Origin of the sequence: Flavobacterium sinopsychrotolerans, assembly GCF_900110375.1 — a bacterium.
Classification (GTDB): Bacteria; Bacteroidota; Bacteroidia; order Flavobacteriales; family Flavobacteriaceae; genus Flavobacterium; species Flavobacterium sinopsychrotolerans.
Genome location: NZ_FODN01000006.1, coordinates 1 through 57671 on the forward strand (window position 1 = coordinate 1; position 57671 = coordinate 57671).

At 33.5% G+C, this 57671-nt stretch carries 50 protein-coding genes (1 of these 50 running past the window's edge); 25 read left to right on the forward strand and 25 right to left on the reverse strand.

Annotated features, from left to right (window positions below):
- Positions 1 to 372 (forward strand): group II intron maturase-specific domain-containing protein (locus BMX64_RS11075; protein ID WP_317614719.1); only part of this gene is annotated, 372 nt, incomplete at its 5' end.
- A gap of 54 nt (positions 373 to 426) precedes the next feature.
- Here the strand turns inward: BMX64_RS11075 and BMX64_RS11080 are convergent.
- The 4 genes from BMX64_RS11080 to BMX64_RS11100 form a co-directional block, all read right to left on the reverse strand.
- Positions 427 to 795 (reverse strand): hypothetical protein, encoded by a 369-nt coding sequence (locus tag BMX64_RS11080; protein WP_091171833.1) that lies wholly within the window; start codon positions 793 to 795, stop codon positions 427 to 429.
- Between the two features lie 160 nt (positions 796 to 955).
- A complete protein-coding gene (locus BMX64_RS11085) occupies positions 956 to 2542 on the reverse strand; it encodes an RNA-directed DNA polymerase (protein WP_091171835.1) in 1587 nt (528 codons plus the stop codon).
- Between the two features lie 177 nt (positions 2543 to 2719).
- Positions 2720 to 3376 (reverse strand): hypothetical protein, encoded by a 657-nt coding sequence (locus BMX64_RS11090; protein WP_091171837.1) that lies wholly within the window; start codon positions 3374 to 3376, stop codon positions 2720 to 2722.
- Between the two features lie 638 nt (positions 3377 to 4014).
- Positions 4015 to 5058 carry a tyrosine-type recombinase/integrase gene (locus BMX64_RS11100; RefSeq protein WP_091171841.1) on the reverse strand — a complete coding sequence of 348 codons (1044 nt, stop codon included), beginning with the start codon at positions 5056 to 5058 and terminating at the stop codon, positions 4015 to 4017.
- A 334-nt stretch (positions 5059 to 5392) separates the two neighbouring features.
- Between BMX64_RS11100 and BMX64_RS11105 the strand changes: the two genes are divergently transcribed.
- Positions 5393 to 5833: a hypothetical protein gene (locus tag BMX64_RS11105; RefSeq protein ID WP_091172189.1), complete on the forward strand. Its 441-nt coding sequence runs from the start codon at positions 5393 to 5395 to the stop codon at positions 5831 to 5833.
- Between the two features lie 129 nt (positions 5834 to 5962).
- Here the strand turns inward: BMX64_RS11105 and BMX64_RS11110 are convergent, their stop codons facing one another.
- The 6 genes from BMX64_RS11110 to BMX64_RS11135 all read right to left on the reverse strand — a co-directional run bounded on the left by BMX64_RS11110 (position 5963) and on the right by BMX64_RS11135 (position 11813).
- The gene (locus BMX64_RS11110) at positions 5963 to 7204 is read right to left on the reverse strand and encodes a peptidylprolyl isomerase (protein ID WP_091171843.1); all 1242 of its coding nucleotides are present in this window, start codon (positions 7202 to 7204) and stop codon (positions 5963 to 5965) included.
- Positions 7205 to 7237: 33 nt separating this feature from the next.
- Positions 7238 to 8362 carry a peptidylprolyl isomerase gene (locus tag BMX64_RS11115; protein WP_091171845.1) on the reverse strand — a complete coding sequence of 375 codons (1125 nt, stop codon included), beginning with the start codon at positions 8360 to 8362 and terminating at the stop codon, positions 7238 to 7240.
- Between the two features lie 12 nt (positions 8363 to 8374).
- Positions 8375 to 9034, reverse strand: coding sequence for a gliding motility-associated peptidyl-prolyl isomerase GldI (gldI, locus tag BMX64_RS11120; protein ID WP_091171847.1), 660 nt, complete (start codon positions 9032 to 9034; stop codon positions 8375 to 8377).
- A gap of 4 nt (positions 9035 to 9038) precedes the next feature.
- A complete protein-coding gene (locus BMX64_RS11125; RefSeq protein WP_091171849.1) occupies positions 9039 to 10043 on the reverse strand; it encodes a DHH family phosphoesterase in 1005 nt (334 codons plus the stop codon).
- Between the two features lie 69 nt (positions 10044 to 10112).
- Positions 10113 to 11369, reverse strand: a complete 1257-nt coding sequence (locus tag BMX64_RS11130) for a voltage-gated chloride channel family protein (protein WP_091171851.1) — start codon at positions 11367 to 11369, stop codon at positions 10113 to 10115.
- A 33-nt stretch (positions 11370 to 11402) separates the two neighbouring features.
- On the reverse strand, positions 11403 to 11813 hold the full coding sequence (locus BMX64_RS11135) for a RidA family protein (RefSeq protein WP_091171853.1): 411 nt from the start codon (positions 11811 to 11813) through the stop codon (positions 11403 to 11405).
- 294 nt (positions 11814 to 12107) lie between these two features.
- Between BMX64_RS11135 and BMX64_RS11140 the strand changes: the two genes are divergently transcribed.
- The gene (locus BMX64_RS11140; protein ID WP_091171855.1) at positions 12108 to 12776 is read left to right on the forward strand and encodes a hypothetical protein; all 669 of its coding nucleotides are present in this window, start codon (positions 12108 to 12110) and stop codon (positions 12774 to 12776) included.
- A 79-nt stretch (positions 12777 to 12855) separates the two neighbouring features.
- Here BMX64_RS11140 and BMX64_RS11145 read toward each other — a convergent pair whose 3' ends face one another.
- Entirely contained in the window at positions 12856 to 13383 is a 528-nt protein-coding gene (locus BMX64_RS11145; protein ID WP_091172191.1) for a hypothetical protein, read from the reverse strand.
- A gap of 289 nt (positions 13384 to 13672) precedes the next feature.
- Between BMX64_RS11145 and guaA the strand changes: the two genes are divergently transcribed.
- The 7 genes from guaA (at position 13673) to yidC (ending at position 23638) form a co-directional block, all read left to right on the forward strand.
- The gene (gene guaA / locus BMX64_RS11150) at positions 13673 to 15202 is read left to right on the forward strand and encodes a glutamine-hydrolyzing GMP synthase (protein WP_091171857.1); all 1530 of its coding nucleotides are present in this window, start codon (positions 13673 to 13675) and stop codon (positions 15200 to 15202) included.
- Positions 15203 to 15263: 61 nt separating this feature from the next.
- Positions 15264 to 17180: a lytic transglycosylase gene (locus BMX64_RS11155; RefSeq protein ID WP_091171859.1), complete on the forward strand. Its 1917-nt coding sequence runs from the start codon at positions 15264 to 15266 to the stop codon at positions 17178 to 17180.
- 83 nt (positions 17181 to 17263) lie between these two features.
- On the forward strand, positions 17264 to 19201 hold the full coding sequence (locus BMX64_RS11160; protein ID WP_091171861.1) for a LysM peptidoglycan-binding domain-containing protein: 1938 nt from the start codon (positions 17264 to 17266) through the stop codon (positions 19199 to 19201).
- Positions 19201 to 19602, forward strand: a complete 402-nt coding sequence (locus tag BMX64_RS11165; protein ID WP_091171864.1) for an OsmC family protein — start codon at positions 19201 to 19203, stop codon at positions 19600 to 19602. Before BMX64_RS11160 ends, BMX64_RS11165 begins: the two co-directional genes overlap by 1 nt.
- Before the next feature lie 79 nt (positions 19603 to 19681).
- Entirely contained in the window at positions 19682 to 19912 is a 231-nt protein-coding gene (locus BMX64_RS11170) for a DUF3820 family protein (RefSeq protein ID WP_091171865.1), read from the forward strand.
- A gap of 142 nt (positions 19913 to 20054) precedes the next feature.
- Positions 20055 to 21668, forward strand: coding sequence for a CTP synthase (locus BMX64_RS11175; protein WP_091171867.1), 1614 nt, complete (start codon positions 20055 to 20057; stop codon positions 21666 to 21668).
- Between the two features lie 65 nt (positions 21669 to 21733).
- Positions 21734 to 23638: a membrane protein insertase YidC gene (gene yidC, locus BMX64_RS11180; protein ID WP_091171869.1), complete on the forward strand. Its 1905-nt coding sequence runs from the start codon at positions 21734 to 21736 to the stop codon at positions 23636 to 23638.
- 49 nt (positions 23639 to 23687) lie between these two features.
- Here yidC and BMX64_RS11185 read toward each other — a convergent pair whose 3' ends face one another.
- Complete coding sequence (locus tag BMX64_RS11185; RefSeq protein ID WP_091171870.1) at positions 23688 to 24653, reverse strand: fasciclin domain-containing protein; 966 nt, start codon at positions 24651 to 24653, stop codon at positions 23688 to 23690.
- Positions 24654 to 25119: 466 nt separating this feature from the next.
- Between BMX64_RS11185 and BMX64_RS11190 the strand changes: the two genes are divergently transcribed.
- The 6 genes from BMX64_RS11190 to BMX64_RS11215 all read left to right on the forward strand — a co-directional run bounded on the left by BMX64_RS11190 (position 25120) and on the right by BMX64_RS11215 (position 31531).
- On the forward strand, positions 25120 to 25833 hold the full coding sequence (locus BMX64_RS11190) for a toxin-antitoxin system YwqK family antitoxin (RefSeq protein WP_091171872.1): 714 nt from the start codon (positions 25120 to 25122) through the stop codon (positions 25831 to 25833).
- A 310-nt stretch (positions 25834 to 26143) separates the two neighbouring features.
- Entirely contained in the window at positions 26144 to 26764 is a 621-nt protein-coding gene (locus BMX64_RS11195; protein WP_244273287.1) for a murein L,D-transpeptidase catalytic domain-containing protein, read from the forward strand.
- 465 nt (positions 26765 to 27229) lie between these two features.
- Positions 27230 to 28417, forward strand: a complete 1188-nt coding sequence (mnmA, locus tag BMX64_RS11200; protein ID WP_091171874.1) for a tRNA 2-thiouridine(34) synthase MnmA — start codon at positions 27230 to 27232, stop codon at positions 28415 to 28417.
- Between the two features lie 126 nt (positions 28418 to 28543).
- Positions 28544 to 30157: a S8 family peptidase gene (locus BMX64_RS11205; RefSeq protein WP_091171876.1), complete on the forward strand. Its 1614-nt coding sequence runs from the start codon at positions 28544 to 28546 to the stop codon at positions 30155 to 30157.
- Between the two features lie 15 nt (positions 30158 to 30172).
- Entirely contained in the window at positions 30173 to 31117 is a 945-nt protein-coding gene (locus BMX64_RS11210) for an NAD(P)H-dependent flavin oxidoreductase (RefSeq protein WP_091171879.1), read from the forward strand.
- A gap of 3 nt (positions 31118 to 31120) precedes the next feature.
- Positions 31121 to 31531, forward strand: coding sequence for a hypothetical protein (locus BMX64_RS11215; RefSeq protein ID WP_091171881.1), 411 nt, complete (start codon positions 31121 to 31123; stop codon positions 31529 to 31531).
- An 89-nt stretch (positions 31532 to 31620) separates the two neighbouring features.
- Here BMX64_RS11215 and BMX64_RS11220 read toward each other — a convergent pair whose 3' ends face one another.
- Positions 31621 to 32061: a DUF4268 domain-containing protein gene (locus BMX64_RS11220; RefSeq protein ID WP_091171882.1), complete on the reverse strand. Its 441-nt coding sequence runs from the start codon at positions 32059 to 32061 to the stop codon at positions 31621 to 31623.
- Between the two features lie 93 nt (positions 32062 to 32154).
- Here BMX64_RS11220 and BMX64_RS11225 point away from each other — a divergent pair, with 93 nt between their 5' ends.
- Positions 32155 to 32796: an NUDIX hydrolase gene (locus BMX64_RS11225; RefSeq protein WP_091171883.1), complete on the forward strand. Its 642-nt coding sequence runs from the start codon at positions 32155 to 32157 to the stop codon at positions 32794 to 32796.
- A 140-nt stretch (positions 32797 to 32936) separates the two neighbouring features.
- Positions 32937 to 33746, forward strand: coding sequence for a lysophospholipid acyltransferase family protein (locus BMX64_RS11230; protein WP_091171884.1), 810 nt, complete (start codon positions 32937 to 32939; stop codon positions 33744 to 33746).
- 28 nt (positions 33747 to 33774) lie between these two features.
- Here the strand turns inward: BMX64_RS11230 and BMX64_RS11235 are convergent, their stop codons facing one another.
- Together BMX64_RS11235 and BMX64_RS11240 are read right to left on the reverse strand one after the other, a co-directional pair.
- On the reverse strand, positions 33775 to 34380 hold the full coding sequence (locus BMX64_RS11235; RefSeq protein ID WP_091171885.1) for a hypothetical protein: 606 nt from the start codon (positions 34378 to 34380) through the stop codon (positions 33775 to 33777).
- Positions 34377 to 34880, reverse strand: coding sequence for an RNA polymerase sigma factor (locus tag BMX64_RS11240; protein WP_091171887.1), 504 nt, complete (start codon positions 34878 to 34880; stop codon positions 34377 to 34379). Before BMX64_RS11240 ends, BMX64_RS11235 begins: the two co-directional genes overlap by 4 nt.
- 234 nt (positions 34881 to 35114) lie before the next feature.
- Between BMX64_RS11240 and BMX64_RS11245 the strand changes: the two genes are divergently transcribed.
- From BMX64_RS11245 to BMX64_RS11255, 3 genes are all read left to right on the forward strand, one after another.
- A complete protein-coding gene (locus tag BMX64_RS11245) occupies positions 35115 to 36251 on the forward strand; it encodes a hypothetical protein (protein ID WP_091171889.1) in 1137 nt (378 codons plus the stop codon).
- A gap of 6 nt (positions 36252 to 36257) precedes the next feature.
- The gene (locus BMX64_RS11250; RefSeq protein WP_091171891.1) at positions 36258 to 37889 is read left to right on the forward strand and encodes a hypothetical protein; all 1632 of its coding nucleotides are present in this window, start codon (positions 36258 to 36260) and stop codon (positions 37887 to 37889) included.
- 329 nt (positions 37890 to 38218) lie between these two features.
- A complete protein-coding gene (locus BMX64_RS11255) occupies positions 38219 to 39523 on the forward strand; it encodes an NAD(P)/FAD-dependent oxidoreductase (protein WP_091171892.1) in 1305 nt (434 codons plus the stop codon).
- Positions 39524 to 39747: 224 nt separating this feature from the next.
- Here BMX64_RS11255 and BMX64_RS11260 read toward each other — a convergent pair whose 3' ends face one another.
- Complete coding sequence (locus tag BMX64_RS11260) at positions 39748 to 40809, reverse strand: DUF3810 domain-containing protein (protein ID WP_091171894.1); 1062 nt, start codon at positions 40807 to 40809, stop codon at positions 39748 to 39750.
- A gap of 109 nt (positions 40810 to 40918) precedes the next feature.
- Between BMX64_RS11260 and BMX64_RS11265 the strand changes: the two genes are divergently transcribed.
- Positions 40919 to 42382 (forward strand): aminoacyl-histidine dipeptidase, encoded by a 1464-nt coding sequence (locus BMX64_RS11265; RefSeq protein WP_091171895.1) that lies wholly within the window; start codon positions 40919 to 40921, stop codon positions 42380 to 42382.
- 262 nt (positions 42383 to 42644) lie between these two features.
- Here the strand turns inward: BMX64_RS11265 and BMX64_RS11275 are convergent, their stop codons facing one another.
- The 5 genes from BMX64_RS11275 to BMX64_RS11295 form a co-directional block, all read right to left on the reverse strand.
- The gene (locus BMX64_RS11275) at positions 42645 to 42983 is read right to left on the reverse strand and encodes a DHCW motif cupin fold protein (protein WP_091171900.1); all 339 of its coding nucleotides are present in this window, start codon (positions 42981 to 42983) and stop codon (positions 42645 to 42647) included.
- A gap of 134 nt (positions 42984 to 43117) precedes the next feature.
- On the reverse strand, positions 43118 to 43885 hold the full coding sequence (locus BMX64_RS11280; RefSeq protein WP_091171902.1) for a carboxypeptidase-like regulatory domain-containing protein: 768 nt from the start codon (positions 43883 to 43885) through the stop codon (positions 43118 to 43120).
- An 86-nt stretch (positions 43886 to 43971) separates the two neighbouring features.
- On the reverse strand, positions 43972 to 45897 hold the full coding sequence (locus tag BMX64_RS11285) for a DEAD/DEAH box helicase (protein ID WP_091171903.1): 1926 nt from the start codon (positions 45895 to 45897) through the stop codon (positions 43972 to 43974).
- Positions 45898 to 46099: 202 nt separating this feature from the next.
- Positions 46100 to 46678 carry a non-canonical purine NTP diphosphatase gene (locus tag BMX64_RS11290; RefSeq protein ID WP_091171904.1) on the reverse strand — a complete coding sequence of 193 codons (579 nt, stop codon included), beginning with the start codon at positions 46676 to 46678 and terminating at the stop codon, positions 46100 to 46102.
- Between the two features lie 1333 nt (positions 46679 to 48011).
- A complete protein-coding gene (locus BMX64_RS11295) occupies positions 48012 to 49520 on the reverse strand; it encodes an FMN-binding glutamate synthase family protein (RefSeq protein ID WP_091171906.1) in 1509 nt (502 codons plus the stop codon).
- Positions 49521 to 49696: 176 nt separating this feature from the next.
- On the opposite strand from BMX64_RS11295, the gene BMX64_RS11300 reads away from it, so the two are divergent.
- Positions 49697 to 52075 carry a hybrid sensor histidine kinase/response regulator gene (locus BMX64_RS11300; protein WP_091172195.1) on the forward strand — a complete coding sequence of 793 codons (2379 nt, stop codon included), beginning with the start codon at positions 49697 to 49699 and terminating at the stop codon, positions 52073 to 52075.
- Here BMX64_RS11300 and BMX64_RS11305 read toward each other — a convergent pair.
- From BMX64_RS11305 to BMX64_RS11315, 3 genes are all read right to left on the reverse strand, one after another.
- Positions 52072 to 52857 (reverse strand): NYN domain-containing protein, encoded by a 786-nt coding sequence (locus BMX64_RS11305; RefSeq protein WP_091171908.1) that lies wholly within the window; start codon positions 52855 to 52857, stop codon positions 52072 to 52074. The genes BMX64_RS11300 and BMX64_RS11305 overlap by 4 nt on opposite strands.
- Before the next feature lie 63 nt (positions 52858 to 52920).
- Positions 52921 to 53481 (reverse strand): GDYXXLXY domain-containing protein, encoded by a 561-nt coding sequence (locus BMX64_RS11310; protein ID WP_091171911.1) that lies wholly within the window; start codon positions 53479 to 53481, stop codon positions 52921 to 52923.
- Positions 53471 to 54754 (reverse strand): DUF2157 domain-containing protein, encoded by a 1284-nt coding sequence (locus BMX64_RS11315; protein WP_091171913.1) that lies wholly within the window; start codon positions 54752 to 54754, stop codon positions 53471 to 53473. The genes BMX64_RS11310 and BMX64_RS11315 overlap by 11 nt, the downstream gene beginning before the upstream one ends.
- A gap of 246 nt (positions 54755 to 55000) precedes the next feature.
- Here BMX64_RS11315 and BMX64_RS11320 point away from each other — a divergent pair, with 246 nt between their 5' ends.
- Positions 55001 to 56263, forward strand: a complete 1263-nt coding sequence (locus tag BMX64_RS11320) for a cysteate-C-fatty acyltransferase (RefSeq protein ID WP_091171915.1) — start codon at positions 55001 to 55003, stop codon at positions 56261 to 56263.
- Positions 56264 to 56369: 106 nt separating this feature from the next.
- Entirely contained in the window at positions 56370 to 56837 is a 468-nt protein-coding gene (locus BMX64_RS11325; RefSeq protein ID WP_091171917.1) for a hypothetical protein, read from the forward strand.
- A gap of 110 nt (positions 56838 to 56947) precedes the next feature.
- On the opposite strand, the gene BMX64_RS11330 is transcribed toward BMX64_RS11325, so the two are convergent.
- Positions 56948 to 57671 carry the 3' portion of a GTP cyclohydrolase gene (locus BMX64_RS11330; RefSeq protein ID WP_091171919.1) on the reverse strand. Its footprint extends 395 nt past the window's final position, so 724 of the gene's 1119 nt are visible here — the last part of the coding sequence; its start codon lies off the right edge, out of view; the stop codon is at positions 56948 to 56950.

Sequence of the window (57671 nt, forward strand, 5' to 3'; positions counted from 1 at the left end):
ATCCGAAAAATCAACGAAATCCAACGAGGATGGTTAAACTATTTTCGGGGAACGAGTATTCAAGGAAAGTTACGAGATATTGATGGATGGTTGCGCAACCGACTGCGTTACTGCATTTGGACGGACTGGAAGAAACCCGAACGCAAAAGGAAAAACCTGATGCGATTAGGGATTGACAAAGACCACGCCTATGCTTGGAGCAGAACCAGAAAAGGAGGCTGGCGCATTGCCCAGAGTCCGATTCTAACCACCACAATAACCCTACTGCGACTTAAGAAGAAAGGCTATCAATCAATGTTGGAGATTTACATGGAACTCAACCCATCACTTTGCGAACCGCCGTATACGAGACCCGTACGTACGGTGGTGTGAGAGGCGCACTCCGTCAGTTTCTGGCGGAGCCGTCTACTCGATTAGCAGCTGGCTTTAGTTTTTCCAGTGAATTATTTTGTAACCACTAACTAACGAATCTTTAGTTAACTCAATTCTGAGTGTTTTAGTTTCAACAGGATCTATATTCCAACCGTAATCTTCCATTATTCCATAAGCAATTGTGTTTTCTTCTAAATCGGAATAATTTTCAGGTTTGCCAAGTAAATTCTCAAGCTCATTATATGACATTCCTTTGCGTAAATGATTGGACATTAAATCTTCAGCCATTTCTTCTCTATGCATATAAAAACCATCTATTTTTTTCCTCCATTTCGATTTGTCAAATTCGATTTCTTTATGTCCACAACTTAAAATTGTCAATAACAAAAATGAAATGTAAAATGGCTTAATAGTGTTTTTCATAGGATTTTTTCTGAGCTTGCTGCTAACGTCCCGCTACTACAGCGGGTTTGGGACTAAATTAAGCTCTATTTTCGGATTTGCCAAATCTTGCAAATACAAAACCAACTTCCCATTAATCCAATTGCCCAAATCCGTTGTAGTAGCTGTTAGTGGCTGGCTTTTATTCTTCAGACTCATATGCAGACTCATATTCAAGTTCAGGTTCAAGTTCAAGTTCAGGTTCATCATCGTATTCAGACTTGAATAGTTGGACTTCTGTAGAATTAATTATAATATCTATGTCTTGAATTATTTGTTCGTTAATTATTGGTGAGTTTTCAATCAAAGTTTTCAATCCATTATTAAGCCAATCTGAGTTCCAAATTTGAATAGTTTGGTCATTGACTTTCTTGCAAAGGGCTTCTTCGTAAACTTTTGGTCTATCAATTTTTATTGTCAAGCGTTGAAGCCATATTTTGATATGTCCTGTGTTTGGAATTTTTTCAAACTTGGTCATAATTGATTGTAAAATAGCGTCTCTTTTAGCTCCATCGTTTAAGAGTGATAATAGTTTACTTAAAATTGCAGAAGCGATTGGATATGTTCTTGGGTTTTTATACATTATGTCCACAAGAATGCTAATCAAAACTTGAATATTGTTTAATTTTGGTAAGCCTTTAATTCTGTTGTGAAATTTCCCTAAGGCTTTACTTAAACTACCTGAGTTAGGGAATTTTTCTGAAAGACTATGAATTAGAAACAAATGTTCTTGAATACTTTTACTTCCATTCTTCTGTGCAATCCAATAGATTTTATCGGGTTTTATTGAATCACGAATTACGTTATTAGAAACTAATGTTTTTTGTGCATTTAATCTCATACCAAGTTCTATTAAGATTTCTGTCAAGATTTTGGTAATTAATTCTGCGTCTTGTGGATTATTTGAAAATATTCGGTAGTCGTCTCTGTAACGAATAATATGATAATCTTGAATATTAGCTTGTTGAATTCTAATTGAAAGTTCGATGTCAGCATAGCCCAAAACCATTTCTGCAATAAAATCCATTAAAACACTTCCTTGTGGGATTCCATTTGTTTGTCCAAATGCCATATCACGAAGGTGTTTGTCGATAATATTCCCAATATTCCCATTTGGGTTTCTATTAGTTTTTGCTACTGGCTTTGTGTGAATAGCCCAAGGAATTGAATGAGTATAAATTGAACCGTAGCAGTCAGAAATGTCCGTATGTAAAACATATTCATATTCAAGGGCAAGTTCGATTGATTGTTGTTCTATCGTTTGCCACCATTGAGTTACAGTTGTTGCTTTATCAGATTGTGTTCCGTCAGATTCCAAAGGAATGCTATAGCATTTAATTTTTTGATTTGCAGCAAATTGTCCAAACCTCGCGACAATTAAATTCCAGTTGATTTCCTCCGTTATGTTGTGAACAAGTGAAACATACAATACTGGGTGAATTAATTGAAATGGTCGCCAAGCAAATTTTCCGTCCTTGTTGTTAAGTAACTTATAGTTTATGTCGTCAAAGTCACTTGGAAAAGGGTGTTTGGCTTCGGGTTTAGTTTTAGTATAGTTAGGTGGATTTAAATAAAAATCTTCAATTGGTTTACCAACTATTACAGTTGAAACGTCTGCTATTAGTTTTTGAAAAACGAAGTATTGAGGCAAGTCAAAGTTGAAATAGCTTTCTGCTTTTAAAAGATATTGTCTTGCTTCTGTATGATTAAGTTCTAATATTTGTTTCATCAATTGTAAATGTTGTTTGTCTGCGTTGTCGGCTCGGTAAGCTTGCCACTAACGTTTTGCTGCTTTGAGATGGCTGGAAGTTCGTAAACGCTCAGTTTTCGGCTTAACGAAAACTTGATGCGAAACGGCAATTCCACTAAACTCCAGCTATATCAAAACAGCTGTTGTATGCTGGCTTTATTGTTTTTTCCAATGTTCAATTTTGAAACTATTCTGCGTTGAATCTTTTGATATTTTTATTTTTAATGTTTTTACTTCCACGGGGTCAATATCCCAACCATAATCGGTCATCAATTCATAACTAATTGTTCTTTCAATTTCATCATTTAAGTTTTGCGGCGCTCCTAATAAACTTATTATTTTTTTGTATGTAGTGCCTTTTTTTAAATAATTTTCTGTTAAATCTCCAATCATTTCTTCACGATAAAGATAAAATCCATCTTCTCTTTCGTTCCATTTTATTTTGTCAAATTTTTGGCTTGAACCAACGCAGGAATTCATTAATGAAATCATTACAATTATAAAAAAAAATGCTAGTAAAATTAAACAGCCATTTTTCTTTTTTTTGTCGGAACTGCGTATGTTTTTAATATGGTCTTCGGCATTTTTTTCTGTCAAAAAATATCCTCGCCAAGCATTATCAGGAATAGAAAGCCACCAATTTTGCTTACAATTTTCACAAGTGTAAGTATAATGAAAATCATTTAAGTATTCGTGTTTTGAGTTAATAAGCTTAAGAAATTTCGCTTTTTGGTTTAAACTTTTTTCAAATGCGATAAAGTCTGATTCACTTTCAAATTTGAATATTTCTTTATCAAAACATTTTTCACACATATTCTTAAGGTGTTGATTTTCGGCAAGCTTGCATACAACGTTCCCGCGCTACAAGTAGTTTGGGACTAAATTAAGCCCTATTTTCGGATTTGCCAAATCTTCCAAATACAAAACCATATTTAAATTAAGCCAATTGCCCAAATTGCTTGTAGCGTGTGTTATGGTGTGTAGCTTGACGATGCTGAGCACGAAAGATTTGACATTCCAATTATCGATTCCAATTACCCAAAGTTTTCCGCTTTTCGATTTCCGTTCCAAATAGTTTCCGTTTTTGAACTTCAAACTTCAGTTAAACCTCAAAAAAAATCGACAAAAAAATTCCGCTTTCGGTTTTCCATAAAGCAGTTCACGTTTCTTTGTCCGCAACAATTAAGTCTCAGATTTCGGTTCGAATTTCAGTTCGAATTTCGGTTCAGATTTCGGTTCAGATTTCGGTTCAGATTTCGGTCGGCTCGGTTTCTGTTTCGTTATGTATTATTCGAACTAAAGTTTCTGATTAAAATCGACTGTTGATCGTCAACAGCTATACACCATAACTAGTATATAGGCGAAACAAACCTTCGTATATACACCCAAATATGGGTAGATTGGCGAAGGTTTGTTTCGCTTTATTCATTTTCAAATATATTAAAAAATTCTTACAAATCATCAAAGGGGCTTTTTATTTGTTGGATACTTTTGGTACTCACATGAGTATAAATTTCAGTTGTTTTACTACTGCTATGCCCCAATAATTCTTGAATATATCTTAAATCGGTACCACTTTCTAATAAATGTGTCGCGTAGCTGTGCCGCAACCAGTGCAAAGTAGCGGGTTTTTTAATTCCTGCTTTTTGCAAGGCTTGTTTTAAAACTAATTGTAAACTTCTAGAATCGTAAGGCATGCCTGCTGTTTGACCTTCAAATAAATAAGTAGTGGGTTTACACACTTTATAATATTGTCGCAACATATCTAGTATTTTAGGACTCAGAGGTACAATTCTATCTTTTTGACCTTTGGCATTTTTTAGTAGTACAATATTTCTTTGTGAGTCAATATGAACGGGCTGCAGTGCCAATAATTCGCCACAACGCAAACCACAACTATAAATCAACGAAAGCATTATCTTATGTTTGATATTGCTATGGGCATTCAAGATTAATTTTATTTCTTCTTTACTCAATACATTGGGTAATAGCTTGGCTCGTTTTGGTCGGTGTATTTTATCCACTTCAATTTTGGTTTCTCTTACTGTCATAAAAAACAGCTTTATAGCATTAACCGTTTGGTTCTGGTAGGAAGCCGAAAGGTGATTTTTTAAAATATAATCGTTATTGTATATAATCACATCTTCATTATTGATTTCAACAACGGCTTTTTCTCGATAGAAGATTAAGAACGATTTCAGAGCTTCGCTATAGGTACTAATAGTGCTTTCACTGTAACGCTTGGAACGCATCCATTGCTTGAATTTTTCAATTTGTATTATTGCTTCTGTCGAAGGGACTGAATTTGCCATAGGTTCGATGTTAAATCGTAGCCTGTTTTCTGGACTGTCCGGCAGATGCCAAACAGTTTTTTGCTGACTCCATCGTGCTCCTGCTATTTGCTTGATACGCGTAATCAAATCTTGATTTTTTTCAAAATAGACGGCAATTCTACTTTCGCTATTGTGTTTAATAAGTTTTGCTGACCAAGTCATATTGTGTTGATTTTGTTATTGAAAGATAGTGATTTTTTATAGACAGGGTAGTTTTGCTACTGGTGTTCATTTAGCATAACACTGTATTTGCGTGAGGGATTACTTCACTTTTTTGATATTTTTTATAGGAGTTCAGTGAACTTCGTTTATAACGGATAGCCCGACCTTGTTGCGACACTAAACTAAGTGATTTATACAATAGCACTGCAACTAGGTCACGCCCAAATTATAAGTAGTAGAATCACTATTTGTATTTGTATTTCGCTAATTTTAAACTATAAAAATAGTGGACTTTGCAAAAAACTTTGCGAACTTTGCAGTCAAATAAATGAATATGAAAATAAATCCAAAAAGCGGAATTGACAAGCTCATTTTCGGAATGAAACAAAATGATGTTACCGCAATTTACGGTAAACCAGACCGCAATTATAAGGATGAGGATGACAATGTGATTTTTGCCTACAACAAACTAAAAATGCGTTTGACGTTCTATGTCGAGGAAGATTTTAAATTGGGTTATATCGTAGCGTCTAGCCCTGAACTGGAAGTTTTTGGATATAAAATAATTAACAGAAAAATCAGTGACGTCAAAAAAGATTTGGCTGCTAAAGGAATTACTAAATTTACTCAGGAAGAGTTTGATACGTTCGAAAACTATTTCAACGAGGAAAACTGGATGATTTTTCAAACAGAATTTGATGAAGTGGTAAAATTTGAGATTGGTGCCATTATCAATCAGAAAGATGAATTTGACTGGAAATTTGGAAAGAAATAATTGAAACGTCGATAATGCTCAAAAGCGCATAAAAGCCGATTTCTATTCCTGTAATCACAGAGAATGAATTAAAAAATAAACCCGACAGATTTTGAAGTCTGTCGGGTTTCTTATTTGTGATTTTTTAATTTATTGTTTTGGAGTCGGTTGTTTTTCCAGCATTTCCAATTCGAAAACAAGTGTTGTATTAGGAGGAATAACACCACCGGCACCTCTTTCTCCATACGCTAGATTTGATGGGATGAAAACTACTGCTTTGTCGCCAAAAGCCATATTTTCCAGTCCTTCAATAAACCCTGGAATCATACCGTCTTTTTTTCCTGCTTCAAAAGGGAATGCTTGGTAGCCGTTTTGTGCGGCACGATTTGCGTCAAATTTGCCATAGGATTTATTCACTGCTTCATAACTGCTGTCAAATAGTGTTCCGTCCTCAAAATAACCGGCATAATGAAAATAGAATGACGTTCCGTTAGCAGGTTTTACTCCAGTTCCTTTTTCAATTATTTTGTACGCTAATCCAGACGGAGTAGTGGTTGCTGTGGCTTTAGTAGCGGCTAAATAGGCTTTTTTTGCAGCTACTACAGGACCGTATTTTTCAGTGTACGCTCTTTTGGCTTCGGCTTCAATTGCTGCTTTTTTTGCTTTGTTTTCAGCGTTGATTAAATCCTGTTTCTTTTGGTCTTCGGATTTATTGTTGAAATAATCAGCGAACACTTTTGGGGCATCAAATTTTTTGGCTAAAACGCCTTTTCTTACGATGGTAATTTTTGTGATTACATCGTTTTGTGCAATGGAGTTTACCACATTCATTCCTTCAGTAACGTGTCCAAAAACGGTGTGTTTTCCGTCTAACCAAGGCGTTTCTTTATGCGTAATGAAAAACTGGCTTCCATTGGTAGTGGGTCCGGAATTAGCCATAGAAAGGATTCCGGGTTTGTTGTGTTTCAAGTCGGTGAATTCATCCTTGAATGCATAACCAGGTCCACCAGAACCATTTCCGGAAGGATCTCCTCCTTGAATCATGAAGTCTTTGATGACACGGTGAAATTTTAAACCATCAAAGAACGGTTTTCCTTTTAGTTTGTCATCTGTGACAAAGGTGTTTTTTCCTTCGGCAAGTGCAATGAAGTTAGCCACTGTTACGGGTGTTTTTTTGTATTCTAATTCCAGTACAATATCTCCTTTGTTTGTAGCAATTGTAGCAAAAATCCCCTCGATTACCGCTGGACTTTTTAGCGCAGGCTTTGCTGGCGATTTTACAGTTGCTTTGATACTTGTTGCCGGTTTTTTGGCAGGAACGGATTTCTTGACCGTTTGAGAATGTACGTTGACCATTCCCAGAAATAATAAAAACAGAATTTTAAATTTCATGTTGTACTAATTTAAAGGCTTATTTTTTTAATATTATTGGGGCATTTTTTCTAATAACTCAATTTCAAAAATAATATTCGCATTGGGTGGTATTACTCCTCCAGCACCCGCTGCTCCATATCCTAAACGGGAAGGAATGAAAATTACGGCTTTGTCACCAAAAGATAATTGCTCCAGTCCTTCAATGAAACCAGGAATCATGCCATCTTTTTTGCCTGCTTGGAAAGGGATGGGTTGGTACCCGTTTTGTGCAGCTCTGTTTTCATCGTATTTGCCAAACGTTTTAGCCACATTTTCGACACTGGCATCAAATAATTCTCCGTCTTCCAGAAAACCGGCGTAATGAATGAAAATATTGGTGCCTTTGGCAGGTTTTTTACCACCGCTTTTTTGGGTAATCACGTATTGTAATCCAGTAGGCGTTTTTGTTGCTTTGGTTTTCAAATCAGTAAAATAAGCTACTTTTTGTTCGCGAACTTCTTTGTATTTTTCGTTGTATACTTTTTTGTTTTCGGCATCAACAGCTGCTTTTTTCTTTTGATTTTCAGATTCTACAGCGAAATAGTCGTTGAATATTTTTACAGCATTGAATTTCTTGGCCTCTTCACCATTTCGGATGATAGTTACTTTATTGATGTAATCATTTTGTTCAATTTTGTTTACTACTTCCATTCCATTTTCGACTACATGGCCAAAAATGGTGTGTTTTCCGTCTAGCCAAGGCGTTGCAAGATGCGTGATGAAAAATTGACTGCTGTTCGTTGTAGGTCCGTTATTGGCCATAGCCAAAACACCACCTTTATCAAATCTCAAATCAGAAAATTCATCTTTAAATTTATATCCGGTATCTCCAGAACCTGTTCCAAGGGGATCTCCGGTTTGTACCATAAAATCTTTGATAACTCTGTGGAATTTTAAGCCGTCAAAAAAGGGTTTGTTTTTAAGATTTTCATTGGTAACAAATTCATTTTTTCCTTCGGCCAAGGCTACATAATTTGCCACCGTGATCGGTGCTTTTTCAAAATCTAATTGTACAATGATTTCGCCTTTATTGGTTTCAATTTTAGCATATAAACCATCAGGAAGATTATTGTGTTCTTCTTTGCAAGAGTAAAATGAAGCAATTACCAGGAATACGAATAGAATCTTTTTTTTCATTTCTAAATTATTTTATTGAGTTATAGTATCTACGGTCTTGTTTATGATTGGGGCTGTTTGTTTGATAGGTGTTGGAACTGTTGGCACCACTTTTAGTTTTACCTCGTTTTCTTTTTTATATGCTGCTTCCGATTTAAAATCACGTAATGTCACGGTGCAAAGTAGCGGTTGATTGGTGCCAATTCTTTTTTCGTCACCATGATATCCATATCCCATGTGCGATGGGAAAAGAAAGTTTACTTTTTCATTTTTACGCATCAGCTTGATTCCGTCACGCAAGCCCATCATGATGTTTTGCTTGTCCACATAATATATTTGTGGTCTTAACTCTAATTCAGAATAGATCATATTGCCTTTTAAATCTTTGATTTCATAATCAAAAAAAGCAACGTCTCCTTTTTTTGGTGTTAGCGTATCAATTTCATTTCTTGTTTCGTAGGAATACCAATATCCTTTTTTGGATGCTAGGTATTTCATATTAGGATTACTTTTGATTACATCCTGGATTTGGGTTTCCTCGTTAGCAACTAATTTTTTGTTGCGTGCCACAGATTTTTTCATGAAGCTTCCTGATGCTTGAGAAATAGGTCTTCTGGCTTCCTGAGGTTGTTTGCAACTTGAAAAGAGGACAAACATAAAAAATATAATTGCGATTCCCGTGCTATTTTTCATAGGATTAGATGCTTAAATTGGTTACTAAATCTTCAAATTTCCGAATCGTTTCTTCCATCGAAACTTCTGATTTTCCTCCGGCAGCATTGCGATGTCCGCCACCATTAAAATAATCTCTTGCAAATTGATTGACATCAAAATCGCCTTGAGAGCGGAATGAAATCTTGATGATTTTTTCTTCTTTATTTTCGATAAATATAGCGGTAAATACAATCCCTTTGATACTTAGTCCGTAATTTACAATACCTTCCGTATCTCCTTTTACATAATCAAACGAATTCAATTCCTCTTGAGTCAGTGTGGTATAGGCTGTTTTATGTCCCGTTATCACTTTCATGTTTTGAAGTGCTCTTCCCAATATTTGTAATCGCCCAAAAGAACTGTTATCAAATAACAAGCTTGGAATTTCTGTGTTTTCAACGCCCAAATCAATTAATTCAGCCACAATTCTATGGGTTGTTCCAGTTGTTTTTGGGAAACGAAACGAACCCGAATCAGTTAGGATTCCTGTATAAATGCAAGTTCCGATAGTTTTGTCGATGTCTGCTTTTTTTCCAAGATGAGATATGAAGTTATAAAGCATTTCGCATGTTGATCCAAACGAGGTGTCAGAATAGGTTACCACAGCATAATCATCTGGTTTTTGATGATGGTCTATCATTACAAAAGGTGCGGTAAGCTTGGCTAAAACATGTTCCATTTCGCCGGTGCGATGCAAAGCATTAAAGTCTAATGTAAAAATAAGTTCTGCCTCTTCAAGAATTTTTGTGCAGTTTTGTTTGTCTTTTTCGAATATTTTAATGGTTTCAGAACCCGGCATCCACGCCAGGAAATCCGGAAATTCATTTGGAGAAACCACAACGGGATGATGCTTGTTTTTTAATAAAAAATGGTATAAACCCAGTGTAGAACCCATGGCGTCTCCGTCAGGGCCGCGGTGAGGGATTATGGCAATCTTTTTTGGAGTTGCTAATAACAACTGTATCGCTTGAATGTCTTGTATTTTCATAGTCTGCGAAATTACATTTTTTTAATGTAATGTTGAAATCATTTCTACAATTAACAAACTTTTAGAAGGTTATAAAAAGTCAGTATTTTTTCTTTTCAATTTTTGATACAAATGGTATTTTGCCCCTTTTACAATTTGAGCATTATAAATTCCCATAGACCCCGAAGAAAAGTAAGCAATACTGCATGCTAAACCAATGAAAATACCGCTTTGGATCCCGAAAAGTTCCATTCCCATAACCGTACAGGCAATAGGCGTATGGGTGGCTCCCGAAAAAACAGCTACAAATCCCATTCCTGCCAAAAGTGCTATTGGTAAGGGAACGATAAGGGATAAAGTACTTCCCAGAGTAGCGCCAATGAAGAATAATGGCGTGACTTCACCACCTTTAAATCCCGCTCCCAGCGTAAATCCTGTAAAAAGTATTTTCAGCAGGAAATCATAGGAAGCATTTGGGTTTGAAAACGCATCGACAATCATAGGAACGCCGAGACCAATGTATTTTGTGGTTCCAATAAAATATACGGCTAGTGCTATAAAACATCCTCCTACGAAAGGGCGAAGCGGGGGAAACGAAATGGTTTTTGAAAATAAATGACCCCAAAAATGAGTACTTCTAGAGAAAAGCATGGCGGCTAAGCCAAATAAAATACTCACGAGAACTATCCAGAACAAAGTGATGAAACTAATTTCTGGTACAAAAGGAATAGTATACTGCGTGTGATTTACGTGCCAAAGTTCCACGGTGAAATAAGCGATGTAAGCAACCAAAAAGGAAAGAAAAATGCTTTTGAAATTGATTTTACTAAAATAAACAACTTCTAAAGCGAATAATGCTCCGGCTAAAGGTGTTCCAAAAATAGAGGCAAATCCGGCGCTGATTCCTAAAATGAGTATTGTTTTTCTTTCGGAAGCGTCAAGTTGAAATAGTTTTGTAAACTGGTCTGCAATGGCGCCACCCATTTGCACGGCGGTTCCTTCTCGACCGGCAGAACCACCAAAAAGATGGGTGATTAAGGTACCAAAAAGCACCAAAGGAGCCATTTTTAACGGAATGATTTTTTGTGGATTTTCGTATTCTTCCAGCAATAAATTATTTCCTTTGACCACTGATTTTCCCCAATAATGATAGCCCAATCCTATAATCAAACCGCCTATTGGCAAAAGCCAAATGATCCAACTGTTATTTTCCCTTATTTGGGTAACCCACTCTAAAGCTACAAGGAAAAAAGCAGATGCCGATCCAGAAATAACACCGGTTAAAAAGCAGATGAAAATCCATTGGAGTAGCAGTGACGAATTTTTTTTAGTTTTCTCTAAATTCATTAGTAGAATGGGCAAAGTGTTTTTGCAAAAGTATTATAATCCTTCCTGAATTAATGGTTTTTCGGTGGCTATTGCGGTGATTTCAATTTCGACTAAATATTCAGGAGCAACCAGTTTGCTGATTTCATAAAAACCTGTAGTTGGTTTTATGTCTTTAAAAAATGTAGCATGTGCCTTGGCTACATCTTCAAATGTAGTAATGTCAGTAGTAAATATGCGGGTTCTGATGACGTCTTCCATGCTTACTTTTAAGTCTTCGAGAACCACTTGTACGCGTTCTAAAATGTTTACCGTTTGTGCATACGCATCATCCGCTTTTACTTTTTCGCCATCAACTATGGCTACCGTGCCGGATACTTCGATGGTGTTTCCTATTCGAACTGCTCTGCAATAGCCCATTTTGTCTTCCCAAGGAGAACCAGTCAATATGTTTTCTCTTTTCATTTTAGTAGTGTTTGTTTGTAGTTTTTAAATTTTGTTTAGTAATAAAAACGCGATTTTTGATATGGCATACTATTTGCAAGTTAGAAAAAAAAGTGAAATAAAAATACCGATTTTGGATTAAAAAAGTTCAAATTTTTCAGGGATATTTTAGCTGTTTTATTTTCTGAAATGTAATAAAATGTAGATTTGGGAGTTATAAATGAAAGTTAAATTACAGCTTGATTCTTGAATAAATACAATTGGTTTTTTATTTTTAAAATTTTACAAGCACTGATAAACTAATTTTAGAAAGTTATGAAAAGGATTTTATTTTTAATGATTACCATCAGCATGTCTTTGAGCGGATATGCCCAAAACGAATTTAGCTCTAAATTTAAAGCGATTCCACCTAAAGATAATGCCCCGAAAATAAAAAAGACAATTCCACCTAAAGCGGATATTCCACCTATTAATACCCCGAACGTATTTAAAAATCCTGAAATATTCAACCCAAAACCAAGTCCGTCGCTTCCTAGTACGTCAGCAACTAATTTTTCGATGACTCCGAAAAACGAGTTTATTAATCCCGGAGATGTTTATAAAGACAAATGGAATAAAAAAGAAGAAAATACAGATGGTGTTGTGTATAGAAAGAACCAAAATTTAGGTAATTTTCAAACGGGATCAGTTACCGCTAAGATAATGTATCGCGATGCAGCTTATGTTGATGGCGATAAGATTCGAGTATATTTAAATGATAAAGTAATAGAATATCAAGTGAACCTGGATAGTGACTTCAAGGGTTTTGAAATCGTGTTAGAAAAAGGCTTTAATAAAATAGATTTCGAAGCCTTAAATCAAGGAAGTTCGGGTCCTAATACTGCTGAATTTAAAGTGTATGATGATAAAGGTGGTTTGATATCAGCCAGTCAGTGGAATCTTGGAACTGGATTCAAAGCCACTATTATTTTGGTAAAAGAATAAAAACATACTTTATGAAAATAAGAAAACCGTTGAACATTCATTATATTCAACGGTTTTTTTATGATCAAGGACGTTTTGTCTAAAACGGATCTGCAGTAACTTGAAATTTCATATCTGATTTTACAGTAATGTCTTGGGTTAAGGATTCTTTAATAACTGCCTTAGCTCTTATTTTATAGGAAGGTGCCTTGATGTATTTGTCTAATTTTTGAGAGATACAAATTAGATTGATCGTATTTGAAGTGGAATTAATATCGTCTAAATAAGCCAATTCAATTTCATCATTTGCATCTGTTGAAATGTATAAGTGTATTGATTTTAAAAAGCGGAATGTTTTATCAGTTGGGTCAGTGATCGTTAATTTTAACGCTGTCAACTTTACATCTTTTACTAAATCAGCTTTTGTATTGTTGTTTTCAAATTCTTTACTTGAATTCGTGGTTATTTCGGGTGTTACTACTTCAAATAGAGCGCCAACTGGGAAAGCACTGTCAATTGTAAAAGAGGTTTCATTGTCAATTGTAAATGTCAACAGATCATCAATTATATTGCATGAAAAAAATAGTAATCCTAAAATTGCTATAGTTATGTATTTTCTTGTTCTCATTTTTATTGGTTTAAGTAGGATTGTACTATTTTTTGTCACAATGTCGTATGAATTGCAAAACTAACGTTTTATAGCCGTAATTAGTATTTAAATAAAAAAGCATTTTCTCTTTATTACCAAGAAAATCAATAATGGCGCTATAATAATGGAATACATTGTTATTTTTTATGAAGCAGACTTTATTTTTTATTGAAAAATTGGTTGGTGATAAAGCAAAAGTAGGATTTGGTCTTGAATAAAATTTAAATTAAATGTTTTTCAATTCAAAATATAAAAAGTATTTTTGCGCATGCAACACAACGTACTTATTTTAGATTTCGGATCGCAATACACACAGCTTATTGCGCGTAGAGTTCGCGAATTAAATATATTCTGCGAAATCTTCCCTTACAATCATTTTCCGAGTGATTTATCAAGTTATAAAGCAGTAATTCTTGGTGGTAGTCCATTTTCTGTTCGTTCAGAGGATGCTCCCCATCCTGATTTATCACAAATCAGAGGAAAATTGCCTTTGCTGGCAGTTTGTTACGGAGCACAATATTTAGCCCATTTTAGTGGTGGGGAAGTAGCAGCATCCAATACCAGAGAATACGGTAGAGCTAATTTGACCTTTATTAAAGAAAACGAAACTTTTTTTGAAGACGTTTCTGAAAACAGTCAGGTTTGGATGAGTCATAGTGATAGTGTTAAAGCTTTACCTACCAATGGCGTGAAATTAGCAAGTACACATGATGTAGAATTTGCCGCATATAAAATTGAAGGCGAAACTACTTATGGTATTCAATATCATCCAGAAGTTTTTCACTCTACAGATGGAAAACAAATGCTGGAAAATTTTTTAGTAAAAATTGCTGAAGTACCTCAGACCTTTACTCCAAATGCTTTTGTAGCTGATATGGTTGCTGAGCTAAAAGAAAAATTACAAGACGATAAAGTTGTTCTTGGTCTTTCTGGTGGAGTTGATTCGACTGTAGCGGCAGTTTTATTGAACCAAGCGATAGGAGAGAATCTGTATTGTATTTTTGTAAATAATGGATTGCTTCGTAAAAATGAATTCCAAAGTGTATTAGATCAATACAAAGGAATGGGATTGAATGTGAAAGGTGTAGATGCCGGTGACCGTTTTTTATCTGAATTAGCAGGTGTCAGTGACCCGGAAACCAAACGTAAGATTATTGGACGTGTATTTATCGAAGTTTTTGATGATGAATCACACCTTATAAAAGATGTAAAATGGTTGGCTCAAGGGACCATATATCCGGATGTAATTGAATCTGTTTCTGTCAAAGGACCGTCAGCTACTATTAAATCGCATCATAATGTAGGAGGCCTGCCTGATTACATGAAATTAAAAATTGTAGAGCCACTTCGTATGCTTTTCAAAGATGAGGTACGCAGAGTAGGAGCTTCATTGGGAATAGATCCTGAATTATTAGGACGACACCCTTTTCCTGGACCTGGATTGTCAATCCGTATTTTAGGAGATATAACGCCGGAAAAAGTACGTATTTTGCAAGAGGTAGATGCTGTTTTTATTGACGGATTAAAATCTTGGGGATTATACGATAAAGTTTGGCAAGCCGGCGCTATTTTGCTTCCGGTAAATAGTGTAGGTGTGATGGGTGATGAACGTACTTATGAAAAAGTGATCGCACTTCGTGCCGTAGAATCTACTGATGGTATGACTGCGGATTGGGTACATTTGCCTTATGATTTCTTGATGAAAATTTCTAATGATATCATCAATAAAGTAAAAGGAGTGAACAGAGTAGTGTATGATATCAGTTCAAAACCACCTGCTACAATAGAATGGGAATAATATCGTTTTTTAACATTAAGTCATTACATTTGTGATGACTTAATTGTTTAAAATTATATTTATGAAAGGATTTTTGCGAATTTTGTTTTTAATAGTATTGTTTTCAAATGTCATTTTTGGACAAGAAAGTGTATTGCAACATACCGTTGTTAAAGGGGAAACAATAACTCAAATTGCTTTAAAATACAAAACAACTCCTACAGCTATTTATACACTTAATCCAGAAACTCAATCCGGAATTCAAGAAAACCAAATTCTTAGTATACCTGATGTTGTCTTACAACATAGAAATAATCTCGTTCACATTGTAGGTCCTAAAGAAACACTTTACGGTTTAGCTACAAAATACAATGTAAAAGTTGAAGCACTTCGAGGAGTAAATGAAACAGCGCTCGTTAATGGCTTAAAAATAGGCCAAGAGTTAATCATTCCGCAATCTTATGAGCATGAAAAAACAGCTTCTAACCAGCAAACCATCACTGCTGACAATTCAAAAATCACTCATAAAGTAATGCCTAAAGAATCACTGTTTGGTATTGCAAGATTGTATAACGTGTCTGTTCAGGATTTAGACAAAGCTAATTCAGATGTTTTTAAAGTAGGATTACAAGTAGGTCAAAATTTAGTTATACCAAACAAACGAAAAACATTAGACGGAAGAGCCCGAATTATTAATTCTGAAACTATTTTTCATGATGTTCAGTCTAAAGAAACTAAATACTCAATAGCCAAAAAATACGGAATTACAATTGATCAATTGGAATCACAAAATCCAGAAATTGTAAACGGATTAACTCAAGGAAATAAATTGGCTATAAATGTTAAGCAGATAACTCCTTCAAACGAAAATGAAGAGTTGATGATTGCGTTAGCGGAGAAGCAAGTAGTAGTTGAGAAAACCAAAGCAAAAAATGTTCAATTAGAAGATTTAAAAGACAAGCTTACGGTTCAAAAAGAAATGAATCAAAAAGTTATTAAAGTTAATAATTTAAAAATTGACCTTAACGAGATCGATGATGCCAAAGAAGGTTCAGAGGAAAGACTCAAGTTAGTCTTAGCAGCTAATAAAAATATTCAGGACATATTGATTTCAAAATTAGATTCATTAGTATACACGATGAATGAAGATTTGTCAGAATTAAAAAATACTGAGATTGAAAATCTAGAGAAATCAAAGCGATTGGAAGCTAAATCTTATGAAAGTATTTCGAGAACGAGTGAATTGTCATTTCAATTGAAAAAAGATTTAGCCCAAAATAGAAAAGTGTATTCTGGATTGATGAATAAAGTGCAGCGTATCGCTGTTGAAAAAAATATTGAATATAAAAAGAAAGTAAGAGAAAATAGTAGCGCTGATCTCGCGGAGTCTGACAATGAAATTGCTTCTCTTGATGTTTATAAAAAGATGGAATTAGACCAAAAACGAAGAGATGAATTAAATGAAGTGCTTCTAAAGAAAATTGATTCGTTAGGCGGAGAGAAAAAAATAGAATTAAAAAGACATATTAGTATGGCTACTTTTTATAGCAGAGAGGCAAGAAATTTTGATGATAAATTAGCGTTGGTGCGCTTAAAAAGATACCAAAATAAAGCGCAGGAGTCTCAAAACCAAAATCCAGTTCCTAAAGATTTAAAACAACTAAACATAGTGGAGATAAAAGAAGCAATAGAACACGATTCTTTAAGTGAGATAAATAGATCTAAAATAGAAGTATTAGATAATCTTAAAGAAGTCCCAGCAGGGTATTACATTGTTTTAGGTGATTTTATTGAAGCAGAAGACAGAGATAAGTTTATAATGAAATTGATTGATGCCGGAGAATTGAATTCCAGTTTTTTCTTTAATGTAAATATTCTGTCGTATTATGTTTTTACTGAATTTTTCACTACCGAAGAAGAGGCTCTTTATGAATACAAACAGAAAAAAAACAAAGAATTCTTTGAAAAAATGTTTGTTGTAAAGATTGAACAGAATTAATTTATTTAGGAAACAATTAACTACTCTTTTTAAAGTTCATTACTAATTTTACAAAAACTAAAAATTAATTTATTACACTAAGCATGAAATATTTTTTAACATTCTTTGTTGTTCTTTTTTTTATTTCTTTTCCGGGTCACACTCAAAATAAAGTGATACAACATAATGTAACAAAAGGAGAAACTATAAATCAAATTGCGCAAAAATATAAAGTTACACCTTATGATATTTATCAATTAAATCCAGATGCACAAAGTGGTTTGAAACCCAATACAATCTTGTTAATTCCTCAAAATTCTGGAAAGCAAGTGGTAGTTCAAGCCAAAAAAAGTACTCCGTCTGTAACCCATCAAGTAGCGCCAAAAGAGACTTTGTATGGTATAGAAAAAAAATATGGAATTTCTGACGAATTATTGAAAAAAGCCAATCCTTTTCTTGAAAAAGAAGGGCTGCAAATAGGGCAGACGTTAACTATTCCCTCTAATAAAGTTCAAAAGAATAGTCCTGTCACTTTAGAAAAAGTGGTCTATCATTATGTGCTTCCTAAAGAAACAAAGTATTCAATTGCCAAACAATATGGAATTACGATTCAAGAATTAGAGCGTAAAAATCCTGAAGTTGTTTCTAATTTACCCGAAGGGTTTAAATTGTTAGTAAAAGGAAATGCGCCAAAAGGAGACAAGACAGTAGTTTCAGAGTCTAAAAAAGAAATTGTAAATTCAAATCCTGTACCGACTACTTCCGCAATCAATTATTTGAATTATGTAGTGAAATCGAAAGAAACACTTTATAGTTTGTCAAAAATGTTTGGCATGAGTCAGGAAGAATTAATTATTCTGAATCCTGCATTGTCTGAGGGAGTTGTAGAAGGAATGAGTTTGAAAGTTCCGTCAACAATTGCAATTTCTCCGGAAACTAAAAAAGAGTACACGGAATTATCAAAAAGTACGGGCATTACTTCCAGAAAAAAATTAGCGCTTCTTTTGCCTTTTAATGTTTCAAAAATTGAAGGAGATACCGTTAACTCGATGGCAATGCGCTTGAAAAAAGACAAATTCTTGAACATGACTTTGGATTTTTATGCAGGAGCTTTGGTGGCCATTGATTCTGCCAGAACATTAGGACTTAATATAGAGGTGAAGATATTGGATTCTCAGGAGACTAAAAATAGTTCCAATGTTGCTTCTCTGATATATAGTAATAATTTAGAAAATTCGGATGCCATAATTGGACCTTTCTATCAAAGTAATGTAGAGAAAACTGCTGAATTATTAATTAAGAATCAAGTTCCTGTAATTTCACCTTTGTCAAAAGATTCGGGTGTATCATACGCTAATATTTTTCAATCCATTCCCGCTCCTGATGCAGTCAAAAACGCCATGTTTGATTACATGCGCTCCAAAGGAGGGAATATTGTAGCGGTAGTTGATAAGAAAAAAGAATCGGTAATACAGTTCATTAAAGAAAATCATAAAGATGTAAAATTTTCATCGCTTAGCGCAAATGGAAGCGTATCTGCCGAAAATTTAAAAAGTTTGTTTGTAAAAGATAAAATAAACTTTGTGGTGATGGAAACCGGAAATACGGGAATGATAAAGTCGACAATAGCCGCGATGTTGAGTTCTATGTCAATTTACAAAGTGCAGTTAGTTATTTTGGAACCAAACGAGACATTGGATACGGATGAAATTAATGTGTCTAACTTGGCCAAATTGAAACTGACATATCCTTCCATAACTCGTGAGAATGAATCTCCGGAGGCTCTGATTTTCGAAAAAGAATTTAAAAAGAAAAATAAGATATATCCAAGTGCCTTTGCAACACGCGGATTTGATATTACTTTTGATACTATGATGCGATTGTCACAAAATAAAAAATATCAAGAAACGGTTGATTCTACTGCCACAGAACAAGTGGATAACAAGTTTGAGTTTTACAAAAAATCAGATGGAGGTTATAGTAATAGAGGAATTTATATCTTATATTATGACACGGATCTAACTATCAAAGAAGCAAACTAATGACATCAAAAGTAACCTACTTAGGCGATTTAAGAACCTCTTCAATGCATTTGCAGTCAGGGACGGAAATCCTTTCAGATGCGCCTTTAGATAATAACGGGAAAGGAGAGGCTTTTTCTCCAACCGATACTGTAGCAAATGCTTTGGCAAGTTGTATGATGACTATTATGGGAATAAAAGCATGTGAAATGAATGTTGATTTACAAGGTTCGACTGCTGCTGTCACTAAAATTATGAATGCAGAACCAAGACGCATTGGAGCAATAGAAATTTATTTTGATATGGTAGGAACCACAGATCAAAAGAATAAAACTATTCTGGAAAGATCCGCCATGAGCTGTCCTGTTTTCTTAAGTTTGCATCCTGAAATCGAGAAACGAATCACTTTTGATTGGAAATAAAATAGATTCGAGAAGCTTGAGGCAAGAAATAAAAGGTATTAATGCTTTTTATTTCTTGCTTCTTTTTTATTAAAAAAAAATGGATCAAAATCAAAAACAACTCATTAAGCTGGCCCACACTAAAATGCCGTTTGGTAAATATGAGGGATGGTTTCTTATCGATATTCCGGAATATTATATTGTTTGGTATAGCAATAAAGGTTTTCCAAAAGGAGAACTAGGGGAGCAATTGCAACTTATTTATGAATTAAAACTCAACGGTCTTGAAGAATTAATTCGAAATATAAAGAAACGATACCCAAAACCATAATTCAGATTAGTAGGCTTTGCAAATATTCGGGTAATAGAAAAAATATTTTCGGATAATCAGGTTATCTAATAATCTGAAAATCCAATTAAATTTGTACTTTTGCCACGTTTTTTTACACAACTACAACACAAACAACAACAGAATGAATCAAACGAAATATATTTTTGTTACTGGCGGTGTGACTTCTTCTTTAGGGAAAGGAATCATTGCAGCATCTTTGGCAAAATTGTTACAAGCAAGAGGATATAGAACAACCATCCAAAAGTTTGACCCGTACATTAATGTAGATCCAGGGACATTAAATCCTTATGAACATGGGGAATGTTATGTGACCGATGATGGTGCTGAAACGGATTTGGATTTAGGGCATTACGAGCGTTTCTTAAATGTTCCTACTTCTCAGGCGAATAATGTGACCACTGGAAGAATATATCTTTCGGTTATTGAAAAAGAAAGAAGAGGAGAATTTCTTGGTAAAACGGTACAAGTCGTGCCTCATATCACCAATGAAATCAAGGAAAGAATGCAGTTGTTGGGGAATTCCGGCGATTATGATATTGTCATCACTGAAATTGGTGGAACGGTAGGAGACATTGAATCCTTACCTTATATAGAGTCTGTTCGTCAATTAGTTTGGGAATTGGGAGAGCACAACGGAATTGTAATTCACCTTACTTTGGTGCCTTATTTGGCTGCCGCAGGTGAGTTGAAAACAAAACCGACGCAGCATTCCGTAAAAACGTTGATGGAAAGCGGGATAAAAGCAGATATTTTAGTGTGCAGAACAGAACACGAAATTTCTGAAGAATTACGCAATAAACTGGCTTTGTTTTGTAATGTAAAAAGAGAGGCGGTTATCCAGTCTATCGATGCTTCGACTATTTATGAAGTGCCAAATTTAATGTTGGAAGAAGGACTTGATGTCGTTGCGTTGAAAAAATTAGATTTGCCTAAAAAAGCGGCTCCGGATTTAAAAAACTGGAATACTTTTTTACGTAGGTTAAAAAATCCAAAACATACCGTGAATATCGGTTTAGTTGGGAAATATGTTGAAATGCAGGATTGTTACAAATCTATTTTGGAAGCGTTTATCCATGCTGGTGCTGCAAATGAAACCAAAGTGAATGTGATTTCAATTCATTCAGAACACATTGATGCCAACAACATAAGCGAGAAATTTTCTGGTTTAGATGGAATTTTGGTTGCTCCCGGTTTTGGAGAAAGAGGAATTGAAGGGAAAATTGCAGCAGTGCAATATGCTCGTGAAAATAAAGTGCCGTTCTTCGGAATTTGTTTGGGAATGCAAATGGCAATCATCGAATATTCAAGAAATATTCTGGGTTATGCTGATGCTAATTCTACCGAAATGAATGAACACACTGCGCATCCGGTGGTAAACCTTATGGAAGAGCAAAAAACAGTTACTGATAAAGGAGGAACAATGCGTCTTGGTGCATGGAAATGTGACATCAAAAAAGATTCATTGGCTTATAAAATATACGGAAAAGAAACGATTTCGGAACGTCACCGTCACCGTTATGAGTACAATAGCAATTACGTTGCGCAATTACAAAATGCAGGATTGATTGCTTCTGGAGTAAATCCTGATACCGGATTGGTGGAGATTATAGAAATAGAAAATCATCCATTTTTCATTGGGGTACAATACCATCCGGAATATAAAAGTACGGTTGCAAATCCGCATCCTATTTTTGTGAATTTTGTGGCAGCAGCCGTTCAGGCAAAGAAAAAATAGTTGTTGTTTTTTGAAACAAATCATTAAATTTCATACTAATAGATTAAACTTTTTTAAATATAATAATGGAACAAAAAAAATTCGACCTCAATTCGATTATCGGTTTTGCATTAATTTTTGGTATTTTGATTTTTATCATGTATCAAAATCAACCTGACCCAAAAGTGGTGGCGGCTGAAAAAGCACAAAAAGAGTTGTTGATTAGAGAAGCTAAAGCTAAGGAGTTAGAACAAAAAACTGTGGCAAAAGCTACGGTTGCAGTGGCAACAACTGGAGATTCTACTCAACTGGCGCAATTGCAAAAAACACTAGGGAATTTTGCTTATTCTGCGACACTTCCTTCTGCGAAAGCTGGTGTTACCACTATCGAAAATGATTTGGTGAAGCTGACAATCGCCAATAAAGGAGGTTATATTGTTGAAGCGACTTTGAAGCAATTCGAGAAGTTCAAGAAAGGTTCCGGACAATTAGTTCAATTGGTAAAAGACAACAATGCCAATTTAAATGTGCAATTGCTGACTAGTGATAACCGTACTTTGAATTCTAAAGACTTGTATTTTGAACCTACTTTAACGAAAGTTGGAGCGGATCAGATATTATCCATGAAATTGAAAGCTGGAGCCAATGAATTCTTGGAATACAAATATATTTTGAAACCAAACGATTATATGATTGGTTTTGATATTCGTTCTCAAGGATTGAAAAAAGTATTGAATACAGCAAAACCATTGGATTTAGAATGGAACTTGAAAACTTACAGAAATGAGAAAAGTGTTTCTTATGAAGACAGGTATACACTTCTTTATTTTGAATATGGAGATGAAAAATTTGATTATGTGGGCGATGGAAAAGATAAAGAGGAGATTCCTGAAAATGTTAAATACATAGCTTTTAAACAACACTTTTTTTCAACTATATTATTAACAAATACTCCTTTTGCTAAATCATCTTTAAAATCTACCAAATTGGTTTTAGATGAAAAAGTAGATACTACTTTTACGAAACAGTTTAAAGCAAATATTCCTTTGGCGTTTACCAATGGTGAATTAGACCACAAAATGAGTTGGTATTTTGGTCCGACGGATTACAAAACTTTAAAAGAGTATGATAAAAATTTAGACAAGATTATTCCTTTAGGTTGGGGTATTTTTGGATGGATCAATAAATTTATTTTTATTCCATTATTCGGATTTTTAAGTTCTTACATTGCTTACGGAATTGCGATTATCGTTTTTACGATTTTGATAAAAATCGCAATGTCGCCTATCACTTTTAAATCGTTCTTGTCACAAGCGAAGATGAAAGTATTGCGTCCTGAAATCACCGAGTTGGGAGAAAAATTCAAAAAAGACCCAATGAAAAAGCAACAGGAAACTATGAAGTTGTATAACAAAGCGGGCGTGAATCCTATGGCAGGTTGTATTCCAGCACTGATTCAACTTCCTTTTATGTATGCTTCGTTTCAGTTTTTTCCATCGGCATTTGAGTTGAGACAAAAAAGTTTCCTTTGGGCAGATGATTTATCTTCTTTTGACGAAATTATCCGTTTGCCTTTTTATATTCCTTTTTACGGAAATCACATCAGTTTGTTTCCAGTTTTGGCTTCGATTGCTATTTTCTTCTATATGAAAATGACTTCTGGTGACCAACAAATGGCTGCTCCGCAACAAGAAGGTATGCCGGATATGGCCAAGATGATGAAAATCATGATTTATGTTTCGCCAATAATGATGTTGTTCTTCTTTAATAGTTATGGCGCAGGATTGAGTTTGTATAACTTTATTTCGAATCTAATTACCATTGGAATTATGATTGTCATCAAACGATACTTTATTGATAGTGATAAAATTCATGCTCAAATTCAAGAGAACAAATTGAAAGAGCCGAAGAAACAAGGTAAATTCCAGAAAAAATTGCAAGAAGTGATGGAACAAGCCGAAGCTCAAAAAGCACAACAGAAGAAAAAATAATTCATAAAAAAAGCTCTCAATTTTGAGAGCTTTTTTTTTGTTCAAAAAATTACAGAATCGGCAATAATACTTTATCAATGGCATGAATTACTCCATTGGAGCATTGGACATCAACAATAATAATATTTGAAATTCTGTTGTTCGCATCTTTAATTTTTGCGCCACCAGTAAGTTGGATTGTAAAGGTTTGAGCTGGTGTCAAAATTGGAGTTACAATTTGTCCTTCGGTTAAACTTGCTGCTAAAACATTAGCTGGACTTACCACATGGTATTGTAGAACTTTAGTCAAGTTTGCTGCTGAAACGCCTGCAATTCCTCCAGGAGCAAGTTCGGCATCTAATGAAGTAAAGGCAGCATTTGTAGGAGCAAAAACAGTAAACGGACCTATTGCGGATAATGCAGTTATAAAATTAGGTTGGCCCGATCGATTTAGTACACTAACTAAAGTACTAAAATTAGCATTTGCCGCAGCATGAGTGACAATGGTTGGCAAATCAATAACTTTATCAACAATGTGGATTACACCATTTGAAGCCATGATGTCAGGAGTGGTGACTGTAGCAATTCCATTCAGTTTTACTCCTGCTGATGTATTGACATACATGCTCAAGGTATTCGTTGTGGAGGCGGTACCCGTTGCTAAAGTCTTGATGTAACCTGTAGTCAAATCAGTTGATTTTACAGCACCAGTTACGACATGATTTAACAAAATTTGTGTTAATGCTTCTTTTGGTACATCATTTATTGTAGCATAAGGAGTTGTAGCTAGAAAAGCGGTAAAGGCTTCATTAGTTGGTGCAAAAACAGTATATGGACCTGCTCCTTTCAAAGTGGTTGCTAATTCGGCTTTGGTAAGTGCTTGTACTAATATACTTAAATTGGCAGTTGCAACTGCTTTTCCTGTAATGGTATTGTCTACAACTACAACTGTATTGTCGTCATCGTCGCACGATACTGTCATGAATGCAAACAAAGCAATCACGGCTAAATTTCTAATTTTTGATACATTTTTCATAGTGTTTGTTGTTTATTTGTTTCCTCTAAATTAGTAAATTGATTTCTATATTTGTTTAGTTTTTATTTAAAAGTAATAAACAATATGAAAATTTATTATTTTTTTTTAAGTTGTTTAATTTTTATTTTGACATTATAAAATGTGATTAAACAACTGCTATTCAGTATTATAGGGTTTTTTAGATTGTTTTAATACATTATTGATGATAAAAAATTAACAGAATGCTTAAACAATTTATAATATGATTTATTTTAAACATTTGTTGAGATATTTATCTGAATAACACTAAGGGAAATGGTTGGATTTTAAATTTAAAATTTTCTGTATATTTTGCGTTGACTTAAAAGAATAGTGTATATTATTTGTAAAATAATAGAGCTAGCACCAACTCTAATAAATTTGTATTTTTGTTAAAATAAAAAAGAAGATTCTCAGTTTTAAAGTGTGAACTAAATACAAAGTAGTAATGAAAAAATATCAGATTAGTTTTTTTGCCTTTTTGATTTTTGCGCTTTTCAGCCAAAATGTTGTGTCGCAAACCGATTTTAATAAATTAGATACAAAAGGGAAAAAGCACGGAGTATGGAAAGGGTTTTATGATGAATCTAAACGCCCAAGATATGAAGGGACTTTTGAGCACGGAAAAGAAATAGGAATTTTTAATTTTTTTGATGACACCAAAGCTAAATCTATAATTGCTGCCAGGGAATTTAATACAAAAGACAATTCGGCTTATACCATTTTTTATGATCAGAATAAAAATAAAGTCAGTGAGGGTAAAGTGGTCAATAAACTATTTGAAGGACAATGGAAATATTACCATCTAGCCTCTAAAAATATAATGACAACGGAATACTACAGTAAAGGTAAGTTGGAAGGTTTGCGAACCGTTTTTTATTCAAATGGTAAAATTGCAGAAGAAATTAGTTATAAAAATAATTTTAAAAATGGTTTTTATAAAAAATATACGGAGAATGGAATTGTACTTGAAGAGTCTATTTTCAAGAATGATCAATATAGCGGTTTGGCAATCTTTAGAGATTCTAATGGGAACACGGTTTCTAAAGGGCAATTTGTAAATGGAAAGAAAGCTGGAATTTGGCAGTTTTTTGAGAAAGGAAAACTAGTAAAAGAAATGAATATGAGCTTTCCTGAAAATGCAACAAAATCTAAATTGTAATTTTTTTAAAAGATTAATTGTTTGAGATGAAATAATTTTCGGTAAAATTAGTTATGATTTAATAATAGATTTATTTTTATTCAAATTCTTAATGGATAAATTTAACAAGACGAATAATTCAATTTTTTACTTGTTAATTAATTGCTAATGAGTATGTTGATATTGTGTAAAAGGTTTATTTTTGCGAAATTTAATTTATGAATTTTAATGAAAACGTACTAGCTTTGTTTTGGTATAGTATTGCATTGAGTTCATAAAAGTGTCTGTAGCCCTTAAATATTTTAGATAAATAAAACGTAATATCGATAAAATGAAAAAACTTTTTTTTGTTTTAATGTCAATTGTAATGTTGATGTTTAGTATCAAAATTTTGTCAAAAAACACTAATGATAGTTCCATAATTTCTGTGTTTAATAATGCTACAGAGGAAAAACTTTTTAACCGAGCAAAAAATATTAAGAAATTCATTGTCAATAATTCTAAATATAATAATGAAATCGCTTTCATTATTGATATGAAGATTATGTCTGGGAAAAATAGATTTTTTGTCTACGACTTAAAGAACAATGTAATAATCGATCAAGGTTTGGTTGCTCATGGTATTGGCTCACAAACAAAAACTGAAGGCGAACTGATTTTTAGTAATGAACCTAATTCCCTTTCTACCTCATTAGGCAAGTACAGTGTAGGATCCAGCTATAATGGGCAATTTGGAAAATCATATAAATTATTCGGATTGGAGGAAACAAATAATAAAGCTTTTGCGAGAAATATTGTTCTTCATAAATATTTTAAAGTACCTTTTGGTGAGCAGGAGAGTCCAATTTGTAAAAGTTTTGGCTGTCCAATGATAAATGTGGAATTTTATAAAAGAATTGAAAAGTTAATTGATAATTCAAAAACAAATATCATTTTAGATATTTTCTATTGATAACACAAAAAGTTAAAACGCTAATCAAAAAACCTCATTCCAGAAATTCTGAATGAGGTTTTTTGATTAGCGTTTTATTTTAAAGCAAATATTCTGCGACTGATTGAAACCTTCTGTGAATCCAATTATTTACAGAAGTTGCTTCAATAACATTTTTGACACTTTCTAAAATGGATCATTCAGGAACAGTAGCCGCACTTTTTTCAAATTATTCCGTTGACTATTTTAGGGAAGAATGTAATTAAAAAAAGCAAAATAGACTGGTCTTTATTTGTTTCTAATTCAAATGAATTAACATCTGATTCAAATTTTCATTTCATATTGAATGCATTTTTGATCTGTAAAATAAGGATTTGCGGTTGTGGAAATGTAACAAAATTGGATAACAATTAACTTTATAGATAACAAATACTCTTGCAAATCTTTTGTAACTTTGGACCCTTATAAAATTATAATTTTTTGAAGATGAAGCGTGTTGTTGTAGGACTTTCCGGAGGTGTAGATTCAAGTGTTGCAGCTTATTTGTTGCAAGAACAAGGATATGAAGTAATAGGTCTTTTTATGAAGAATTGGCATGACGATTCAGTCACTATTTCTAATGAATGCCCGTGGCTGGAAGACAGTAATGATGCATTGCTTGTTGCCGAAAAATTAGGAATTCCATTTCAAACTGTTGATTTAAGCGAGGAATACCAAGAGAAAATCGTGGACTATATGTTCAGTGAATATGAAAAAGGGAGAACTCCAAACCCCGATGTACTTTGTAACCGTGAAATAAAATTTGACGTTTTCATGAAAATTGCTTTGAATTTGGGTGCTGATTTTGTAGCCACAGGACATTATTGCCAGAAAACGGAAATCGAAAAGAATGGAGAAACGATTTATCAATTAATAGCCGGTGCAGATACTAATAAAGATCAGTCGTATTTTCTATGTCAATTATCACAAGAGCAATTGGCTAAATCTTTATTTCCTATTGGAGAATTAACAAAACCTGAGGTTCGTGAAATAGCCGCTAAAATGGATTTGATTACTGCCGAAAAGAAAGATTCGCAAGGTTTATGTTTTATTGGAAAAGTACGTTTGCCGGAATTTTTGCAACAAAAATTGCAGCCCAAAGATGGGATTATAATTCAAATAGATAAAAATGATCCTGTTTACAGTTCTGAAATACAAGAAGGAATAAGTGTTGAGGATGCTTTAAAATCAGAAGCAAGAAAAATTCCGTATACGCCACAAATGGGGAAAGTAGTAGGGAAGCATCAAGGGGCCCATTATTTTACTATTGGACAACGAAAAGGATTAAATGTAGGAGGAACAACGGATCCATTATTTATTATAGCCACAAATGTGGAAACGAATACGATATATACCGGATTATCTAGTCAGCATCCCGGATTATTTAAGAAAGCATTGCGTATTGAAAAAGATGAAGTACATTGGATTCGCAAAGATTTGGCTTTGGCCGATGGAGAAACTATGGATGTTATGGCAAGAATACGCTACAGACAACCTTTGCAAAGTGCGACTTTACATCAGTTCGAAAATGAAATGTACGTGGCTTTTGATGAACCACAATCTGCCATAACCGAAGGGCAATTTGCAGCTTGGTATTTAGGTGAAGAATTAGTTGGTTCTGGTGTAATTTCTTAGTTTAGTGCTTTATTTTAATTTCAATAAACGTTTCCTTTGATATAAGTAGGAGTGGAATAAAAAATTGCAATCTTGTTTCAAACTATTGAAATTTAGTATATTTTTGGCTTGATAAATAAAGTTACTATGATGAAATTTTACTTATTTCTTTTACTAATCGTTACTACTTCAGGTTTTTCACAACAGGATGCTTGGGTATATTTTAATGCAAAACCCAATTCTAAGTTTTTTTCTGATTCACCATTAAATATGCTCTCTCAAAGAGCATTGGACAGAAGAGCCAATCAAAATATTGCCCTAGATTATAAAGATATTCCAGTAGAAGCAACTTATATCAGTCAAATAAAATCAGTTGCAGGAATTACTGTAATGGCAAAATCCAAATGGCTCAACGCAATTCATGTTCGAGGGCAACAAGCGGCTATAAATTCGTTAGCCCTATTTTCTTTTGTCACTAAAGTTGATTTTGCGGACAAATCGTTAAATCAATTGGGAAAAATTGCAAAATCCACGAAGGTAAAAAAGGGAAATAAAACTAAGAAAACTAAAATTGACTATGCTTATGGATCCTCATCGAATCAAATCCAGATGCTTAATGGACAACTGTTACACCAACAGAATTATACTGGATCAGGAAAAGTAATTGCCGTAATGGATGCTGGTTATCCGGGAGTAAATACCACACAGCCTTTTCAAAGATTAAGAGATAATGACCAAATTTTGGGTGGTTATAACTTTGTTCTCAGAGATTCAAATTTTTACACTGGGGCTTCTCACGGGACATCTGTGCTTTCCTCAATGGGCGGATACAAAGAAAATTCGTTAGTGGGAACGGCGCCTGATGCCTCTTATTATTTATTTATAACAGAAGATGACACCTCTGAGAATCCTGTGGAAGAATCCCTTTGGGTCGAAGCTGCAGAAAAAGCAGATAGTTTAGGGGTAGATATTATAAATACTTCTTTGGGTTATTTTGATTTTGATAACGAGGCTTACAATCATACCTTCAGTGAAATGAATGGCGCAACAGCATTTATGTCTCGCGGTGCTGAAATTGCATTTAGCCGAGGAATGATTTTAGTGACTTCGGCGGGTAATTCAGGAAATTCATCAGATCCACATATTGCTGTTCCTGCGGATGCTGTTTCTGTACTTTCTGTTGGTGCAGTAACTGCTTCTGAAACAATAACTTCATTCAGTTCAACAGGGCCGTCTTTTGACGGAAGGATAAAACCGGATGTCATGGCACAAGGGCAAGCCGCAGTAGTTTCAGATGCAGCAGGGAATATTGTAACGGCAAACGGAACTTCTTTTTCGGGTCCAATCATGGCGGGAATGGTAGCTTGTTTATGGCAGGCGTTTCCACAAAAAACAAATCAGGAAATCAGAGCATTAATAATACAATCATCCGATAAATTTTCGGTGCCAAATAATCAATATGGATATGGAATCCCAGATTTTGGATTGGCGGTGAGCAATGGATTAGCTTCAACATCTTTTTCGAAAGATGATTTTATAATTTATCCCAATCCTGCAAGTGATTTTGTTTCGGTTGCTTTACCGGCAAAGTTCGAAATGGGAACCGTTTTTTTATACACTTTGCTAGGACAGAAAATTTTAGAACAAAAAATAACCTCTCAATCATCAATTATTTCATTGAAATCTCTTGAAAAAGGAATGTATCTTTATAAAATGGAATCTATTGGTTTCTCTAAAACGGGAAAAATAGTAAAACAATAACAGCATTAATACCACATGAATAAAATCACAGAACTTTTTAAAATTAAATATCCAATTATTCAAGGAGGAATGATTTGGAACAGTGGATATAAATTAGCAAGTGCCGTCAGTAATGCAGGAGGTTTGGGATTGATTGGCGCTGGTTCCATGTATCCTGAAGTGTTACGCGAACACATTCAGAAATGTAAAAAAGCCACTTCAAAACCTTTTGGGGTTAATGTTCCAATGTTGTATCCCAACATCGAAGAAATCATGAAAATCATTGTTGAAGAGGGCGTAAAAATCGTTTTTACTTCGGCTGGAAATCCTAAAACATGGACTTCATATTTAAAGGAAAATGGCATAACTGTTGTACATGTGGTCAGCAGTTCAATATTCGCTTTAAAAGCTCAAGAAGCAGGCGTTGATGCTATTGTTGCCGAAGGTTTTGAAGCTGGCGGACATAACGGAAGAGAAGAAACTACCACCCTTACGCTTATTCCTATAGTGAAAGAAAAAATAAAAATTCCCTTTATTGCTGCAGGAGGTATTGCTACTGGTCGCGGTATGTTAGCCGTTATGATTCTTGGTGCAGATGGAGTTCAGGTTGGAAGTAGATTTGCAGCATCTTTGGAATCATCAGCTCATGAAAATTTCAAGGAAACTATCATAAATACTAAGGAAGGCGATACACAATTGACTCTGAAAGAACTCGCTCCAGTTCGCTTAATTAAAAATAAATTTTATCAAGATGTTCAGGATTTATATGAAAAATGTCCAACAAAGGAAGATTTAGTTGTTTTATTAGGAAGAGCAAGAGCAAAAAAAGGCATGTTCGAAGGTGATTTAGTGGAAGGAGAATTAGAAATAGGACAAATAGCAGGGATTATTCACGAAATAAAGCCAGCTGGAGAAATCATTAAGGAGATGATAATCGATTTTCAAACTGCTAGGCAAGAAGTACTAAATTTTGATTTTTAAACAATGAATAAAACAAAAATATATATCGTCTTGTTTTTTTTAGTATTAGGATTGCAACATTCTTATGGACAAAATTATAAGTTTAAAACCTCGGGCTTTAGTGTTTTAGAAAAAAATGAAAAGGGAAAGTGGGGCAATTGGTCTGATTTGAATCTGGTTAATATATTAGTTACTCTGGATACTAATAAAAACAGAATTGTAGTTTATTCAAAAATTATTCAACTATTTGAAATTGTTGATTATCAAGCAACTGAAGAAAATTATACTGATATTGTATATTCTTTTTCTTGTAAAGATAATGAAGGAGTCAATTGTACGCTTTCAATTATTACCAGGAAAAAGCAAGATAACAGGAAACAATTGTATATCAATTATGACAATAGGATTGTTGTCTATAATATTTTCAACATGTAAAATCAGGATAAATCGAAGTGTACTGATTTGAACGTGTAAACTACTGAAATTAATGTATTTATTATTTAAGTCTGGAGTCTTTTTACTATTTAAAGCTTTTCGATGTCTTTGATAAACGCATCATATTCCAAATAAAACATTTCGAGAGCATTCATTTTTTCGTTGTAAAAATCAAATATTTCATCCCAATAGTTTTTATTACTGACCCCAACGCCTAATTTTTCAACCCAAATTCGACTGATTGTTTTGCCACTCTCCAGCGTGTGTTCCTTCTCGAAAATCAAGTCTTTGATAAATTCTTCTTCGAGAATGTTTTTTAAAGCTTCGAGTTTTTCAAAATAAGCAATTCTTTTTTCATCGCTTCGATGCTCAATATCTATTAGAACTTGAGCTTTTTTATTATCTACATAAAATTTAAAAGAGAAATCCTTGATTTTAGTGTCATACAACACCCATTTACGCGGATATTTTTCTGCAAATGCAATCCAGAATTCTCGCTTTAATCTTTGTGTTTCTTCTTTGCTGTACATTAGAAATGACTTTTGGTACTAGAAAATTTGTGCAACTGTATTTTCTAAATTATATTTATATTAAATTTCAGTGTGCAAAAATAGACTTTGATTATGGATTTTCAAGAATTTTTACGGTTTGTTCCTAAATTAATCGATGCTAGGCTTCCTGCATTAGATGCGCATATTAAAATGGCACCTTTAGAGCGACTGGAAAGCTTGAGAAATATTGATTTTGGTGATAAAAAACCTAGAATTGCGGCTGTGATGATGCTTTTTTATCCTAAAAAAGAAAGAACGCACTTAGTATTGATTGTTCGGAACTCTTACAAAGGAGTTCATTCGGCTCAAATTGCATTTCCAGGAGGAAAATATGAATTAGAAGATGAAAATTTTGCTGAAACGGCACTTCGAGAAACACATGAAGAAGTGGGGATTCATCCAGATAAAATAGAAATTCTTAAACCATTTACAGAATTATATATTCCGGCAAGTAACTTTATGGTGCATCCCTTTTTGGGTATCAGTAAGGAAGAACTTGTATTTTTACCCCAGCCATCTGAAGTGGCTGGTATTATCGAATTACCATTGTCTACTTTCTTGAGCGATGCGATTGTGGTGGATACAAATTTGTCAACTTCTTATGCTGACAGCATCAGTATTCCAGCTTTCAAAATTGAGGAACATATTGTTTGGGGCGCTACAGCAATGATGTTGAGTGAATTAAAAGAAGTTTTAAAGGAAGTTTTAGGCTGAGATATTTCTTTTTTTTAGTGATTTTAGGGTACATTTAATTTGCAATAATTTCCAAATGGATTCTATTTAATTCAGCAATCAACTTCAAATATAAATTTCGTAAGTTTGTAATCCAAATTCACAAAAAAACACACAATTTTATGGGATTGTTGAAGAGAAATCCTTTCGGACACATATTATTTATAAAAAAATGGCTAATCCGAATCTTTGGTACCATCACACACAGACGGTATAGAGGATTTAATGAATTGCAAATTGAAGGTTCAGAAATTATTAGAAATTTACCGGATACTAACGTGCTTTTTATTTCCAATCACCAAACCTATTTTGCGGATGTAGTAGCCATGTTTCATGTTTTTAATGCAAGTTTGAGCGGTCGCGATGATACTATTAAGAATGTTTGTTATTTGTGGCAACCTAAAATGAATATCTACTATGTAGCAGCCAAAGAAACCATGCAGGCGGGATTATTACCAAGAATTATGGCGTATGCCGGAGCAATTTCTGTAGAGCGGACTTGGCGTGCTAAAGGAGTTGATGTTCAGGAGAAAAAAGATATTAACCCTGATGATACTGAAAATATAAAAATAGCTTTACATGACGGTTGGGTAATCACTTTTCCACAAGGAACAACAAAATCGTTCAAGCCTGTTCGTAAAGGAACAGCGCATATTATCAAACTGCACAGACCTATTGTAGTGCCTATTGTTATAGATGGTTTTCGTCGCTCGTTTGATAAAAAAGGACTACGCATGAAGAAGAAAGGAATCCTGCAATCTTTTATCATCAAAGAACCACTGGACATTGATTATGATAATGATACCATTGAAGAAATTGTAGAAAAAGTGGAGTATGCAATTGAGCAACATCCTTCATTCCTAAAAGTCATTCCATCTGAAATTATAAAGGAGCAAGAAGAATTGAACCGATTAAGAAAATGGGAATATTAAATTAAAAAAGAGGCAATTGCCTCTTTTTTTATAGATCGATTTTCTTTAATTCTGCATAATTTCTATTCAGTTTTTTTAATAAAATACCATAAATCAATTGATAGAAAAGCCATACAATACCTACCATAATAATTATGAAAACTAACATTAGAATACATTTGAAAAATATTCTAGCTCCGTCATCATGGTTTGTTACGGATTTAATTAGGATTTCAGTTGATAATAATAGTACAGCAACAAAAAACACAAGAAACAAATTATATCCTATATAATAACGGACTGTTTTACGTGTGTTTAAAATGCATTCCATCAATTTTTTAGTATTTGAAGTCACTGATATAGAGCGATAATTCTTATAGAATAAATACATAAAGAATAATGCTACACCATAACTTAAATAATCTAAAACAGTAATAAAAATCTCAATTGTTTCAGATTTACTCATCTTTTCATCAGGAAGTAAAAAACTCAAAGAATTTAATACTACAAATTCAATAATGCTAATAATAAAAATCCACTTCACAATCGAAGATGATTTTTTATGGATCATTTTATAAATTTCGATTTCTGATACCTGCTCAAAAGAATTATCACTCTTCTGCCAGTCTTTTTTTAATAAATCCAGCTCTTTCATATTCCTAATGGATTTAATATTTTCTTTAATTTCCCTTTTATTCTATTCATTTTCACCCTAGCATTTACTTCGCTAATCCCTAATGTTTCCGATATTTCCTGATAGTCCTTGTCTTCCAGGTACATAAATATCAATGCTTTTTCAATGTCATTCAACTGGTAAACCGCTTTGTACATTAATTTTAATTGTTCTTCCTCTTCATAGTCGTATTCCACATCATTCAGGAAATGTTGTCGTCCTTCAAATTCGATAGTATTTATGGATCGTTTTGTTTTTCGGTACAAAGTAATCGCTGTATTCAGTGCGACTCGATACGCCCAAGTAGAAAATTTGCTGTCACCCCTAAATTTTGGAAAAGCCTTCCACAACTGTATCGTGATTTCCTGAAACAAATCCTTGTGTGCATCATCGCCATTAGTATACAACCTACAAATCTTGTGGATTATATTCTGATTTTCCTGCAACTGCTTTACAAAAGAATGTTCTAGATTATCACTCATATATACGTTAGTAAGTCCAAACTGGTTTTTGTTACAAAAAAGTGCATTTTTATTAGTAGTACAGATTCAATAATTTATTTTAAAAATCTATTCTAATCTAAGTTTTAACTATTATTTGATTTTTAAAAGTATTCTTAATTTATTTAAGTTTTTTTTTGTAAGAATTTAAACTTGCTTTTAAAAGATATAATGAATAGTTTTGCAAGTATTATTATTATTATTATTATTTAATTTATGAAAAAAATTATACTCCTTGTATTCTTCATGTCCTTTTTAAGTTCAAAAGCTCAAAAAGTAGACCTTGACCATTTTTATTTCGGTGTTAGCTATCAAATACTTCCTAAAGAGCCTATTCCTTTCGAAAAAAGAACTTTCTCATCAAGGGTAAAATTAGGCGGCGCTTTACAAACTTATCTAAATCCAATAAATTTAAATGAAAAGATAAATATAATTGGCTGGAAAAAAGTAGATCAAAACGGTACAGTTGATGTTGAACTTAATTTAGAAGATTTTGTTGAAAAAGGAGTTTCTCCTCAAACAAGAGTTGATGAAAAAAAAGACAAAGATGGCCGAGTAATTAGTAGAAAAGTGTACTATTATGTTGTTGCAAAATATGCGACAAGAGGATATGCTAAAGTAAAAGGTCCAATTACTCCGACACCAATTTCTGAAAAACAGATTGAAGAAGAAAAAGCAAAACAAGCTTCTGTAGCAAATAACAGATTTTTGAAAAATGTAGTTATAAAGAAAGATACAACGGCTTCGAAAGACGGTTTTAATATTAGTTTTAATGGTGAGTTAGAGTATAAATCAAAAGAATATACAGATCCATCAGCACCAATTGATGATTTTAATCTCAATAAAACAGCTATTCGCGATCAAACTCTTAGAGATTTTGCCGATAATTCTTTAGCTAATTTCAGCAGAAATATTAATTATACTTACGGTTTCAAACCTAAAAATGATAATGAAATTCTTTGGATTTTGGATGCTAAAAATGAAGAGGGAAAAACTCAAACCGAAACAGTTCAGGCAGTTAAATTTTTGTTCGCTAGTATGAAGGCTGATGAGCCTATTGATGAACTAAAATCAAACATACAGCCTTTAATTGAGTATTTTGATTCTTTGAAAACGAAATATGCTGAAGACAGTAAACCTTCTCGTAAAATGAGATATTCTGCTTACTACAATTTAGCTGTAATTTATTTAATGCTTGACGAGCCAGAAAAAGCAATCGCTGAATCTGAGAAATTAATTGCTAATGATTACGATAAAAGTGATGGAAAAGGACTTATTGAAAGAGCAAATAAATTAATTGCAAGTTTTAAAGCAGCAAAAACAAATAGTACACATAACCCCGCACTTAAATAGAAATACATGAGAAATTTTACGAAAATTATTTTATTACTGGTACTTACTGGTATAAATCAGACTGTCTGCGGTCAAGCGATGGAGGCTACAAACAGACTAAATTTACGTGGTCCTGTTCCGCCGGTTGACACTCAATATGGAAAATACAAATCATACGAATTGATTTTAGAACTGTCTCCAGGTTTAGAGAATAGTTATAATATTAAAAAAGTACCTTTTTCGGCAGAAAAATTTACTTCAAACTTTTTTATTTCAGGTTTGAAAAAAACTAATGATGGCGATTTTAAAATAAAATATAATTTAACTCGCTTTGAGTTAGTTAATGATGAGGATTATTTAGAAACGTATTACCAAAAAGCACCTGCTTATTATATTGGTTTAGAGTCTAATTTAGAAATCTCAGACAAATCAGGAAAAGTAATTTACAAAAGATACACGACTCCTAAAGTATGTATGTATGTTACAAATCCAACAGAAACTTATGAGAGATTGAGTTACAAAATAGTAAACGATAACTTTAATGCAATGATTGCTGAGTTTGAAGGTTTTTACCTGTATGGTCCTGCAATTAGCAATTTGAAATACGTTGATATTGAAAAGAAGAAAAAATCAAAATCAAAATTCAATACTGACGAGTTCAATACATCCGTTCAGGTTCTACCTAATTTGGTGGATGTGGATAGAGAAAACTGGTTAGATTTATTTGGAGAAGCGCAAAATTACTGGAAAGAATTTGTTGCTTTTCAAGATAAAGAAGATGAAGATTTAGCTAAAAAAGTTAGGTTTACTGCAAACTATAATTTGGTTGCTACAAACATACTTTTAGGTCAGATTGATGAGGCTAATAAATATATGCCTGGAGTAAAAGAAAATGAAAAAAGCTTTTTAGGTATGAGAACAGATTATCCTTATTTGACGACAGTTATCGAGGAAATTGATAGGTATAAAAAGATTACTGAAAAAGCATCTACAATTGAAGCTATTCAAGCAGAGCCAGTTTTAGCTTCTTACAAAAAATCAGCTACAGCATTTAGATATGCAGAATTTGATGGTGAAGTTTTAAATGTAGATTCTGAAGTATTTAAAGGGAAAGTCAGAATCATCAGTGATTTTCCGGAATTGGTTGACTTAAGAACAGAGCAAACAGTATCTGGACTTAGATCTATGATGGACGGTATTGGTTCAGAAAAAAGCAGTGTTAGAATTTATGTTGAAGGGGAGAAAAAACCTAAAAAAACAAACTTGAAAAAGGTTGTTAATATTAAAGATAATGAAGGTAGAATGTATATTGTAGGTAAAGCAGGAAGAGGAGTTCCTCTTGTTTCAGTTGGTGCTGCAGTAGATAAAGTAGAAACAAATACAAAAAGATATTCATTGTTTGAAGAGGTTAAAAAAGGAGCTAAAGTTTCATTGTACCACGAGTTCTTTCCTCAGGATGATTATTCTTTGAAGAAACCAACTCAAGATGAATTCTTTACTCCTCCGGTTTTTCTTGGAAGAAGAAAAGCATTAAAAGAATATTTTTCTGATTGTCCGAAAATGATTGAAAGTATCGATAAAGGTGTTTATGACTTTGAAAACAAAGAGACATATATTAAAATGTATGATGACTATACAGAATTTTGTGGGAATTCATAATTTTGTTTTCTATTAAAAAATTATTTTAAAAAAAGGGCTATCTCAAAAAGATAGCCCTTTTTTTAAAATGATTTTTTTAAGTTTTACGGGTGTTTGTACTTTTTTAAAAACGGAATGCTAAAACAGTTTGTTTTAGTGTGAAAAGTTACACAATCATTGCGGAAGCTAATCGATAAATCGACTTCAAAAAAAGTACGTCATTTCATTTGGTCTGTCTCGAAAGCTATCGAAATTCGTATGCTTGAAAAAAATAGGAGTAAAAACTAAAAAACTACGCAAAAAGAAAATCAATAAACATTGTATCTTTGAAATTTAGAAATTCAAACTATATGAACATCCCAAATTCAACTTTACCCAGAATAGTAATTATAGGAGGTGGCTTCGCAGGAATCGCATTAGCCAAAAAACTAAAAAATAAAAAAGTTCAGGTTGTTCTTTTAGATAAACACAATTATCATACTTTTCAACCTTTATTATATCAAGTAGCCACAGGCGGTCTCGAAGCCGGTTCCATAGCATACCCAATCAGAAAAGTAATTCAGGAATACGATGACGTCTATTTTAGGCTCACTAATGTCCAAGAAATAGACACTAAAAACCAAAAAATAATTACCGAAATTGGGGAATTAACTTATGATTATTTAGTTATTGCCACGGGTTCCAAAACCAATTATTTTGGCAACAAAGAAATTGAGCGCAACAGTATGGCTATGAAAACCATACCGCAATCGCTTAATATAAGAAGTTTGATTCTTGAAAATTTTGAGCAAGCCGTTTTGACTACCGATGTAGTCGAACAAAACAGTCTCATCAATTTTGTACTTGTAGGTGGCGGACCAACAGGAGTAGAGCTTGCAGGGGCTCTGGCCGAAATGAAAAAAGCCATTCTGCAAAAAGATTATCCCGATCTTGATATTGCCAAAATGGAAATCAATTTGATTCAAAGTGGTGATAGGATTCTTAATACAATGAGTGAGAAATCTTCTCAAGCTGCCGAGGAGTTTTTAACCAGTTTGGGTGTAAAAATCTGGAAAAACGTCCGAGTAACTAATTATGACGGACGCACGATAACGACAAATTCCGATTTAACGTTTGAAACCGCCACCGTAATCTGGACCGCAGGCGTTCAAGGCGCTATTGTTGCGGGATTGGATGCAAAATCTTTGGTCGAAAAAGTAGAACGCATACGGGTTAATGAATACAATCAAGTGGCGGGCTACGAAAATATTTTTGCCGTAGGCGATATTGCTTCTATGGAATCCGAAACTTATCCGCAGGGACATCCAATGATGGCTCAACCTGCGATGCAGCAAGGAGAATTATTGGGCGAAAACTTAATAAAATTAATTGAAAACAAACCCATGGAAGCTTTCGAATACAATGACAAAGGCTCGATGGCAACCATAGGAAGAAATAAAGCGGTGGTCGATTTGCCTAAATACCATTTTAATGGCGTTTTTGCCTGGTTTGTCTGGATGTTTGTGCATTTATTTTCCCTTATTGGATTCAAAAATAAAGCCGTCGTATTCCTGAATTGGGTCTACAATTACATTCGTTTTGATCGAGAAGGAAGATTAATCATTAGACCTTACAAAAAGAAAAGTTTTACGACTTTTACGAGTGATGAAGTGTAATTGTCGAAAATCTTAAAGTCAAATGTCGAAAGTATTTTTGAGTTGTTTGTCATTCGACTTTAACTTTTTTACTTACAATATCATGCGATAAAAACCAAATTAACTCATTTAAATAGCACTCTAAATTCTCTGTATCTCTTTGTGAATATTTAAATCTATCTCAAAAATTAGTATTAAAAAGATAGTCATTTTACTTTAAGACTTTTGACTTTCAAACGTTAGGACTAAAAATCCTTTTCTTTGTAATAATTCACCATCAAATTCACAAATTTACTATATCCTTCCATGCCGTCTTTTTGCTGGTTTACTTTGAGGAATTGGTCGTAAAAAGCATGGAAACCTTTGTCAATAATCGTATCGTATTGTTTCCAGAAATGTTCACTTTCTTTATAATTTTTCAAAATGCCGGGATGAACATTTTTTAATAATTGTTTGTAAATCGTTTCATCTCGGGCTTGCCAATTGCCTAAACAATAGCGTAAAGCCATGCTATATCCTGAATATTGAATGTATAAATCATCATTTTTTACAGAAGCTAAAAACCCAATAAAGTTGCATTCACTTTCGCTTGCGTAACCCATCTGATGTGCCATTTCATGATTGGTAGTCATCGGAAAACTATACATTGGGCCCAAATAATTAACCTGCGCTTCATTGGTAAACGGATTGAGATAACCTCCAAAACCCATATAGGTCAACGGCAAACTAATCAGTGATTTCTTGGTGCTTAGCTTTGAATAGGAGAAATAAGGATGTTCAACAGATAAGTTTTTGTATCCATTCAGACTCATTTCAAAAACCTGTTCTTGTGAGTAGGGAAATACCACTTTCAAGCTGTTGTTTTTTGTGATTTGGTAATGTACAGCATTGGTTTTAGCAATTATTTTTTTGGTGAAAGCCAATAAATCAGCATCCGAATAGTCTTTTTGAATTTCCATTTTTTCAAAAAGCGGTTCGCGGTAATAATTCAATGCCCAAAGAACATGAAACAAAAAGTAAAAAATTGAAACAAAACTCAAGATGCTCAAAACAGTGTCTTTCCAATTGGATTTCCAGGTTTTTCGTTTGTTCCAAATCCATTTTAAAATAAATAAAATAAGAATAAAATAAAGACAGTCACCTACAGAAAAAGGAATTCCACCCAAAACACTTCTCGAAAATAACGAAAGAATCGGATAAAAACCATTGCTGTACCAATCTTCTATCTGTTTCGGGTAAAAGGGAATTATTTGCAAAAGCAGTATTTGGATCAGTAGGAAGGAGGAAAGGAAATATTTTGTTTTCAATGTTTGAATTTTGGAAATGTAAATATAATTACAATATCAATTACTATCATACCGAATTTAAACTTTGTAACTTTGGGACTTGTAAATGTTAAACCTCAAACAAAAATAAATGAGTCAGGAAATAAGAAATCTGGAACCAAAAGCACTTTGGAATAAGTTTGCCGATTTGAATGCCGTGCCTCGTCCTTCTAAAAAAGAAGAGCGTGTAATTGAGTTCATGAAAAACTTTGGAAATAATCTAGGATTGGAAACTTTTGAAGATGAAATTCGCAACGTAATCATCCGCAAACCGGCAACTGCTGGAATGGAAAACCGAAAAGCAATCGTACTTCAAGGACATTTGGATATGGTGCACCAAAAAAATTCGGATACCGTTTTTGATTTTGATACACAAGGAATCGATATGTATGTAGATGGAGATTGGGTTCGTGCTCGCGGAACAACTCTTGGTGCTGATAACGGTCTTGGAGTTGCGGCTATCATGGCAATTTTAGAAAGTACGGATATTCCACATCCTGCAATAGAAGCTTTGTTTACTATTGACGAAGAAACAGGAATGACTGGAGCGTTGAACTTAAAAGGAGGTATTCTGCAAGGTCAAATTCTTTTGAATTTAGATACAGAAGAGGATGATGAAATCGACATTGGTTGTGCAGGGGGAATTGATGTAACAGCTACTGCTGAGTATGATGAAGAGGAAACTCCGGAAGGATCTGTTGGATATACGATTACCGTAAAAGGATTGAAAGGTGGGCATTCTGGAATGGATATTCACAAAGGGTTGGGCAATGCCAATAAAATCATGAACCGATTATTGTTTGATGGTTTTGATAATTTTGGTTTGCAAATTTCAGAAATAAAAGGAGGAAGTTTACGTAATGCGATTCCTCGTGAAAGTCAGGCAAAAGTAATTATTGCCGAAGTGTATGATGAAGCTTTTGTTTTTGATATGCAGCAAATTGTAAACGAAATCAAAACAGAGTTTAAAACAACGGAGCCAAATTTAGAAGTTGTTTTTGAGAAAATGGAGGCAACTCCTGCTAAAGTAATGCCGACAATTGCTCAGTTTTACTTTGTAAGATCGATGTATACTGCTCACAACGGAGTGTACAGAATGAGTGCTGATTTTGACGATTTAGTAGAAACATCAAATAATATTGCCAAAGTAATTGTTGGAGACGGACAACTTTCAGTGCAATGTTTAACGCGCTCTTCTGTTGAAACATCTAAATTTGATTTGGCTAATGCCTTGCGTTCTGCATTCGAATTAATGGGTTGCGAAGTAGAATTTTCTGGAGCGTATCCAGGTTGGACACCGAATTCTGAATCAGAGATTTTGGATGTTTTAGTTCCAATTTACGAAAAACAAAACGGTGAGAAACCAAAAGTAGTGGCGTGTCACGCCGGATTAGAATGTGGAATTCTGGGAACTAATTATCCAGATATGGATATGATTTCTTTTGGGCCAACGATTCACGGTGCACATTCCCCTGATGAAAGAGCGAGTATTTCCTCTTCTCAGAAATTTTGGAAATTTGTATTGGAAATTTTAGCCAATATTCCGGTGAAATAGTATTTAGTTTTCAGTCGCAGTTTTCAGTCTTATAATAAGGTAAACTGAAAACTGGGACTGAAAACTTTTAAAAAATTAGTCTCTTTTAGGAGCGTTCTTCTTATCTCTTTTTTCTTCTTTCTTTTCTTTAGCCGTTTTTAAAGGCTCTTTTTTCGCCGTTTTCTTTGCGTCTTGACTTTTTGCCATGATATGGGTATTTAGGTTTTGTTTTTAATTCTTGAAGTAGGTAAATGTATATAATATTTTTGATTTGTGTTAAATATTATTTCAAAAAATCCCCATCGATGATTAATAATTCGACACCATTAGCGGCTATAGACCGATGCGAACTTTCATTGTCTGAGACGATATAAGTCATTCCTTTAGAAAGCTGGACTTGTTCTCCGGATTCTAATTCACTGATAAATTCTCCTTCAAGACAATGAACAATATGTCCTTTTTGACACCAGTGATTTGCTACATACCCTTTGGAATAGGTTACTTTGCGAATTCTAAGTCCGCCTAATTGTTTTGTTTGCCAATGCGCAATTCCTGTTGTACCGATATGTTCGATTTTTTCTATTGAATCCCAATCAATAGTTTGAAAAGGTATAGTAGACATACATTTTACTTTTTAAATTGTTGAAATTTTGATTTAAATGGTATCACTCCAAAATAAAATTCCCCAATTTCTTTTAGAATTGAGGAATGGTTTAATTTTTTATAAAAGTGTAAACTTTGATTCAATAGTAATGTTTATTTTTTCTTTAAAACTTTATATTCTTCATAACAGCCACTAATGGCGTCCATAATCTGTAAGTCGTTAGCTGTTTTTATAAAGGATTCCGAGTAGTTGCAACGCTGTAAAATTTCAGGGATTTCATTTTTATCAATACCTAAAAGTACGGCTATAGTTTCTCTGTCAAATTTTGATTCCAGAAGATTACGCACGGTATCATCTTTCTTCATTTCTTTGAGTTTTTTGAGCTCTTTTGGATTGTTACCAAAGAAATTATACAACATATCGGCTGGATTAAAGATAGACCCAAGAACTTTTCCAAACGCATTTGGAGAATATTCGCCAGCTTCATATCCTTGAGTCAATCCGGAAATACTATAACGATAGTTTTCTCTTACAGGAATGATTTTAGTGTCAACTTCTAGATATCCGGTCAGATTAAAAGGGCGGATGACCACTTCTTCTAGCGCAATGGCTTTTTCAGTAAGTTGTATTTTGGTGCTTTTATTTTTGATCCAGTCATTGGTGACGCGTACGCGAAGCGATTGGAATCCCAAACTGGTAATATGTAAGGTATCGTTCAGTTGAACATCTATTTCAAAATATCCTCCCGAATCAGTGGTTGCACCTCTAACTTTATTGACATTAATGATATTTACACTTGATAATGGTTGTCTGGTAGTATTACTGATGATGATACCATTAACTTTTTGGGAGGGCTCTTTAACTTGCGCAAAAGCAGTTGCCGATAGTACTAAAAAAAAGAAAACTACAAAATATTTCATATACTGATTTAAGACTTTAAAAGTAATAAAACAGGATTAAATATTTTGTAGTTCCAGTATAATTATAAGAAAATTAACAATACTTGTTAGTCTCTTCTCGGTCTTCTTGGTCTTGGTGAATCACCAAAGCTTTCAGAACGTCTCGGTGCTCTGTCAGATGAACCTTCAGTTCTAGGTCTGTCAGATGAAAAACCACCTTCTCTTCTTGGAGCATCACTTCTTCCGCCAAATCCACCTTCTCTAGGAGCTGAACTTCTGTCGCTTCTAAATCCGCCTGAACCTTCTCTTCTCGGAGCAAAACTTCCTTCTCTTCTTGGGGCTGAACTTCTTCCGCCACCAAAACTTCCGCCAGAACTTCTTCCATTGTGATCACGTCTTCCGCCACCATCATTTTTAGAAATTTCAACATTGATTCTACGTCCTTCTAATTGTACGTTATTCAATACTTCCATCACTTTGTCAGTATGTTCCGGATCTGTGTTAAAGAAAGAGAAACCTTCTTTTACGTCTACTTTGAAAACATCATCACGACCTAAGTCTAATGTTTCTTTCAAGTAATCTTTCAATGACATCCAATCAAAGTTATCTCTAGAACCTATATTCACGAAATATCTTGTCGCACCACCATTGTTGTTTTCTCTTGGAGCACCATCTCTGTCATCACGCTCACGTCTTTCAGAACCTGAAGCTTGATTAGAAATATCTCTGTTTTTCTTATAGTAATTGATAAAACGATTAAATTCAACCGATACCATTTTCTTGATTAATTCCTCTTTTGATAAATCTTCAAGAACGCTGTTAATTGCAGGAAGGTAAGTGTCAATTTCGTGATCAACTTCCGTGTCTTTAATTTTATTAGCTAAGTGTAGCAATTGGATTTCACAGATCTCAATTCCGGAAGGAATTGTTTTTTCTTCAAATTTTTGTTTGATGATTCTTTCGATTGAAGAAATCTTACGCAATTCACTTTTAGTAACAATTACAATAGAAGTACCTAATTTTCCAGCACGACCAGTACGACCTGAACGGTGATTGTATGTTTCGATTTCGTCAGGTAATTGATAATTTACTACGTGAGTAATATTGTCAACGTCAATTCCACGTGCAGCTACGTCAGTTGCTACAAGCATTTGGATTTGTCTTCCTCTAAAAGATTTCATTACACCATCACGTTGCGCTTGAGATAAATCTCCGTGCAATGCAGCAGCGCTGTATCCATCTTCAACCAATTTTTCAGCAACAGCTTGTGTGTCTCTTTTGGTACGACAAAAAACTACTGAGAAAATGTCTGGATTAGAATCGGCTAAACGTTTCAAAGCTTCATAACGGTCACGAGCATTAACAAGGTAAAATTCGTGTGAAACTGTAGCTGAACCTGAGTTTTTAGCTCCAACTGTAATTTCAATTGGATCTTTCATGAATTGTTTTCCAATACGTGCTACTTCAGCAGGCATTGTTGCAGAGAATAACCATGTGTTTTTTTCGTCTGGCGTAGTCGAAAGGATGTTTACGATATCTTCGTAGAAACCCATATTCAACATTTCGTCAGCTTCGTCAAGAATACAATAGTTGATTTGAGAGATGTTTACCAATCCTCTATTGATCATGTCTTGCATTCTTCCTGGAGTTGCCACAATAATTTGTGCGCCTCTCTTTATGTCTCTCGCTTGTTCTGTAATGCTAGCTCCACCGTAAACTGCTACCACATTAATACCTTTTTCGTATTTAGAGTAGTTTTTAATTTCGTTGGTAATCTGCAAACAAAGTTCGCGTGTTGGAGATAAAATTAATGCTTGTGTATTTCTGTTGTTGGCATCAATTTTCTGAATAACTGGAAAACCAAAAGCTGCCGTTTTCCCTGTCCCTGTCTGAGCCAACGCAACCATATCTGTGTCTTTTTCCAATAATAGGGGAATCGCTTTCTCCTGTACTTCGGTCGGATTTTCAAATCCTAGATCTAAAATCGCCTTCAGTAACGATTCACTCAATCCTAATTGTTCAAATTTATTCATATGTATTTTTAAAATAGGGTGCAAAATTACTGTTTATAATTCATATAAACTAATGCTATTTTAAGATTTAATGATTTATTATAATTTGATTATCAGAAAGTTATATTTTTATTTGCAAATTTGAGGTTTCGATTTGGACAATTGAGTGTGAAATTATGACTTGAAATTTAATATTTTGTTGTAAAAATGTTGTATTCAATAGTTATTTAGTCTCTTTCAAGAAAGTGATCAATTGTTGTGTCGCTTTTCCTCTGTGACTGATTTTATTTTTTATGTCTAAAGATAATTGGGCGAATGTTTCAGGAAATCCTTCTGGCTGAAAAATAGGATCATAGCCAAAACCCTGATTTCCAATTTTTTCTAAAGTAATCTCACCTTTTGCAATTCCCGTAAAAAGGTGTTGTTTTCCGTTTAAATTTAGTGCAATAACCGTTTTAAATTGTGCCTTTCTATTATTTTTATCCAATAAGGCCACTAATAATTTATTCATATTATCATCTGCATTGCGTTGTTCGCCAGCATAGCGAGCGGAGAAAACACCTGGTTCGCCATTCAAAGCGTCCACTTCTAGTCCCGTATCATCAGCAAAGCAATCATATCCGAATTTTTCAGTAACATAATTTGCTTTTTGGATTGCATTGCCTTCAATAGTATCAGCAGTTTCTGGAATATCTTCAAAACAGCCGATGCTCTCTAAACTCACAATGGTTATAGTTTCGGGAAGCATGCTTTGTAATTCCTGGATTTTATTTTTATTATTAGAAGCGAAAACGAGTTGCATTTTTTTAGTTTTAATTTTCAAATATACATTTTCTATATCTTAAGGGTTCTTATGTAAACGTTTTTTATTTATTCGATTTTAAATTTGAGTTGTGTTCGTATGAGAAATACATTTCATAAAAACAGTTGTATTTTAAAGTGTTGAAAATCAAATTGTTAAACCAAAGTTAAACTGCTGTTTTGCATGTGTTTATGTATGTTTTATATCTATCTTTGAGTGTAGTTTTGATTGATCACTTGAATAATTCGCCAGTGTATGGTGATAATATTCAGATAGTCAATTGTACTGAACGGTAGAGTTGATAATGATAAATCGAAATTAACAATTGGAGGTCTTTAACAAGACCTCCTTTTTTTATGTCAATATCATATTAATTACTCTTATGATCCATAGTAACTGACCGGAATGAGTTGATTTATTGATTGTAATTTTTTTAATGTTTAAAATAAACAACTTAATTATTTGTTAAATGTCTGTATGTCAGTTGTTTGTTTTTAAAATAGTTCTATCTTTGGGTATGGTTTTGGTTTATTGTTGAATATATCCATCTGCAAGGACAAGAGTATTTAATAATTAGTGGTATCGAAAGATATAAACTGATGACAACAAACCAAAGTCCATATTAGGAGGCCCTTTAAAAAGGCCTCCTTTTTTTGTGATTTTATCTTAAAATATCAATTTCAATTTTTTGAAATTTTTCAAGGAAATTTACTGAAATTTATTTAAATGTAATAAATCAGTGGATAAGTTTTTTAATGTTTTAATTAATTTAAATACTTAAAAATCAATTAGTTAATTATTAGTTAAAGTTTTTATTTCAAGTTTGTTATAGATGTAATTAGTCTTATCTTTGAGTATGATTTTGCTTTGTTCTTGAATATAGCCATCTGCAAAGAGTAGCGTATTTGATAGTTAGTTGTATCGAAAGGTTCAAGCTGATAATAACAAACCAAAGTCTAAACTGGAGGTCTATAAAAAGACCTCCTTTTTTTATGCTTGTATACTAAAATCTTATATTTGGTTTGAATAGCTTTCTAATTCAATTTTCAGAAAATAGAGCTACTAGAATACTTCCTTTGAAAGTAATAATTATAACGAAATTTATAACCTATAAATGAATATGTTAATTTATTTGTAAATAGTTGATTTTCAATACATTTGATTGGTTAAAATTGTATCTTTGATTGTGGTTTTGATTAATTACTTGAGAATGTTAATTTCACAATGAGATTAATAACTCATAATTGACCATATCAGTAACGGTATGAGTTAGTATTGGTAAATCAGAATTACATTAGGAGGTCCTTTAAAAAGACCTCCTTTTTTGTTAATTTTAGTGTTTTCTAACACTTTTTAAATTATCAGGGAAATACAAATCTGATAAATGAGCAAATTCATCACCTCGCATAAATATATTAATATCAACTTCAGCAAAACTATTTTTACCTGCTGCTGCAAGAAGTTCGTTAGCCGAGTGTAAAGTGTTTTTATGAAAATGATAAACGCGTTCTGCTTTATCAGGTACAACTAATCCTTTCATCAGCATTTTGTCTTGTGTAGCAACTCCTGTAGGACATGTGTTATTATGACATCGCAATGCTTGAATACAACCCAAAGAAAACATAAATCCACGTGCGCTATTACAAATGTCAGCACCAAGTGCAACTGCTCTTAGAATGGAATAGCCAGATATAATTTTGCCACTGCAAATGATTCGGATTTTGTCTCTAATCCCAAAACGAACTAACGTTTTATTAACAAAAATAAGTGCTGGCTCAAATGGCATTCCTACCCCATCGGCAAATTCTAGTGGGGCAGCGCCTGTTCCTCCTTCAGCACCATCAACGGTGATGAAATCAGGGAAGCAGTTTTGAGTAATCATTTCTTGGCAAATCATTTCAAATTCTCGGGTATCTCCAATGCATAATTTAAAACCAATTGGTTTTCCGTTAGACAACTCACGTAATTTTGCTATGAAATCAATTAAACCTTTAATGTCTTGAAAAGCCGAATGGCTTGGTGGCGAAAGGATTGTTGTATGAGGTAAAACACCTCTTATTTTAGCAATTTGCACCGTATTTTTTGCTGCAGGAAGAACACCTCCATGACCTGGTTTTGCGCCCTGTGATAATTTGATTTCTATCATTTTTACTTCTGGTAAATTTGCTTTTTCAGTAAATCTTCCTCCATCAAAACCACCTCTGTCATCGCGGCAACCAAAATATCCGGTTCCTATTTGCCAACATATATCGCCTCCTTGTTGATGGAATTGGGTTAACCCTCCTTCGCCGGTATTGTGATAGAATTTTCCTTGTTGTGCTCCTTTGTTGAGTGCCACGATAGCATTTTCGCTCAAGGAACCAAAACTCATTGCAGAAATATTTAGCAATGAAGCTGAGTATGGTTGTGTACAATCAGATCCACCAATTAAAACGCGAGGAAGCTCTTCATTGACTATTGCGGGGAAAATAGAATGTTTGATTCCTTCATAATGGGGTTGGTTTAAATTTAGTTGTGTTCCAAAAGGAGTACTGGAGTCAATGTTTTTAGCTCTTTGGTACACAAGGGAGCGTTCGTTTCTCGAAAATGGTTTTCCATCGGTGGAACGTTCTATAAAATATTGCTGAATCTCAGGAGCTATCATTTCGAATAAATATCTGAAATAACCCAAAACAGGAAAATTTCTCAAAATGGTATGTTTGTGTTGTGAAGCATTGGCAAAACCCACTACTAATAATGCAATCAATATCGCCATAAAAAGCAATCCTATATTGAAATAGTAATAAATGACAGCGGTAATAATAAGTGCGGATATTCCTAAAACGAAAAATTTTTGTCTCATTGTAAAGTTGTTTCAGCCCCTAAAATACTAAGAATATTAAATATTTTCGACTTTTAATTCTGTTATTTGATAGGAATTGTTTTATTTCACGAAAAAAATATAAAATTATCATGCGGTTGGAAAACTAAAATATTCTACCTAACGTATATATGTTGCTTAATCACAATTTATTAAACATGAGTCAAAAAAACTATAAACAGATTTGTGCTATTTTGAAATTATTATTTTTCATCTTGTTCTTTTCAAACACTTATTCGCAATATGTCTTTAATGGTGATACAATTCCTAAAGAAATTTCTTTGCATAATCACACCGCAATTGCAGATGTAGGGCAAAGAAGTTTAGACATTAACTATGTTATTGCCAATTACAATACCCTGAATTCCAAAAAACTCCTTACTGAAAATGATGATTTAGGATTTACTCAAAATAATTTTTGGTCAAAAACAGAAATAAAGAATCTAACAAATTCAAAACTGAATTATTATCTGGAAACGGCACGTCCAATAACAGATTTAGTAGAATTATTTATTGTTGATACCTCAGGAAAAATGACTACCAAGATTAGTGGAGATAATATGCCGTATTCCGAGCGTAGTTTTGATAATCGCAAGACTATTTTTAAAATCGAGATAGCCCCAAAATCCAGTTTGCAATTATTCTTGCATCTCAAGAGTGACGGTGAAGTAATAAAAATGCCATTAAAATTATATTCGTCTGAAAGTTTTATAAAATCAGTTTCACAAGAGCAATTAATTTTTGGGATTTTCTACGGAATTTTAGCAATAGTATCCATCATTTATTTCTTCTTTTATTTTGCTTTACGCGAAAAAACATTCCTGTATTATAGTTTGTATGTAATTTTTATCGGCTTAATGCAATTTTCTTTAGATGGCTATTTTTATGAGTTTGTAACGCCGCAAGGTGGTTGGTTTTCTTTACGGGCTGTATTATTTTTTGCTATGATTGCCGGTTTTTTACTGGGGAAATACAGCGAAGTTTTCTTGAATATAAAAAGATATAATAGGACTATTTACAATCTTTTTAATGTCGTTTATATGTTAGCTTTTGTATTAATAATTTTCATCCTTTTCGTTCCGTCAGCTTTACCCATAAGTTATCCACTGGCAAATGTATTAGGGTTGTTGATTCTGATTCTAATTATTACCTCGGTTATTTATTTGTATTATAAAAAAAAGAAAGTTGATTCGTTTTTTACCGTGGGTATCTTCTTTTTAATCATGGGTTTCGGAATATTTATTCTCAATAATTTTGGTCAAATACCCAATTCATTTTTAACGCAAAACAGTTCGAAATTAGGGACTGGATTAGAGGTTATTTTTCTTTCACTTTCGATGGCGAATTTGATTCGGAATTTAAAAAACGAGAAAAACGAACTCAATCGACTGGCTTTGATTCGCTCGGAGGAAATGAATGATTTAAAATCCTATTTCCTGTCGAATATCAGTCATGAATTACGAACGCCACTGAACGCTATTATGAATTTAATTGATTCTATTTCTAATGAAGTTCAGGATGATAAAATCAGAAAAAATTGCCAAATCATAAAGTACTCTTCTCATAGTTTATTAAGCTCTGTGAATGATATCTTAGACTTTTCTAAAATCGAGAAAGGAGAATTAAAACTTGAAAAGAACCAATTTGATCCTGTGCAGGTTTTGGAGAATTTAAAGAATAATGCCATCAATAGAGCCGAAGATAAAGGATTAGCATTTCAGTTTTCTAAGTCAGGTACTTTTCCTGATTTAGTAATCGGGGATGTTAATCGATTGGTTCAGGTTGTGAATAATGTATTGAATAATGCCATGAAATTTACAACTAAAGGATTTGTCAAATTTCATGTGGAGTGCCAGTTGAAAGAGGGAAATAAAGCCAGTTTGATTTTGACTGTTTCAGATTCTGGCGTTGGTATTCCAAAAGATAAAATGAAAAGTATTTTTGACTCTTTTTCTCAAAATAATATTGATAATAAGCGAAAATTTGGTGGACTTGGTTTAGGACTTTATATCGTGAAGACTTTGGTCGATATGCAAAACGGAACTATTGAAATGGACAGTAAAATCAACGAAGGGACGACTTGCATTATTACAATTGATTTTGATGTGTCAAGAGAGCAGAGAAAGGTTGAGACTCCTTCTAAAGTTGTCGTTTACGATTTGGGAGGGAAATCCATTTTAGTAGTCGAAGACAATCCCATCAACCAAATGGTGATAAAAATGATTACAAAGAAATGGCTGAATACAAAAGTTGTTTATGCCAATAATGGTCAGGAAGCATTGGATGCATTTAAAATAAATCAATTTGATATTGTATTAATGGATCTGCAAATGCCAATCATGGATGGTTATGAAGCAACAATTGCTATCAGAAATGGTGAAGCTGGTGTGCACAACAGTAATATTCCCATTATTGCAGTTACCGCCGATGTTATGGAAACTACAAAAGATCGTGTTCAGGAAATAAGAATGAATGATTATTTGTCTAAACCAATAAAGAAAGAAACTTTATATGAGGCGGTTAAAAAATTAGTTTAACTAAAACGCAATCGTACATAAACGTGTTTGATTCCTTTTTTATCGGAATCTCTTTCGTCGATTTCTAAAATATCAGTTAATGATTTTAGCATTGGTGTTAATTTAGAAAAGCCATAATTTCTTGGATCGAATTCCGGTTTTCTCTTTACGATTAGGTTTCCTACATCTCCAAGAAATGCCCAGCCATCATCATCACATATATCTTCTATGGAGGTTTCAATAAGTTCTATTGTATCTGAATCTATTTTATTTAATGATTTTTCAACGGGTTTCTCAATAGGTTTTCCAACAGGTTTTTTAGTGTCTGAAGTACGCTTTTTTGCTTTTTTCTTAATGGCGCCATCTAAAACTTCTATATAAATGAAACGGTCGCAGGCTACAATGAATGAATTTGGTGTTTTTTGTTCCCCAATTCCAATAACTTTCATTCCGGATTCTCTTAGTCTAATTGCTAAACGTGTAAAATCAGAATCACTGGAAACAATACAAAAACCATCTACTTTATCGGAATACAATAAATCCATAGCGTCGATAATCATTGCGGAATCCGAAGAATTTTTCCCAACCGTATAACTGTATTGTTGAATAGGTGTAATGGCGTGTTCCAGTAAAACACTTTTCCAGCCTCCGGCATTCGGTTTAGTCCAATCGGCGTAAATACGTTTGGTGGTGGGTGTACCAAATTTAGCAATTTCTTCCATCATTCCTTTTACATTGCTGTATGGAACATTGTCAGCGTCAATGAGAACGGCCAATTTTAATTCTTTTGTATCTTGTGACATTTTATTAATGTTGTAATTTTCGTATTTAAAGGTACAGATTATTCTTTTTAATTGTATTTTTTTTTATTTTTTTGAAGCCAAATCTTTAATCGAAACTTCATTGATACGTACATCCTTGATCACGGCTTCTCCATTTTTTACAGCAACGAGCGCGTAAGTTTCGTTCTTCTTTTTGATGGAGAATTCCTGATAGATTTTCTCTGCATTTGGTGCAATATTTTCATTCATATAAAATCGATCAAAAGGAAAATCAATTGCTATTTTGTTGTTATTCAACGCGAATCCAATTTTTAATTTTAGATACGATTCGTTATTTTTTGGTTTGGTTTTAGAGATGGAACTGATTTTGGCAAACCCTTTTTTATCCATATTAATGGTTGCAAAAATAGTTTCACCGCTACGCCATTTAGTGGCATTGTTTACTGTGATTTCCCTTTCTTTAAAGAATAATGTAATGTATTTCCCTCTAAAAGGATCGTATGGGTCAACGGGAACCGTCTGGAATTTGAATTCAGTTCCGGTTTTTATGATATCTTCCTGATTGAAGATCATTTGCAAAGGAACATATAATTGTGCTGTAACAATCAATATGAAAATTAGGAATGCGATTTTCTTATTTTTCATTTCGGTTTCTTTTTTTAAGCATGAAATAATTAGTCAAGAAAAATCCTAATCCTATTGTAATAAACAGGATTCCTCTAATGACAAAACTTAAATTAGTATCAAAAAAACGACACGTAATAAGAATAGTAATAAGGAGTAATCCAAAATTTAATATTCCGAGATGATTTAGTTTGATGCCGCGTTTGACTTCGAAGATGCCAATGAATAATACCAATATATTTGCTATTATCGAAAACTCATAGCCAGTAATAAAAGGAAGGATATTAGTTAAAAATGCCAATTCTAAAAGTGAAACTTCTTTAAAATTTGTTTTACTATTTTTCTTGTAAAATAGTATTGCAGCAAGGACTGTCAGTAGTAAAGCAATTATGAATTCTATCGATAGCAATGTTTCCGCTAATGAATCCGTTTTGTAAAAAGATTTATCCCAAAACCATTTAAAACTATACAGCAATAACAGATAAAGTATTCCTAATTTTCCAACGATGAGAAAGCTGTTATTCTTTAATTTCTGCTGGTCAAAGAATGTCGTTTTACCAATAAAATAAAAAATCGTGAACAAACTCATGTAACTCAAATACAGTAAATGTCCATTTTTATGAGCAATAGTACCGAGACAAATTACAATTGATATAGAAATAAACCAGTTGTGAAACAGTGTAAAGTTGCTTAATGCTTTGGTTTTTACCAGTTGATAATAATGTGGAGCGATTCCTAACAGCAACAACCAATATAAAAAAGAATGAGTACTTGGATAGGTAAAGTAATTAGCATTACAGCCATAATACGTAATTCCTGCAATATATAAAAGTGAAACTATAGAGGATTGAAGTACATAAACCAGAGGCAAACTCAATAGCATCCAAGTAATTATAAAAGAATCTAAATCTCCAGGAATGTTATACACTTGAGCAACTAATGAAATGCTTGCGCCAATGGCAAAGAATAAAAAAACGGATGCTGTTTCTCTCCAAACCGTACTTGCGGATTTTTTTAAAAGAGAATAGCCACAAAAAATCTGGCCAATTAGAAGTGGGAGAAAAGATAGTATTACTTTAGTGAGTCGAGAAAGAGTATCCCAATTGTGTGCAAAAACAAGAATAATTCCAAGTCCAACAAGTATTGCTCCCAAAATTCCAAAAACAGAGGAGAGTTTGTTTTGATTTTCCGCTTCTTTCTGATGGAAATAATCTCGGATTTTTTCAGCTGTTTCTGCAGTAACTACATTGGCATGGAGTAGTTCTTGCAGTTCGTTTTTTATTTTGTCAGACATAAACTATGTTTTCTACGATTCAAATATACAAAGTTTATCATTGGAATCATTTTTTTTAGCCCTGATCGAAGCGGTATCCTTTTGTGCCGTTTTTTTTCGGCATAAAAGATATAGTGTAGAGCAGGAAATAGCTCCTGATACTCATTATAATAAAGCCTGAAAAATAAATTTATTTTCAAGTCCTTTATAAAATTTAAATAATTATTTTTGCAACTTCTTAAAATTAAAATTATTACTTGATATATTATGGTAAAAGATTTATTCGAAAGGATTCAAAACAATAAAGGGCCATTAGGAAAATGGGCTTCGCAAGCAGAAGGTTATTTTGTTTTTCCTAAATTGGAAGGTGAGTTAGGTCCAAGAATGCAGTTTGGTGGAAAAGATATTTTGAACTGGAGTTTGAATGACTATTTAGGTCTTGCTAATCACCCCGAAGTTCGTAAAGCAGATACGGAAGCAGCTGCTCAATATGGCGCAGCTTACCCAATGGGAGCCCGTATGATGAGTGGGCATACTAAATATCACGAGCAATTAGAGAATGAATTGGCGGATTTTGTAATGAAAGAATCAGCTTATTTGTTGAATTTTGGTTACCAAGGGATGGTGTCTATCATTGACGCTTTAGTTACTAAAAATGATGTGATTGTATATGATGTAGATGCACATGCTTGTATTATTGACGGAGTTCGTCTGCACATGGGAAAACGTTTTACGTACCGTCATAACGATATTGAAAGCATGGAGAAAAACCTGCAACGTGCCACAAAATTAGCAGAAGAAAATGGTGGAGGTATTCTATTTATTACCGAAGGTGTTTTCGGAATGCGTGGACAACAAGGAAAATTGAAGGAAATTGTTGCCATGAAGGAAAAATATAATTTCCGTTTGTTGGTTGATGACGCGCATGGTTTTGGTACACTTGGGAAAACAGGAGCTGGAGCTGGAGAGGAGCAAGGCGTTCAGGATGATATTGATGTTTATTTTTCGACTTTTGCAAAATCGATGGCAAATATTGGTGCTTTTGTAGCTGCGGATAAAGACATTATTGATTATTTAAAATACAATTTGCGTTCACAAATGTTTGCTAAAGCATTGCCAATGATTCAAACTATTGGGTCGCTGAAACGATTGGAATTGTTGCGAAATTCATCAGAACTAAAAGATAAACTTTGGGTAAATGTTGATGCTTTACAAAGCGGATTGCGTTCCCGAAATTTCAATATTGGAGATACAAATACTTGTGTTACACCAGTTTATCTTGAAGGAAGTGTGCCCGAAGCAATGGTTATGGTAAATGATTTGAGAGAAAATTACGGAATTTTCTTGTCGATTGTGATTTACCCTGTTATTCCAAAAGGAATTATTTTATTAAGAATGATACCTACAGCTTCACATACTCTATCTGATATTGATGAAACGCTAGTTGCTTTTGAAGCAATTCGTGAAAAATTAGAAAATGGAACCTATAAAGAGATTGCAAACAGAACTAAGGTTGATTTGGACGCTTAGTCTGATTTAAGTTTATATGTAAAACCATCAGTGAAGACTGATGGTTTTTTTTTGAAATATATTCAGGGAATAAATGGTATATTTATAAAATTAAAATTTAAAATGGATGAAAAAAGTAATTTTATTAGGTCTTATTTTGATGAGTGTTTTTATTTCTTGTAAAAAAGAAAAAGAAGAAGTTCCCATCCCATTAGAAAAAATAGTGGTCAAAGAATCTGTATCCGAAGAATGTTACCGAGTAATCCTTAAAAAAGATACTATTTCATTGAGTTTGAATATAAAAAACGGTCAGTTTTCCTCTGGAAATTTAAGTTATGATTTTTATGAGAAAGATAAAAATATGGGGACAATTGTTGGAGAAATAAAAGGAGATACACTTTATGCGGATTATACTTTCACGTCCGAAGGTGTCTCATCAGTGCGAAAAGTAGCTTTCTTGAAAAAGGGAAATACGTATGTCGAAGGCTTTGGTGATGTAATTGATGACAATAAAGGGCAAGTGATTTTCAAGGATAAAAAACAATTAAAATTTGATGGAAATATAGTTTTGTCAAAAGTAGATTGTCAAAAGTAGATTGTCAAAAGTAGTTTTTGATTTTTCAGAACTATCGAGTGTTATAAAACTAAAAAATCCATCAGCATACGTTGATGGATTTTTTAGTTTTATTGTAATATGTAACTCAATTATAATTCTTTTTTAAAAGTGCACCTGCGTTTATGAACTATAGGATTAAAATGTTTCCATAAATTATGAATGGCTATATTGTCAGCTAATTCAGGGGTTCGGAAGCAATTGATTATGCCTTTTTCTTTAAAAGTTTCGTAATATTCTTTAAAAATGATTGCTGTAACTGCTTTATTTTGGTACTCAGGGAGAACACCAATAAGATAGAAAAGCACATCTTTGCTTTGTTTTTTTGCTTTGAGCAAATGCAGAAATCCAAACGGAAATAATTTTCCTTTTGATTTTTGTAACGCTTCTGAAAAGGAAGGCATTACAATGCTAAAAGCAACAATATTATGGTCTTTATCTTCTACAAACTTGATGAATTCAGGATTGATGAAACTGATATATTTTTTCTTGAAATATTCTTTTTGTGTGTCTGAAATAGCTACAAAAGAGGATAAAGAAGCATAAGACTCGTTGAATAAATCAAACATTTTGTCCACATGAGGCATTACTTCTTTAGTAGTTTTGAAATTAAGTGGACTTAATTGATATCTTCGTTTTACTAAATCATTTGCCTTTTCAAAAAATTCAGGCTTTACGTTTGCAAAAGGAAATTTACTTTCTATATATTCCTTCTCTTTCATGTAACCTAATTGCTCAAAATGAGTGGCGTAATATGGATTATTATACCAGGTAATCATGGTTCCCATTTCGTCGAAACCTTCGGTTAGAACACCT

Excerpts from the sequence above, each read along its gene's own strand:
- BMX64_RS11325 (WP_091171917.1), top strand. The coding sequence starts at position 56,370 with ATGAAAAAAGTAATTTTATTAGGTCTTATTTTGATGAGTGTTTTTATT.
- BMX64_RS11245 (WP_091171889.1), top strand. The coding sequence starts at position 35,115 with ATGAAAAAAATTATACTCCTTGTATTCTTCATGTCCTTTTTAAGTTCA.
- BMX64_RS11265 (WP_091171895.1), top strand. The coding sequence starts at position 40,919 with ATGAGTCAGGAAATAAGAAATCTGGAACCAAAAGCACTTTGGAATAAG.
- BMX64_RS11140 (WP_091171855.1), top strand. The coding sequence starts at position 12,108 with ATGAAAAGGATTTTATTTTTAATGATTACCATCAGCATGTCTTTGAGC.
- BMX64_RS11145 (WP_091172191.1), bottom strand. The coding sequence starts at position 13,383 with ATGAGAACAAGAAAATACATAACTATAGCAATTTTAGGATTACTATTT.
- BMX64_RS11125 (WP_091171849.1), bottom strand. The coding sequence starts at position 10,043 with ATGAAAATACAAGACATTCAAGCGATACAGTTGTTATTAGCAACTCCA.
- yidC (WP_091171869.1), top strand. The coding sequence starts at position 21,734 with ATGGAACAAAAAAAATTCGACCTCAATTCGATTATCGGTTTTGCATTA.
- BMX64_RS11300 (WP_091172195.1), top strand. The coding sequence starts at position 49,697 with ATGAGTCAAAAAAACTATAAACAGATTTGTGCTATTTTGAAATTATTA.
- BMX64_RS11175 (WP_091171867.1), top strand. The coding sequence starts at position 20,055 with ATGAATCAAACGAAATATATTTTTGTTACTGGCGGTGTGACTTCTTCT.
- BMX64_RS11295 (WP_091171906.1), bottom strand. The coding sequence starts at position 49,520 with ATGAGACAAAAATTTTTCGTTTTAGGAATATCCGCACTTATTATTACC.
- BMX64_RS11185 (WP_091171870.1), bottom strand. The coding sequence starts at position 24,653 with ATGAAAAATGTATCAAAAATTAGAAATTTAGCCGTGATTGCTTTGTTT.
- gldI (WP_091171847.1), bottom strand. The coding sequence starts at position 9,034 with ATGAAAAATAGCACGGGAATCGCAATTATATTTTTTATGTTTGTCCTC.
- BMX64_RS11210 (WP_091171879.1), top strand. The coding sequence starts at position 30,173 with ATGAATAAAATCACAGAACTTTTTAAAATTAAATATCCAATTATTCAA.
- BMX64_RS11135 (WP_091171853.1), bottom strand. The coding sequence starts at position 11,813 with ATGAAAAGAGAAAACATATTGACTGGTTCTCCTTGGGAAGACAAAATG.
- BMX64_RS11110 (WP_091171843.1), bottom strand. The coding sequence starts at position 7,204 with ATGAAATTTAAAATTCTGTTTTTATTATTTCTGGGAATGGTCAACGTA.
- BMX64_RS11285 (WP_091171903.1), bottom strand. The coding sequence starts at position 45,897 with ATGAATAAATTTGAACAATTAGGATTGAGTGAATCGTTACTGAAGGCG.
- BMX64_RS11170 (WP_091171865.1), top strand. The coding sequence starts at position 19,682 with ATGGATCAAAATCAAAAACAACTCATTAAGCTGGCCCACACTAAAATG.
- BMX64_RS11080 (WP_091171833.1), bottom strand. The coding sequence starts at position 795 with ATGAAAAACACTATTAAGCCATTTTACATTTCATTTTTGTTATTGACA.
- BMX64_RS11215 (WP_091171881.1), top strand. The coding sequence starts at position 31,121 with ATGAATAAAACAAAAATATATATCGTCTTGTTTTTTTTAGTATTAGGA.
- BMX64_RS11280 (WP_091171902.1), bottom strand. The coding sequence starts at position 43,885 with ATGAAATATTTTGTAGTTTTCTTTTTTTTAGTACTATCGGCAACTGCT.
- BMX64_RS11190 (WP_091171872.1), top strand. The coding sequence starts at position 25,120 with ATGAAAAAATATCAGATTAGTTTTTTTGCCTTTTTGATTTTTGCGCTT.
- BMX64_RS11255 (WP_091171892.1), top strand. The coding sequence starts at position 38,219 with ATGAACATCCCAAATTCAACTTTACCCAGAATAGTAATTATAGGAGGT.
- BMX64_RS11310 (WP_091171911.1), bottom strand. The coding sequence starts at position 53,481 with ATGAAAAATAAGAAAATCGCATTCCTAATTTTCATATTGATTGTTACA.
- BMX64_RS11085 (WP_091171835.1), bottom strand. The coding sequence starts at position 2,542 with ATGAAACAAATATTAGAACTTAATCATACAGAAGCAAGACAATATCTT.
- BMX64_RS11240 (WP_091171887.1), bottom strand. The coding sequence starts at position 34,880 with ATGAGTGATAATCTAGAACATTCTTTTGTAAAGCAGTTGCAGGAAAAT.
- BMX64_RS11275 (WP_091171900.1), bottom strand. The coding sequence starts at position 42,983 with ATGTCTACTATACCTTTTCAAACTATTGATTGGGATTCAATAGAAAAA.
- BMX64_RS11090 (WP_091171837.1), bottom strand. The coding sequence starts at position 3,376 with ATGTGTGAAAAATGTTTTGATAAAGAAATATTCAAATTTGAAAGTGAA.
- BMX64_RS11320 (WP_091171915.1), top strand. The coding sequence starts at position 55,001 with ATGGTAAAAGATTTATTCGAAAGGATTCAAAACAATAAAGGGCCATTA.
- BMX64_RS11315 (WP_091171913.1), bottom strand. The coding sequence starts at position 54,754 with ATGTCTGACAAAATAAAAAACGAACTGCAAGAACTACTCCATGCCAAT.
- BMX64_RS11305 (WP_091171908.1), bottom strand. The coding sequence starts at position 52,857 with ATGTCACAAGATACAAAAGAATTAAAATTGGCCGTTCTCATTGACGCT.
- mnmA (WP_091171874.1), top strand. The coding sequence starts at position 27,230 with ATGAAGCGTGTTGTTGTAGGACTTTCCGGAGGTGTAGATTCAAGTGTT.
- BMX64_RS11290 (WP_091171904.1), bottom strand. The coding sequence starts at position 46,678 with ATGCAACTCGTTTTCGCTTCTAATAATAAAAATAAAATCCAGGAATTA.
- BMX64_RS11160 (WP_091171861.1), top strand. The coding sequence starts at position 17,264 with ATGAAATATTTTTTAACATTCTTTGTTGTTCTTTTTTTTATTTCTTTT.
- BMX64_RS11250 (WP_091171891.1), top strand. The coding sequence starts at position 36,258 with ATGAGAAATTTTACGAAAATTATTTTATTACTGGTACTTACTGGTATA.
- BMX64_RS11230 (WP_091171884.1), top strand. The coding sequence starts at position 32,937 with ATGGGATTGTTGAAGAGAAATCCTTTCGGACACATATTATTTATAAAA.
- BMX64_RS11195 (WP_244273287.1), top strand. The coding sequence starts at position 26,144 with ATGAAAAAACTTTTTTTTGTTTTAATGTCAATTGTAATGTTGATGTTT.
- BMX64_RS11100 (WP_091171841.1), bottom strand. The coding sequence starts at position 5,058 with ATGACTTGGTCAGCAAAACTTATTAAACACAATAGCGAAAGTAGAATT.
- BMX64_RS11155 (WP_091171859.1), top strand. The coding sequence starts at position 15,264 with ATGAAAGGATTTTTGCGAATTTTGTTTTTAATAGTATTGTTTTCAAAT.
- guaA (WP_091171857.1), top strand. The coding sequence starts at position 13,673 with ATGCAACACAACGTACTTATTTTAGATTTCGGATCGCAATACACACAG.
- BMX64_RS11165 (WP_091171864.1), top strand. The coding sequence starts at position 19,201 with ATGACATCAAAAGTAACCTACTTAGGCGATTTAAGAACCTCTTCAATG.
- BMX64_RS11235 (WP_091171885.1), bottom strand. The coding sequence starts at position 34,380 with ATGAAAGAGCTGGATTTATTAAAAAAAGACTGGCAGAAGAGTGATAAT.
- BMX64_RS11205 (WP_091171876.1), top strand. The coding sequence starts at position 28,544 with ATGATGAAATTTTACTTATTTCTTTTACTAATCGTTACTACTTCAGGT.
- BMX64_RS11225 (WP_091171883.1), top strand. The coding sequence starts at position 32,155 with ATGGATTTTCAAGAATTTTTACGGTTTGTTCCTAAATTAATCGATGCT.
- BMX64_RS11130 (WP_091171851.1), bottom strand. The coding sequence starts at position 11,369 with ATGAATTTAGAGAAAACTAAAAAAAATTCGTCACTGCTACTCCAATGG.
- BMX64_RS11115 (WP_091171845.1), bottom strand. The coding sequence starts at position 8,362 with ATGAAAAAAAAGATTCTATTCGTATTCCTGGTAATTGCTTCATTTTAC.
- BMX64_RS11105 (WP_091172189.1), top strand. The coding sequence starts at position 5,393 with ATGAAAATAAATCCAAAAAGCGGAATTGACAAGCTCATTTTCGGAATG.
- BMX64_RS11220 (WP_091171882.1), bottom strand. The coding sequence starts at position 32,061 with ATGTACAGCAAAGAAGAAACACAAAGATTAAAGCGAGAATTCTGGATT.